The sequence below is a fragment of the Legionella sp. PC997 genome, from assembly GCF_014109825.1.
Lineage (GTDB): Bacteria > Pseudomonadota > Gammaproteobacteria > Legionellales > Legionellaceae > Legionella.
The window spans coordinates 2,543,429-2,601,099 of sequence record NZ_CP059576.1; the positions used below are offsets into that span (position 1 = coordinate 2,543,429).

Consider the following 57,671-nt stretch of genomic DNA (forward strand, 5'->3'; position numbering starts at 1 on the left):
TTTAGTTAAAATGAGTAACTGCTCTAAACAATCCAAACTAAGTGATTCAAAAGGTAAGCGAAAAATATGAATAAACGCCTGTGGGGGAATTTCAAACAAATACATGGAAATGGTATTAAGTAATTTAAGTTGCTCTTCTGTGGTAAATAAATCAAATTTTTTGTCTTTAAACTGTTGATGAATAAAGAAATTAACATAGGGAGTATTAGCATGTAAAACCGATTTAAGTTCGTTAGAAACCGCCTGCAAGTGCTGCAAATCCCGATTATCCGCTCGTCCCAGGAAAAAGCTTTTAACGACGGCCTTTTCGTCTGGCGTACCATTTATAGCGATATTGGCAAATTCAGAAAGCAAAAATTGAACGGCCAGGTTGTCAATATTACGGTTTTCATATTCGGAGGGTTTGATTAACACAGGCCAATTCAAATCATAATACTGCTTAAATTTATTTTCAAAAGAGTCCTCAATAAAAAACATATCGAAGTTGATATTAAACTTTTGAATCATATTTTCAGATAGAAATCTTAATATGGCTTCATAATAATCACTACTACCATAGGCGGAAAATTGATGAGGCAATTTAGTGATTGGGTGGTATTCGCGATGATTTAGGATGAAAGACAATAGTTTTTTTTCAGGAAATAAAAGCCATAAGTTTTGATCGGTAGTCACCCCCAAACGCCACAATGTCTCAGCAATGGTAAAACTTTCATCTTTTTGTGCCCATTCAAGATGACTCGACCAAGGCACCTCCGTACTATTATCCTGCGGTTTGAAGGTGTTCCAATTGATGTGCTCGCCGATAATTGAACCGAAAAATCTTTCGTTTCCTGCAGGCATACGCCCATGCAATGTCTCAAATTGATAGGTATGAGCTCTTGCTCGACCATGCGAGAGATTAAAATGACCGATGTATTTATCTTGTAACTGTTTTAATGTCTGTGCCGTCTCTTTCGCTTCCTCAAAACTCTTTGCTTTCACAAACACGTCAATTAGATTATTTATGATCTTAAAAAGTCCCAGTGGAGGTACCCTAACTTTATCATCTAAATAATTTTGACTCGTGAAATGTTGATGAACAAGAGCTAAATAAATACGCTCAAAGGCTGGAACTCGCAACTCAAAAGCTCGCGCAATCAAATCTTCCGTTGCTTTTTCCACTTCCGGATCCTGCAAATTAATATCCATTGCATACAATAATTGACAGAAATCCCTAACCTTAATTCCCATACTAAAGGTTACTTCATACGGGAGTAATTCAATTGCAAGTTCTGGTAGTTTGGATTCTAAAAATTTGAGTTTTGCTACAGTATTGTCACATGCATCACATTCTTTTTTAAAAAAAATTTCCCGGTTAATCGGAGCAACCTCTTCTAAAATGGGAATTGGTAAAAACGTATTTTGTTTCTCATCACGTTCATTTTCTTTAATAGCTAACCAGGTTAACAAATTTTTTATTCGTTGATGATAATCCGCCAATGCACCATTTAGATAATTACGAATCAAATAAGGTTGATTCACATGGCTCACGTCCCATTGATGTTGCTCTTGAAAGATGATGCTTTTTCTTAAGTAACGAATACCTGCGGCTGTATTGTGGCACTGTTCAATGGTCAATTTATCAAGTTTAAATTGCTCATTGGCTGAAATTTCATGATAAATTCCAACACCCTCATGTTTCATGTAAAGTAACTCATTAGCTAAAGCGAATTCTAATTCTTCAACCGTATAAACACCCTCTTGCATTTGCTTAAGAAAATCGCTGTGAATGGTAATTGCGGGTTTAGAGAACCCTGCCAGGGAATTGACCAATTTATTGCCTGTTGATGTTATAAAAATTTCAATGGGTTCCTTGAAGTTATCAGGCCGTACTTGATCAACAATTTTATATAGAAACGCCTTGGTTTTTTCCAGTCCTGCTTCATCTAACGAATGTAACTGATGTTCTTCCATCAGCAGCAGTCTACGTTTTTCTAAGTCCTCATTTCCTGTCATCCGATAGAATTTGTTCGCATCTCGAATCCCACTACGTAGATCATAATCAGCATCCGTAAAACAAAGGGATTCCCAGGTTGCCCCTTTTGGGTAAGAAATATAAAAATAGGGTAAGGAGTTGTAATCTTCAGTCAAACAAGCTATCCCATTCCATGGATCTAAAAGAATACCATCCCATTTGCTGATGTCATTGAGAGGACTATCAGGATTACGGTCAATGACCAAAAACGTGTGGCCATCTGCTGGATTACCCTCATTATCAAAATAACCAATATTAACTTTCTCTACGCGAGTATCACTATCAATTAGATATTCATCATATAGTCTTTTTAAAGCAATGGAGGTATGTTCATCACAGAAACCGGTATTGATTTCAGGCTTATCAAAATATTCAGCGGTTGCAAATACATTCGATTTCCGAATTGTTTCTGTAACTTTTCTATCCCCTCCCCATTGAAAAAGCAGAGCATTTTCTCGTCTAAACTCTTTTTGTAAAGCATCTCGATGCTCCACTAATTCAAGGCTTTTTTTAAAACGATAAGCTAATGCTTCATCAGCAATCGTTAATTCCTCTCCCTGCTCTAAAATGTGAATGAAATGATCGACATGTTCTTCAAGGTAGTCTTCCATTTCATTGACATTAATATCGCTACGTTCTTTTCCCAACAGTTTTTGTGATCTTGCTATTTTCTCGCACAAAATCGAAGATTGCTTAAGAATCATTTGCTTGAAGCATTGCTTTTGATTTTCGTTTAGATTGCTGGGCGATTGTACCTTCTCATCCAGACAAAATTCCTTGAAGCACTCATTGATGAAATCAAAAATATAGTATTCGGTTTGCTTTTGCTTTACGTAAATTTCAAACGCTTCATACTTCGCATCATGTTCTTCAAGATATTCCATTTCGTATATGCATGATTCCAATTGCTCGGCTTCTGGGGTATTTGTCCTTCGGGCCTGCTCATAGGCTTGTAGTTTGGTGCGTTCAATCTGTTCAAACTCTGCATATCGATTCGCTGCCAAAGGAATTTGTTGATTAATTGAATCTTTAATCTCAATACATTTCTTTAATAATTTATTTCTCTGTTCTTTATCTTTCATATGAATCCCGCTAATAGTCAGTTTAATTTGTTAAAAGTTTGGTTAATTTGTAACAAACAAGAACTATTAATCAAATATTAAAAAGATATTAAGACCCATATAGAGGTATCGTTCGCCTTTTACACTACGTTGCATTTTCATTTTATCAACCTAACTTACTGTATGTTTGAATCTTATTGCTACGATTTGGATACAGTGGTTATTTTTATCTTCCACATGAGAGAGAACGTACACGCTATATGAAAATTTGACTTTGCAGATACAGAGACCCCTTTAAAGCTCATTAGCTATGCGGTCTTAGGTATGTACGTGACTCCCAACAGATTCCAGTTGAGACTGAGCTAATCTCAGACTAGAGAAAAGACTTGAACGTTTGGGGATCGGGAGGAGTGGTAGCAATTCTAACGATGTCAATAACATCAGAAGGTGGAAATTGAAATAAGTATCTTCCGAGAGAAGAAAGAGTAATGCTGTAATCAATGTTCAGCTCATACATTTTCCTATTTTGAGCTTCACCTTGTAGCTTCTTACTAATAACTAGCTCAGGAACGATACTTATTCCTAAGTTGTTAGAAGCTGTATTTAAAGCTTGGGAGGGTAAAATAGTCATGTAAAAAACATTATTTGCGAACATATTGGTGAATTATTACACAGAGAGAATAATTTAACAATATGAAAAAGAGTTTTTTTAAATTTTTAAAACCAGGCGGGAGGCTTTAGGCTCGTTTGATAAAGTTTTATTGAACTCTAGCCAAACTGTTTACCACCAGTTAATTCAGAAGTTATTCCTCACTTATATCACCTTAACAAACAATTGTCCTTTTGCAGGTGCAATATTTGCTCCGTTTCAACAATTTTGTGTCTATAATGACTTTGATAGCTGTGGAATTCGTATTCGGAAGATGCATTTAATTTCTTATACTTGTATTAGAAAAAAACCATTGCCGAGAGGTAAATATCGTGATGCCTTTTAAACGAATTAACTTAAATTTAATATTGCATTTAGATGCATTATTAAGTGAAAAAAGCGTGAGCGCGGCTGCTTCTAAAGTGTGCATAAGTCAACCTGCAATGAGCTCTTCTTTAAAGCAACTCAGAGAATTCTTTAAAGATCCACTATTAATTCCTGGTAAAGGTGAATACTTTCTTTCCCCCAAAGCGAAAGAATTACAACACCAATTAGAACAGGTAATGTCTGGTTTAAAAAATATCTTATTACCTAGTGAAAAATTTGACCCTCTTCAATCCAAGAGATCATTTAAAATTGCTTTACCTGATTATGTTGAATTAATTTTGTTACCTTCTTTGATTTCAGCGCTAGAAAATCTGCCTCACATCGTCATTGAAACCACGATCGAGTCCATGGCAGATGATCCTCTTCTATTCATCGATGAAGGGGTGGATATAGCTATTGGTGCGATCGATCAAAATGCTCTATCATCGCAACTTACGATTGAAAAATTATATGAAGAAGAAATTATTTGTTTTGCGAGTACAAATAATCCACTTATTAATAAGCCCTTATCTTTAAAAAGTTATCTGACCAGTAAACATATTGCATTTAGTTTTAATCAGGAAAGATACAGCCATTCAGCGGAATATTTACTCAAAAGAAAATTGAGCCGCAATGATAAACTCTTTGTAAAAAACATTTTGCCTGCTATTTTTGCCGTTGCAAATTCGGATACCGTTATATCCACAGCGCCAAGTTTTTTAATTAATATTTTTTCAAAGCAATTCGGTTTGAGTATACAACCTTTGCCGTTCAACCTTGAACCCACCCCAATTTACCTTGTGATCCATAGTAAGAGTCAATATGATGAGGGAGTGCATTGGTTATCCCGATTAATAAGTTCGAGCATTAATGATCTGAAAACATGGTGAAGTTTAATCGCATCCCCATCACTGCGATCTAATAGAGGTTTGAATAGTCCTGTTCTCTCCCCCAGCTCCCATGGAAAAGTAGTAATCTGGTTTATTGGTCAAAAAAATGTTATTATTGATTGGTATTATGTTGATCATATCTTCTATTATCTTCTTATTGCCTATCTAGGGAAATTTCTTTTTTATTCGTAATTTCTTTACTTTTTCTCATAGTCATTAAGAGCTATTAGCTACTTATAAAGGAAATCTATGAGCTGCCAAACATGTCATTATTGTTTAGAAATTAAAAATAATTTTTCTTTAATGGGTAAATCTCGCGCTAAGAACGGGAGGTTACTTTGTTATCATCTATGCCCTTCATGCACGCAAAAATTAATTGGAATTAATAGCTTCTCTGATAGAGAGGGTCGGCAATTTTTTATAAATACAGTAAAAGAAAACGCTCAAAAAAATCCCATATATGTTGATGAATAATTTCTTTATCTACTTTTCATGGGATTGATGTTTTTCTTTATCTACCTATCTTTATATGGAAGTGCAGAGACGTCCAAAATTAGAGAAAAACAAGAAGATAAATGTTCAAAATTTTTTATATTAAAGCATTAAAAAGGGTTTTCGAGGGGATTTGAACAACGCATGTATAATAAGATTTGACTTTTGATATTAAAGAGTAGTAACCTAGTCTCAGCTAGAAAATGTCTATTTTATATTCTCCAAATCGTCGTTTTATTCATTTAATCCCTCGTTCGGTAGTTTTTTAATTCTTGACCGGTTTCCGGCTAATTCGCCTATACAGGCATTATCATAAACACTTAAGGATACTTATGTCTAAAACAGTAAACGGAGTCGTTAAATGGTTTAACGAATCTAAAGGATTTGGTTTTATCGAGCAAGAATCTGGCCCGGATGTATTTGCGCACTTTAAAGAAATTTTAAGTTCTGGATTTAAAACGCTTACAGAAGGTCAACGAGTACAATTCATTGTGACTCAAGGAACCAAAGGTCTTCAAGCACAAAATATAGTAGCTCTTTAATTTAAGCAGTTAATATTATTAACCGCTATCTCACTGTGGTTTAAGTGGTTACTTTGAGGAGACGACAGTGAGACAAAATAAAATTTATGTAGGCAACTTACCCTTTGGAATTACTGAAGAGTCATTACAAGCAGCGTTTTCTAAATATGGTAAGGTAAATGAGCTTCTTTTAATCAAAGATCGCTTTACAGGTCACATCAAAGGATTTGGTTTTATAACCTTTAGCTCGCAGCAAGAAGCTCAATCCTCTTTAGATATGAATGGTAAAATACTTGACGGCCGCCCCTTAAAAGTCACTATGGCTCAGGAGAAGCATCCCCCTGGAAGGCGTCATCGATAATTTATACAATTTAAAATAAAGGCTTTGGCATCACACAGTTTATCCTATGTATTATTACCTAAATATACCAAACCATTCTGAACCATTTATCCAATTGGAACAATTACCGTAACAAATAACAATACATATAGCAATTAAGTAAAAGAGAGAACAGCTTCATGATTCAAATAGAACACACCGACCAAAACCCATCATTCGCTCAACTCCCTCTTCGAGAAGAATTAATACAAAGCCTTGCTTCTTCAAATTATGAATATATGACCGCAATTCAAATGCAAAGTCTGCCCATAATTCTTAGAAATGAAGATATTATTGCTCAAGCAAAAACAGGGAGCGGCAAGACCGCGGCCTTTGCTTTGTCTTTATTAAATAATTTAAAAATTTCTTTTTTTGCAATACAAGGCTTAGTTCTGTGCCCTACCCGTGAACTAGCCGAACAAGTAAGCCAAGCTATTCGACGTTTAGCCTGTCTGATGCCTAATGTCAAAATTATCAATTTATCTGGTGGTATACCCATGAAGCCTCAGCTGGATTCTTTACGACATGGAGCTCATATCATTGTAGGAACTCCTGGGAGAGTCCTTAAGCATTTAAGAATGGGTTCTTTAGACTTATCTAAGGTGCAAACTTTAGTTTTAGATGAGGCAGACCGAATGCTGGATATGGGCTTTTTTGATGACATTAAAAACATCATTTCGGTGTGTCCCGAACAACGACAAACTCTACTTTTTTCTGCGACTTATCCTGAAGAAATCAAACAACTTTCAAAACAATTTATGAAGGACCCGCAAGAGGTTCATGTAGTAACTCCTCCTGAAGAAATGGATATCGAACAATATTTTTATGAAGTCCCAAAACAGGCTCAGAAGTATCCCTTATTAAAATCATTGTTGTTGCATTATCGCCCCCAATCCTCTTTAATCTTCTGTAATACCAAGCAACAAACAATGGAAGTAACAGACCAGCTTATCCACGAAGGCTTTAGTGCTATTGCATTAAATGGAGACCTGGAGCAAGTTGATCGGGATCTCGCTGTCTTGCGTTTTGCAAACCAAAGTTGCTCTATCCTTGTCGCCACTGATGTTGCAGCACGTGGACTTGATATCAAAGAACTTGCTGCAGTAATAAATTTTGATCTTGCTTTTGATCACGATGTCCATATCCATCGCATTGGTCGAACCGGACGAGCCGGAAGTAAAGGTATTGCCTTAAATATTACAACACCCGCAGATGCCCAACGAATTTGCACCATTGAAAACAACTACCCACACCCAATTCATTGGGGAAACATTAATGAATTAGAAAATCATCCTCCTACTCACTTAGCGCCAGAAATGGTTACACTCTGTCTTGCTTCCGGTAAAAAAGATAAAATTCGCCCCGGTGACATATTGGGGGCTTTAACCAAAGATGCAGGATTACCAGGCAACACTATTGGCAAAATTAATATCACCGCCATGTACTCCTATGTTGCAATCCACCACAGCCAAGCAGATCAAGCGTACCAATATTTACAAAGTGGAAAATTAAAAGGACGCAAAGTGAATGTGCGTAAAATAAGCTGATTTTTCTTAACCCTGCGACGTTTTGACTGCAGCAATTGGGAAAGAATCAGCTACTAGGAAACAATCCACTCACATCAGCCTATGGATTTATTAGTAGCTTGAAGCAATAATATACAGTAAATAAAGCAATTATTAATATCAGGATATCACTCAAATGAAAAAGCAAGAGGGACTTCATGAACGAAGAGCTCTTAAAATTTCAATAGCTGCTACCTTTCTCTTATCCGTGGCAGGAATTCTATTTGGGCTATTGTCGGGCTCATTAGCCATCGTTTTTGATGGTATGTTCAATATGGTGGATACCGTTATATCAACCCTCGCCTTTTTTGTAGCTCGTCTTTTAACAAGTAAGGGGAATCGGCGGTTCCAATATGGATACTGGCATATTGAACCGATGGTTCTTGTTTTGAATGGTAGTATTCTTATACTTCTTTGTGCTTATGCGATGATAAATGCGATTGGCAGTTTAATGTCGGGTGGGCATGAGCTGGATTTTGATTGTGCATTTTTATTTGCTCTTTTGGTATTTTTTTTATCAACCGGCATGTATTTTTATTTGATTAAAAAAAACCGCAAAATTAAATCGGAATTCTTGCGATTAGACATTCAAAGTTGGTTAATGTCTGCATTGATTTCCTCCTCACTCCTATTGGCATTTGGCCTGGCAACTTTGTTGCAGGGTGGTGACTACCGACATTTCACCCCCTATATTGACCCCCTTATTTTAGCGATTCTTACGGCGTGTTTGATTTTTGTGCCTATGGCTACAGTCCGTGATGCCACACGGGACATCTTTCGGATGGCACCTTTGGATCTTGACGAAAAAATAAGAGAATTTTTAGACGAACTTATCAAACAACGTAATTTCAAAACTTATACCAGCTATGTTGCGAAAATAGGAAGGGCACAATTTATTGAGATACATATAATAGTACCCAAAGATTATCCAATTTCTAATATTGAAACCTTGGATGAAATTCGAAATGAAATCGCCTTGGCAATAGGGGAAGACACGCCACAACGTTGGCTAACCATCGCCTTTACCGCAAATGAAAACTGGGCTTAGCAATCGTTTTATTCAGTTTTTTCTCAATATCCAAAACAAAAGATATAACTTAAATACTTGAAATTCTATCGCCTAGTGTGTTGGGTTAAATATTTATGGTCCAAATATTCTTATAGCACTGGGTTTAGACAATATGTCGTAGTATCCATAGGGGTTACTTCGTTTTCTAAGTTAAAAAGAGCTGGCATTTTTTCATGAATTTGTTCCATAAAAAAGTCTTCTGTTTGTAGATTATTTTCAAATCGTATGATGTCATGGGAAGGAGTCTCAAAAAACTTATCCATTTCTTTTGCATACCTCGGGCTTACTTTACTTTCTTTATTTTGAAATCGTTGGGTGATGAAATGTTCACGAACCTTTGGTTCGACATCAATCATTACAAATTTAAGCTCAGGTATAGCATGTAATAATTTAAGTCGGTATTTGTCGAGGTACATTGCTTGGGAGATAACAAAACTCCGTGCCGGATCTTTTTCTTTTTGGGTCTTGATGACCTCAATTAAAACAGAGACGTATTCATCAATCATCTCAGGAGTCATTTGTTCATCTTCAATGAGACAGTCCAGCATCCTGGGAGTAATGTGTTTATCGCCATCGATATGAATGATGTCGAGCTTTTCGAGCATTTTTCCTATATAACTTTTTCCAGAGCCAGTTTTACCAAACAAAAAATAGACAGTCATCGATGGGTACCGAGTGATAAATATTTTATTATAAATGATTCAACAAGCGTAGCAAACATGATTAATGGTGCTAAAATCATAGTACTCGCCACCTAATGTTAACCCCAAAAGTAAAATTCTTTTAACATGGTCGGATTGTTTTAAGTTAACATAATTAAGGGTTTTACAAAGCGAGGTGTCCACTTTTTAATAAATGTTTTCCCTATTCCTAGTAGGTAGCTTTTAGGTGCTAAAATTTTATATAAATTTATTGGTTTATTACTATAGGCTTAAGTATGACCTCACCATCAACGGATATGAGCTTAGAGGAGCAACATAAAATTTTAAAAGAATGGAATCAAACTCGCTCTAAATATACTTATGACAAAATCATACCCGCATTGTTCGAGACACAAATCGAGCAGGTAGTAAAGCAAGTGGCGTTAATCTATAAATCAAATACCCTTAATTATGAAGATCTCAACAATCAAGCCAATCAATTGGCTCATTATTTAAGAGACATTGGAGTTAAACAAAATACTTTAGTCGCCCTCTGCATGGATCCGGGTTTTGAATTATTAATCTGCATCCTGGGAATTTTGAAATCGGGGGGAGCATATATTCCATTGGATCCTAATAACCCTGTTCTTCGCCAAAAAACTATATTATCTGATTCAAATACAAAAATTCTAATTACTCATTCAAAACTAGCGGATCAATTTGATGATATGGCCAGATCTCAAGTAATTTGTTGGGAAGCAATCCAATCAAAGAGAGCCATGTACCCTACCAACAATCCAACCCACATAAATAAATCAACAGATTTAGCTTATGTAATCTACACTTCCGGATCAACTGGTACCCCAAAAGGCGTAATGATAACTCATCGTAATGTCCATCATTTTGTGCATTGGTTTGGTAAAGCTATTTCAGTTTCATCGGACGACATCATTGATTTTTCATCTTCTATCTCTTTCGATTTTGCAGTGGCATGTACGTTATTCCCCTTGTTAAAAGGTCTTAAAATTGCCATTTGTCCTGAAACAGATAAAAGAGATCCCTATTTATATTTAAAGCATTTGCAAGATGCACATGTTTCTATCATCAAAATCACACCAAGTCATTTCAGACAAATCAACAGCATTGTATTGAACGAGGAAAAAAGGCTGGATTTAAAATACATTGTCTTTGGTGGAGAGACTTTGTTAGCAAAAGATATCCATGACTGGTTAAAAAAATTTCCAACCCATAAACTATTTTGTGAATATGGTCCCACTGAAGCCACTGTTGCCTCATCATGGATTCTCATTGATGAACATAATATAGATCAGTATAAGCATCGAATTCCAATTGGAAAACCCGCTTTAAATACCAAGTTGTATATATTAGATAAAAATATGCAACCAGTATCCGTTGGGGCGTTGGGAGAGCTCTATATCGGGGGGGATGGTATTGCTAAAGGTTACTTGAATAAAAAACAATTAACTGAGAAAAAATTTGTTAAAAATCCTTTTGGCACGGGTAGGTTGTACAAGACCGGAGATTTATGTTGTTATTTACACGACGGTAATATTGAATTTGTCGAAAGGATAGATGATCAAATTAAAATTAGAGGATTTCGAGTTGAAATTGGTGAAATTGAGAAGTGTTTGGCATCTTATCCTGGCATTCAAAATGTTGTTATTTTAGCAAGAGCCGAGCACGGGGAACTAGAAGAAAAACAATTAGTTGCCTATTGTATTCCCAAAGACCCTAGAAAATTAGACACGTATGATTTGCGTGATTATCTTAAAAACCTATTACCTAATTATATGGTTCCAACACATTTTGTGGTTATGGAAGAGCTCCCCTTATCTGCGAGTGGAAAATTAGATAAAAGTAAATTACCTAAACCAGAAGCTAAGGAGCCTCAGCAAGTTATACCCCCACGAAACGAAACTGAAACCATCCTTAAAAAAATCTGGTTAGAATCTTTAAACCTAAAGGATATTAGCATCCACGATAATTTTTTTGATTTAGGAGGCAATTCATTATCAGCGGCTAGGCTCATTACAAAGATTAGGAAAATCGCCCATAAAAAAATTTACTTACAGGATTTATATCATTCCGAAACAATTGCTCGTCTTGCTGGTGTAATTGATGCAGCAGACGATATTTTGGAAGATGAAAATGGAAAGGATCGCCTCCCATTTTTAAAGCAAATGCCCTTAAATGAATTGCAATTTTTATTCTGGTTGATGAAACTGTTTTACCCTAGATCGAATCTAGCCAATATCGTAATTAGAAAACGAATCTCGGGTAATTTGGATAAAAAGAAATTAGATATTATTTTTGAATTACTGTGTAAAAATCATCCAGTTCTATGCTCTACAATCCCAAGATATTCGCCATTACAACGTCCACAAAAGAATATTCTTCAATTTGAAGTAATTGAACAGGATATTAGAGATCTAAAATTGGAAGAACAAGAACACGAACTACATGAATCACTAGATGAATTAGAACATCGAAAATGGAATAGAAAATTACCTATGATTCTCTTTAAATTATTTCGATTAGGAACTAATTCTTGTGAAATTCAAATAGCTATATCTCATTTTATCTCAGATGAAATATCCGCAGAAATCCTATTGAATGAGCTTTCTAATGCATATGTTGACTATAAAAACGAATCAGAGTTTGTCGAGAAAAAAACTGAATTAGTTTTTTACGATTACATTCAACAAGAACAAAGAGAGCTTAGTAAAAACTTACTTAAATATATGGATTTCTGGGATCATTATTTAGCCGATATTCCCTCACTGGCTTTTCCACAGAATGAAATTTTAAACAGCATAACTTCATCGTGTACTACCTATTTTGAAATACCCCATAATATCTTGCAGGGGCTACAGAGCTTTTGCAAAAAAAACCGAATTGGTATTGGAGATACTTTAATCGCAGCCACGGGTTATGTTTTGGCACCCTATCTCGATGAGAAAAACAAAATAGCGATTATTAATTTTGTAAAATCGATTCGTGATCATGAGGCTTATGATCATGCGATAGGACTTTTTGTCCGAAATGATGTTATTAAAATCGACTTAAATCACTCAGTCACTCTACTCGAATTAGCAAAGCAAGTCCAAAATTCACGAATAGAAAATTATTATTACCAATCATGTCCCACTATAATAAAAATTGCCTTTCTGATGCAAAAAAACTGGAAAAATAAAAAAATTGGCAATTTTTTTATAAAACTTTTTGCAAAAATATATACAGGCATTTTTCATAAATATAAGTTAAATTATGAAATTTTAGTAATGTTTGGGCGAGTGTTTTTGGCACGGAAAAATAATAGTTTTTTTGTTAATGTGAACATCCTGAATCATTTCCTTAATAATAACTCTGAAACAAAGCTGTTTGGGTTTAGTCAAATGCCAATTAAAGCGTATCATGATGATAAGATAGTTGAAAAAAACGTATTAAATATTTGGTTTGATCGAGATGAACAGGGTAAATCCTATCTCATCATATCGGGTAATTTAAGACCAGAATTTCGCAGAGTTATTGGTTCCAATTTATTAGAAATAATGGGCTCATCATTATTATGAGCTTTTAAAGAGTACTCCTTTCCGATAAAGTGATCAGCCATTGTTCAGTTGTAATTTTGCTGTGCATAGTTTGAAATAATTTATATACCTGAATAAGGTACTCCAACATTCGAGACGGATGGTTGGATCATTCGCATTCACGGTGCACACTGTATCTAAATCAGTAACCTGTTGATCAGTCACATAGTAGCATTTATTCTCTTTCAATGAGGAAATAACACCTACTAAATTAAAATTTTCGAAATGGAGCATGCAATTATCTGGCACAGCAAAGCCGGATGGTAATAATCCTTGTCTTACTGCGATTATGTACGCATCCATGCGCTCTAAATATTGATTATTGCTATACGCACAAAGCGATTTTCTTTTCGAATTAGCATGAGGACAGAAACTTTCTTTAAACCAACCTAAGCAAGACATTGCTGTATAATGTCCTGGTGTAGAATCAGTCAATCCCGAATGAAAAGGATACATTCCACCCGCACTTACACCGGCTAAAAGGGGCAATCGATTTTCAGATTTCAATTTATCTAAGATAAAGCTAAATCCCGATTTGTTCCATATCTCCAACATTTTTTCGGTATCACCACCGCCAATAAAAAGTATATCTTGTTGAGTAATGTAGTCTTCCAGTTGTTTTTCTGTGCGCCGTGATTTTGTCAAGGATAATTCAGAAGTGGTGATATTTTTTCCAAATTTTGCACGAACAAATCGAGTAAAAAAAACTCGTTCGATCCATCTATCGTTACCGGCGGTGCCAATGTAACAAAAATGGATATTAGTCTTATTAATTAAACCGAACGCATACTCCAAAAATCGATTAAGGGTACAATTTAGATTCAAAAAATTACTATCATCAAAACTCATTAACAACATATGAGTCATGGAGGCTCACTATTAAAAAAAGGAATCGGTAAGAATATATTGTGCGTATATGTCTCTCATATTAAGTATAGCAGGTATTTCTAATATACTGCTCAGAGGCCATGACACATTTTATGAATTTTCATTCCTACTGTCTTAGAAAAATTCCAAGACAGTTCATGCACTGGCGCTTCGTCAAAAATGTGAGGGACTTTCAGCACGAACTATTTCTTGCAAGGTAAGTTCAGACTTAAGCTCAGAAATCATGAACTCAGTTAGTGCTTCAGCATTGCCGATTGCAATTTCCCGTGGAACCTCTCTAAATACAAGCGTTCTATCCGCAGTGTAACCTCGTGAAAATTCTTCCAGTATACCGGCTCTCATAACCCCCTTTACATCATCAATAGTGATCAGTCTTCTATCAGAAGAAGTTATCAAACCTAATTCATCGGCTCGTCTATTCATGCGCTCATAAGCGGGTTTAAACTCAGGAAGATCTGAACTCCTGGTGGTTGCAATCTCTAGAGCCCATGGGCGTTTTACAAATTCCTCATTATCGATGGTTCGACTGTGAACTTTTTTAGCAGCCATAAACTTTCCTAGAAACTTACCAGGAGCGGTAATTTCAACAATTTTAATGATATCGGTACCAATTATTGGCCTCCAATTATCTTGTTTATCAGTTCCTAAAACGATAGTAACTTCATTGTTCCTCTGTGCTGTACTCACAATTGAATTATACATATGACGGATTCCCGGTTCCTCCTTTTCATTTTTGAACCTTGCATATTCCTCATACAGCTCCCTATCGAGATGAAGTACTAGCTGAGGGCGAATAGAGACTTTAGGCAAGCCCATCACAATAATATACCCTTTGGTAGGTAGTACCGATAAGCCTTCAGCATAGTCCTGTACTGTGTGAGGACAAGGAGATGCAGAGACAAGATAACAACTATTATTCTCCTCAATAAACTCAGGTATTTCTAAGCTTGGTTCTCTTCTGGAATATTTTCCTGTTCCCATTTCACCTGAGTGCATAATCTCATTTATTTCCTCTGTGCCTGGTGTGCCCCGAAAATAAATATCTTCGGCTATCGGTAAACTGTTCAATAATTCGGAATGTCCTATATTCTGTTGTTCAGTGGACTTATAAGGATAATCTGTGGATGAAAACAAAGTACCCGATCGCGTAGCATGACTTATAACTGCTCGGCGAAAAGCAATGCCTACACCCGTTAATTTATCCACCTCTAAGAAACGCCTTCTCATAGTGGTCTCCTTACAAAAAGATTTGGATAGTTGTTGTCTGTAACAAGATCGCCAAACAAGGGAAATACACGTAAAGATTTCAATCTTTCGCTGTAAGAACGAGGACTCAATCGAAGATGATAACTTGCTACAAGTGATAAAGAAGCACGGTTGCATGCCCCAACAAAGAACATTGCTCTTTTCATGACCGCCACAATGACACCATAAAATACACTCAGCTTATTTAATAATCATAGCACAGGCAACTTAACTGAACAAAAAATAATCAATGAAAATATCCTCCGATGTAGTGTGCATGGAATTCAATTTTCCTGAAACGTGTAAACGCGGTTGATTCGAATGAACGAGCTTAGGTAGCAAAAAGATTAATAATTGGAATTATATTTAAATAAGGTTTCTCATAAGATGATGCCCAACGATTTAAGCCATCAACCACTATGAAAAAAACCCATAATATGGGATAATAATTGGCCAGTTTAAATAATATTAGTCTTCTTATATGAAAATAAAAGCAGTATTTCTAATGGTTTCCATTTTTTTTCCTATGGCTGTGTGGTCGAGTTCTGCACCCTGTCCTTTAGCAAACGGAATCAATGTACATACTAAAAAAAGAATTTTAAACATATGTAAACAAGGCACTGTAATTAAGACATTTAAAATTGCCATCGGAAATAAAGGTGTGGGCAAAAAACGCGCGGGCGATAATAAAACTCCGATAGGTTTATATGGGTTAGCTCATCCAAGAAAATCAAATCAATTTAAAGTATTTATTCCAATTCTCTATCCAACTTCAAAGCAATTAGCTGCAGGATATTCAGGAAGGGATGTTGGTATCCATGGACCTACCCAGTCCTCCAGTCGTATTAGTTGGTTAAGTAACTTACCTTGGTCCACGCGTGGATGCATTGCAGTTGGCAAAAATAACCATATCGAGTATGTCGCTCATTGGGTAAAAGCTAATCCAGGAACTAAAGTTTTAATTATATAGAGAATTAGGCAGCTATCTCCCAAAAAACCTCAAAGATGAAGTAATGCATAACATCCGTTTTGGTGGAATGATTTATCTACGACATGAGTTTTTGCGTTAATTAAACCTTTTAATATTTATAACGTATGAATGTTTAGGAGATGTAATAGATCGAACAGTTAAAGAAAGGCGATTAAATTCTTTTAAATCAACAGCTTTTTTCAGGATTATGAGGCATATTTAATAGGGCTGTAACTTTCGCACTTTCAAAGAAAAAAACACAAATTCCATCAATATCCATACGTTGCTCCTCATCTTGAACACTATGTTTCATATAAAAGCTAGTGCGTACTATATATTCACCACGAGAAGCTAGATAGCTTAAATTAGGAGCTTCATTATTAGTACTGACCCTAAGTGTCATTTTTTTATGCAAAATATTATCAAGAACTGATATATAACCTAATGCATTTAAAAAACAGCTGACAATTATATTTCCCGACTCCAGCAATGCAGACTCTTCAATACTTCCGAGTTGAGTTGTTGATCCAAGCTTTCTATGTAAAAGAACATCACATAATCTAAAAGCGGATGTAACGGGTAAGATAAATGAAGCAATCCCCTCTAAAGTGCCGATTAAGGGGGTCGTCATAATTATCGCGCCCCCGGTGTTAGGGTTAATTTGAGCTAACTCTTCTTTTATATTATCTTTTATACTATTTTGTACCTCACTTACTTTAACGGTCACATCGACATGCGCTAGTTTTATCTGCTGGTCTAACAATCCTGAAAGTGCAAAGGTTGCTTCTGATGCTGCAAAGCTCATTAATTCGTTAAATCGTTTCCCTATCTTCATAATAGTTCATCCCGCCTGTTTAGATTTTAAGCATAGAAAAAGCTCATCGACATCGATAATTAAAATGGTTTCCCCCGATCCCAATAATGCTGTGCCAGAAAATAATTTACTACCTCGAATAGTTGGATTTATGGGCTGGGTAATAATTTCTTCTGTTGTCAGCAAGCTATCTACAATTACACCTACTAATTCTTCTTCTTTTCTTAAGACGACTATAAATTGCCGGCTCTCTTCTAATGTTACTTTTTCTTTAAAAATAACGGACAAGCGTAAGAGAGGGACATTCATTTCATCATATACAAAAGACTCTTGGTGCAAGAGAGATGCTATGTCCTGATATGGTATCGTTATTAAGCGTTCTATACTATTTAAGGGTAATGCATAAATCTGATTACCTTGACGTATTAATAAAACAAGAATAACGGTTAAGGTTAAAGGGATTTTTATTATAAATTGAGTCCCCTTTCCCTTTTCGGTCTCGACTTCAATCGATCCATTAATGGATTCGATTGTTTGTTTAACAATAGATAAGCCTAACCCTCTTCCTGAAATATCTGTAACTTTTTCTGCAGTAGAAATCCCAGAAAAGATGGCCTTGGTTACTTCTGCTTTTGCTGCGTTTGTGGATAATAAATTGTGACGTACAGCAATAGTTTTAATCGCTTCGAGATCGAGTCCAGCACCATCATCACTTACTTCAATAACTACTGATTCTTTCTGGCGTTTAGCTCTTAATTTGATGCTTCCTTCTACAGATTTTCTTCGGGTCTTCCTGATTTCGCTGGTTTCCAAGCCATGATCAATCGCATTTTTGATTAAGTGGGCAAGTGACTCGCTTATTGCGTCGATTAAGGAACGATCAACCTCAATTTCTCTGCCTTCAGTGTAAAATTCTACTTGCTTTTTTTGTTGTTCGGCGAGATCTCTGACCATACGGGAAAAACGATCGAAAACAAATCCTATAGGGACTAGACGTATTTGCATTACATAATACTGTAACTCATTTAGTGTTTGATTTAGACTACCAAGGGTTGCAGTTAATTCAGAGGATTGAAGGGTTTCGCTTAAACTTTCCAACCTCATTTTGTTAATAAGTAATTCTTTAGTTAGATTGAGCAATTTATCGAGACGGTCCACATTCACTTCGACGCTTGTGATTGATTCCATGCCGCTAAATAATTCAAGCGATGAGAGATCCGCTCCTTGTTTCTCATTATTCGTTAATATCAAATTTATTTTTTCAATCAGTGAGGCTGTATCAAATTCGGGCTGCCCTTTAGCAATTTCTTTTATGTTTTCTTTTAGAAAATCAAAGCAATTAAATAAAAGATTTATACACTTTTTCAGTGTAATTTTTTTAGTGCGAATCGCATCTAATAAATCTTCAATTGCATGATTTAAATTTGCTATTTGTTGAAATCCCATAGTGGCAGAAATACTTTTGAATGTATGGGCATTGCGAAAAATATCTTGAAGATTTTTCTTGTTACCTGGATGTTTTTCCCAATTAATAAGAGCTAAGTTCATATTTTTAATATGATTATTTGCCTCACTAAGAAAAGCTTCCATATATTTATTTATGTCTTCATTCATTTACAACACCTATAACGAGTTATAAATAGCTCTTAAGTTCATTTTTGATTTGATCAATCTCAAACGGTTTTTGAATATATCCTTTAGCTCCTAAGGCTTTACACTGTTCTTTAATCGATGCGTGACCAATCGATGTAATCATTAATACATTGAGATGGGGATATTTATCATGAATGTTTTCTAAGAGTTTAATTCCTTCTATTTCACTTGCGTTCATGACTATGTCCAATAACACGAGGTCGGGTGATTTTTTTTTAAGATGAAGTAGAGCGGCTTTTTCTCCATCAGCCTCTATGATATCGAGATCTGCAAAATTACTCTTTAAAATATCTTTTAAAATTATCCGCATAAATTTGGAATCATCTACAATCATCACCATCTTCCCCATTATGTTCTCCTAAACTGAGATCTACCCTATCTTTCCTTAGTTTTCTCAGATTCCAGTTACCGATTAGTTGTTGCAAACTCTTAAATAGAAGACGCTCTTTGTGAGCGACTCGATGTTGCAACCACAACTGATGACCGGTGTTTCCGGAAATCATTCTTTAATTACGTTCTATGACTGATAATTTTATAAGTTCCTCTTGAGTTAGGATGCTTGATAAATCTAATAAAATGATTAAACGATTTTCATAGATAACAACTCCACCCACGTATTTTTCATGAATATTTACAATACTGGATGGATTTTGATTTATATCTGTTCCATTTACGCGCAAAACTTCTACTACTTCATCAACAATGAGACCAAAAATTCCACTTCTTTGCTTTGTGATAATAATATGCTTCGGATTATCGATATCGATACTGGGTAGAGAAAATAGTTTCTTAATATCAATAATTGCTACAATATCCCCACGTACATTGATCAACCCTCGCATAAAATAAGGAGAATCTGGAATAGGTGTGATCGGTACAACCTTGATAATTTCTTGTGCGTCATTGATTGGGATACAAAATTCTTCATTCCCAGTGCGAAATACAATAAGTTGCACCAATTGTTGTTCTTTTGATTTCAGGGTTAGGTGTGATTTATTCGGCATTATTCACTCCTAAGCACGTGTGTCTCAGAGGCCATATATGCCACTTTAAATCGCTTCAATGCTGTTCTTAACTCATCGGATAAAACCGATAGATTCGAAGCAGACACAGACATTTGTTGCATGCTGGCTGTTTGCTGTTGAATTGAAGAAGACATCTGCTCTGCACCAACTGCTGCTTGTTCTGAAGTGGCCGATATTTCTTCTGTGGTTTTGGCAACAGCTAAAGCTGCCTTCGCTTGCTCTGATGTAGCAGTAGAAATTTCTTGCGCTTTGACTGTGATCTCTTGAGTCCCTGAACTAATTTGACTAAGAATCCTTAATGCTTCATTGACGATATCGATTGATTCAGTAACTTTTTGTGTACCCGTGGTCATTCCTTCTACTACTTGTGTCGTTGATTCAAGAATGGTATTAACCATGCCTTCAATCTGGACCGCTGCTTTTTTAGTCCCTTCCGCAAGTTTCCTAATTTCATCGGCCACAACCGCAAACCCTCGACCAGCTTCCCCCGCACGTGCAGCTTCTATTGCCGCATTTAAAGCGAGAAGGTTCGTTTGATCGGCAATACCTTTTGTCGTGCCAACGATTACTCCAATTTCTTTAGCGCGTTTATCCAGATCTTTTACCGTATCGGTATTTGATTTCACAATATCATCAATAGACTTCAGCCTGGTAGCCGCCTGTTTTCCTGCATCGGTTCCTCTGCTTGCAAGTTTTGCAGCTTCTTGGGTCACTTCTGCTGCACTACGTGAATTGGTAGCCCCTTGTTGAATTGATTTAGACAGTTCCGTAACGATTCGCGTACTCGATTCTAGTTTTTTCGCCTGTTCTTTCGCACCAACAGCTATTTGCTGTGTGGTACTTGCAGCTTGCTGTAACGTCGTACTAACTTGCTTGGAAATATCCGCTAACTGTACTGACGCGCTGGAAACTTTGGTAGAACTATCCATAGCAAAACGAATTAACGCTCCTAAATCATCGAAAGATTTATTCAGTGCATCGGATAAAGTTCTGATATCGCCTTGGGTTTCGATACTGACTCGTTGCGATACATCTCCCATAGACAATGCGACCGCGAGGCGAATAACCTCTTGCACGGGAGTGGCAATTGAATTAAGAAGATTATTTAATTTGTCTACGATATCTTTCCAACTGCCCCCCACGCCCTCAACATTCGCACGCTCATTCAATCGGCCTTCTTTACCCGCGACTTGAGCCACACGAGATACCTCACTTGCTAAGCGATTGAGGTCATCCACCATTTTATTAATGGTTTCTTTTAGAAGTAATACTTCTCCTTTAGCTTCTACAGTAATTTTTTGCGTTAAATCACCTGCACTAATTGCAATAGCAACTTTTGAAATATTACGTACTTGATCGGTAAGGTTAGAGGCCATTGCATTAACGTTTGCGGTTAACTCTTTCCAAGTCCCACCTACTTCTGGGACTGATGCCTGGCCACCTAATTTTCCTTCGGTACCCACTTCTTTCGCAACTCGGGTTACTTCAGCGGCGAATAGATTTAAGTTATCTACCATCTTGTTCAGTGTTTCTTTAAGCTGGAGAATTTCTCCACTTACCTCCACCGTAATCTTTTGATTGAGATCACCATCCGCCACAGCAGTTGCAACTTGGGCAATATTACGAACTTGGCTGGTTAAATTTGCTGCCATTGCATTAACGTTATCGGTTAACTCCTTCCATGTTCCGGTAACTCCAGGAACTTGTGCTTGACCACCTAATTTACCTTCGGTACCGACCTCTTTCGCGACTCGGGTTACCTCGCCTGAAAAAGATCTTAAGTTATCCACCATGTCGTTAATGGTATTTTTTAATTCGGATACTTCACCTTTTACTTCAACAGTAATCTTCTGGTTAAGATTGCCGCTCGCTACAGCTGTCGTAACTTGGGCAATATTTCGGACTTGGCTCGTCAAATTTGCAGCCATTGCATTGACATTATCGGTTAATTCTTTCCATGTGCCTGTCACATTGGGGACTTGTGCCTGCCCACCTAATTTTCCTTCGGTACCTACTTCTTTTGCAACCCGGGTTACTTCTGAAGCAAAAATCGTCAAGCTATCTACCATCCTGTTAATTGTTTCTTTTAGTTGCAATACCTCACCTTGTACTTCTACGGTAATTTTCTGATTCAAATCCCCTTTTGCAACGGCGGTAGCAACTTGGGCAATATTACGTACTTGACTGGTTAAATTAGCTGCCATCGCATTCACGTTATCCGTTAATTCTTTCCATGTACCCGTAACACCTGGTACTTGTGCTTGACCGCCAAGTTTTCCTTCCGTACCAACTTCTTTAGCCACCCGGGTTACTTCTGAAGCAAAGATGGTCAAACTATCCACCATTTTATTAAGCGTTTCTTTGAGTTGCAGCATTTCACCTTGTACTTCAACCGTTATCTTTTGATTCAAATCACCTTTTGCGACTGCTGTCGCTACCTGGGCAATATTGCGTACTTGGTTCGTTAAATTGGCAGCCATCGCGTTGACGTTATCAGTCAATTCTTTCCAGGTGCCTGTAACACCGGGAACCTGTGCCTGACCTCCTAATTTCCCTTCAGTACCAACCTCTTTCGCAACCCGGGTTACTTCACCAGAAAATGATCTCAAATTATCAACCATTTTGTTGATGGTATTTTTTAATTCCAACACTTCGCCTTTAACTTCAACCGTGATCTTTTGATTAAGATCCCCACTCGCAACAGCTGTAGTTACCTGTGCAATATTGCGCACTTGGCTGGTTAAATTTGCAGCCATTGCATTGACATTATCAGTTAATTCTTTCCAGGTGCCGGTAACACCAGGAACCTGTGCTTGACCACCTAATTTCCCCTCGGTACCTACTTCGCGGGCAACACGGGTAACTTCTGAAGTAAAGCTGCTTAATCCTTCCATCATACTATTATAGGAATCAGCTATTTCGCCAAAAATATCATATTGATCTTTCTTTAATCGCTTAGACAAATCACCTCGTCTTACAGACTCAATTGCCTCGAGAATATCGCGCAATCTACTTTCCATAAAGGCATTACTTTTGTCGAATGGCTGTTCTTTTATCTCAACTTCCTGTCTTTCTTTTTGCCGAGACATTCTTAAATTCCCTTCAAGAGATAATATGATAAATATAGTAACAAAATGTTTTTTTTACAAAAATGGACTGGTCATTTAGGCGCTTAACAATACATTCCTAGGCTTATTAATGTGATAAGTTCTCAAGTCTAAGATATATGAATTCCAGTGGCTATACACAGACTTATCCACAGAAAATGGGGATAAGTTATTAAAGAAACAAACAGGATTTTTCAAGAAATACATCTATCATAGATAACTTATATCGAGCGGAGGGTTAAGATATCCACAAAGGAACAATTGAAGAATCTTTAGATTGTGGGTTGGCTATGATATCTAAAAAAATAAGTGAAAAACAGTCTTGACGAGATAATTTTTAATTTTTTTCATTAGAGGGCTTGTGAACCTTTCCTGTATACAGCACCAGATGGGTTTTGAACCTTATCTTATGATATATCGCGGATGATTCAAATACGTTTGAGGTCATATAAAAATACGAGGTAAATAGGTCTTTCTTACCAATTTAAAAATGAAATCCATGATTGAGATTGCTAACAATCAACAACTGGGGTAGCAAATATTTCTTTCCTTGTCTTGCTCATCTTGGACTTCTTTGATTCCAAACTCAATTTCTTTTTTTCGCATGATTTCTTTATTTAAGGTTTGTTCTATTCGTTCATAGGTTTGCTGAGTTCCTGTTTTAATTTTAAACCCAAACATTTCAACAATACTACTCAGCAAATTGTGCCCCCTTCGGGTCTCGAATAATACTCTATTATTTTCCCGATGCTCTATAATTTTGCGTAAAAGCTGGTTCAACGATAACTGAGGCTCAACCGCTACTTCCAGATATAGTTTTTTTAATTCATTAAATTTTCGGCGTGTTGCGTCGGATCCGGGTTCTTTTTTAGGTAGATCTTCAAGCTTTTTATATAGTTCATCCAGTATTTTCCTTTTCGAAGCAGGCACATGAAAACAATTTGGGGGCTTGGGCAGGATATAAAAGGTATTCGACTTTAACGTATTCTCATGCCATAGTCTTGTTTTATAATTGAAATCGATAGTAAATAAACTAGAAACATTGGCAGGATAATGTAAGGTATAATTAAGGAGAGAACGGGCTGTAGTACGACAAGTATTAGAGCTATGAATTTCCTTTGACTCATCAATTATATCTTGGCGAAGTTTAGCATCTTGAGCACTTTGTTGTTTAAAAGTCCCAATCTCTTTATATTTTAGGGTGATTTTTCCAAGAGTTTCTTCTTCCTCAGGAATATAACAATGAATGCCTTCTCTGAGTTTGTACACTCCTCGTTCTGGAAAGGTCATTTTTTTATATTCGCCAGTGGGATTGGGTCTATTTTTATAGAAATCCAATTGCTCCTGATGGATAGCTCTGGTGATCTCTAAAAATTCCAAATATTGATCAAAAGAGATAGCATAGGCTTGATAACTAATTTCGGGAAAATTGTTGGTACCACCAAGACCTTCATCCAATAATACAGCGTCTGAATGACTTCCAACCATTTTTCCAAACAAAGTGAATTGCTGAACACAGCTTGAGCCAAAGCTTTTATCAATAATATTTCCCTTACCAACCTTCGCTAACAACTTAGGTTCGCCGTCAACCATGACACCTAACATTATGAAACTATGAACACCTTTTTTAGCGATGGCGATAAAAAATTCGCTATTTTTATCAATAACGATTGATTGATCAATTTTCACATCAACAGTATTTTCAAGTGTCATAGGACATCTCATTGAGATTTGAATTTGACATTATAGCGTTTTTTTTGGACATTTGAAACATTGCAAATCTCATCTGAGCTGTAATGTTTTCCTCTCTTTAAATCGATTTTATCTGCTCAATTAAATTACGTAATGCTTAATTAATAATTGAAATGTATAATATCATTCTTTTAATATTTAAGTATTCCCATGACTAGACTATCTAACACAGACGAAAAAACAAACGATGTGCAGGAACCAATTATACTCATTAATCCAACTGCGTTAACTAAAGAACAGAGCATATTCCTAAAAGAATTTTTAGAGGGGGATGATCAACCAGAAGTATTTTTAGCGGACACTCTTTATATATATAAACAAATTCATTTTAAATTAACACATGAGCTGAATTGGCGTTCAGGGAAAGATGGCATCAGTGAGTGTTTTGAAGTGATGAAAAATAGTCGCGCAGGCAGCGGAAGATATGCTGCAGTGGACCACATTGAAGGAAAATTAATTTTTCTTAACGAGGAAGTGGAGTTTATGCCTGCTCATACAAAACCTCATAAGGAAAGAGTTAGAAAACTCATGTTCTTTAAACAAGATAAAGAGGAAGGACAATGGCGTGAGAGCATTAAACAAGAATATAAACGAACGAAGCAAGCAGGACATTTAAATGCCAGGGAGCCCGTTTTTTTTATAGACGGATCGGGCAAGCTTGGTGCTTACATGTTCATCAAAAAAGCATCAGGTACCACGTTACATGATATTTTATATGGTAGCCCTAAGATAGAACTTGATATCGCAACACGTAAAAAAATCTCTATCGCCATTCTTGATGCTTACATAGAGCAAGTAGAAAATAAGGGATTGGTGCATAATGATATTTCGCTTAAAAATATAATGCTTGATATTTCTGACCCCAAAAAACCAATCGTAACTTTTATTGATTTTGCATTTTCTAAGAAAATACATAAAAATGATGCAGGTCCCAACATAAGAGGTACTCCTTTGTATATGGCCCCTGAACGATTTGTAGGGGATGGCACCAGCACAGCCAGTGATGTATTTGCTTTAGGCCATATTCTTGGGGAACTTTTTGGAGGGCATCGAATCACACCTCGACGCAGCTGGGGGTTAAAAGAAATATGCCGTTTAAATATGAAAGGCCGCTTTGATAACGATCTAATCTTTCTTGATGAAGAAGAAAGAGACATCATCACTGATCATCTTTTACCCATGGTATCGTCACGTCCGGAGAATAGACCTACGCCCATGGAAATAAAAGAAACTCTTATGGCTGAATATGACTTTTCTCAAGAACCAATATGTTCCCCACAGCCTCCACTCTTCCACTGAGTTGCGAGTATTCGAAATTTAAAGCATAAGTCAAAAAAGGCGAAATTGATCCAATCTGGATCAATTTCGCCTTGTTTCTTAGGAGGGATAGCTTTGGTCTTCAAAGAATGACAGAGCTAGCTCTTTTTATTTTTAGGATTATTATATAATTATGTAGCTCTTGTTCATCCAACATAAAATGGATTAAAAATTAATAGAATATTACAGGGATAAAACATGGATCCAGTCACGCATGCGGTCTTGGGAGCCGCCTGTTCTCAGGCAATTTTATATAAGAAAGACAAACAGAATGCTTGGCTTGTTGGTGGATTAGCAGCAATGGCACCTGATTTAGACGTATTAATTCAGGAATCAGGCAACCCCCTGCTTTTTTTTCTCTATCACCGGCACTTCACCCACTCTTTGCTCTTTATTCCGATAGGCGCTTTGATTGTTACTTTAGGGCTATTAATTTTTAAGCGCTTCCGAACCAATTGGCAACTCACTTTTTTAGCAGCACTAATAGGTTATGCGACCCATGGGGTGCTCGACGCATGTACCAATTACGGGACCGTCTTATTTTGGCCATTTTCCGAAACCAGAGTAAGTTGGGATATAGTTTCTATTATGGATCCCTTCGTTACAATACCTTTATGTTTAGGAGTGATTTGCACTATTGTTTTTAAAAAAAGAATACCGGTGATTCTTGCTTTAATATTAGTTAGCCTATTTATGCTATTCAATGGGTTCCAACATTATCGAGCAATGGCAGCCATTCAGGAGGAACTTGTTAGGCTTCAGATAAATTCTCAGAAGGTACGTGTGTTCCCTCAATTTTTAAGTTCAACCTCATGGAGAGGAATTGCCCTAACTTCAAATCGCCTATTTATCATGAATGTCGAGACCCCAATTTTTAAAGAATCAAGGATCCCACTGATAAAAAATTATCCTTTTTCCTTATCGCTAAAATTGCCCGAATATGTCAAAGACTCCCCTTCTTTATTGAACGATTTTAGAATTTTTAAATGGTTTACTGATAATTTCCTCATTGTGGTCAATAATAAGCCACTCATACTCGCTGATGGGCGATTTTTAGATTATGATGGAACCATTGCATTGTGGAGTATCCAGTTTTTATCTACCCAACCTCATGTTGAGATGTTTTATTCCCTAGGTATAAATAATTACAAACTTAATTCCTTATAACCGGTATTCCGTAGAATTAATAATTTAATCTACTTAATAATACCTTAATTTGAGAATTATATAATTTACTAAATTTATTAGCTTCTGCCTCACTCATGTTAAAAAAAATTGACTCAAACCTGCCGAAACAAAAAATTGTGTTGTTTATTCCATTTACTGCCAGTGAAAATAATTTTTCTCTCTATATAAGAGCCCTAGACTGGAGATATAACTTAAGAACTTCAGAGGACAAAAGTGATAAAATTCCTAGTATCGTAATGTATCAAGATCCTGAGGAAAAAGAAGAAGATTACGAATATTATGATCAAGCACAGTTTCATTTTAATAAGGAAAATTTGGGAGGCAAAGCAAAAATTTATATTCTTGCTGATGGAACAGGGGATCCTGAGCATGTCATAAATATTAATCAAGCCTATTATCAATATCTTTCGCAAGAACCTTATCAGCTATCGATCCATTCAATGGCCTGGCGATTAAAACAAAGTGGTCTTACTTCGGAACTAGCTCAGAGTGTATCAGCAATTAATCTATATATTTGTGATCATCATAATACCAATAAACAATTAGCCGTTTATTTTGGTCAAGGTTTAGGTGAGCATTACAAAGACACCACTATTAACTATTACTCAGCAGAAGTGTATATACCGAGTTTAGTTTCATTAGATGGGTTTTACTATGAGACCAAAAAACTTGCGTACTTCTACCACAACACAATTCTTAAAGCGGGTTATGCCCATGAGCATAAGCATACCCTAAAGGTTAGCGATACCTTGATGCAGCCAAGCTCCCCAAATGCTACCGACTCGTTAAACTCGAAAGCGCGAGCGTTACCCACATTTAAAGAGACAGTCTCTGATGCAAGTTCTGTAAGTGTTGTAGAAATTTTAGATTCTGAGAGTACAGAGCATAGTTTGATGCAAGGAACTCCAACAATTACTTTTCCAGATGAAGAATTAGATATTACCTATGGAACTGAAGCAGAATCTCAAACTGAAGTTAGAACTTCAAGTACTGCACTCATCGTACGGCAAGATAGGAGTATGATTTCATTTTTTAAAGATGTTAAAAAAGTCGATTCACAAAATCATCCAAAATTGCAGGATGACTTTGCTTCCTTGACATTCTAAATAAGATAAAATACTAGATAACAATTTTATTTTAATTATTTGTATGAGCCATTCATACTGTTCATATTCTTAGTAGTGAAGATGAATTGTTCATACAACGGAATTATATAACCTTTTTTTATTATAAAATTTATGTTTCATATTGCTTTATATCAACCAGAAATTCCTCCAAACACAGGAAACATCATTCGACTATGCGCCAATACAGGAGCAAAATTACATTTAATACATCCTCTTGGTTTTTCATTACAAGAAAAAGCATTAAGGCGAGCGGGGCTCGACTATCACGAATGGACTTCCATCTCTCAATATGAGAATTGGGAAGCATTTATTCAACAACATCATCAAAAAACGATTTATGCTTTCAGTACTCGGGCACAGAACTGTTACTCAAAAGTTCAATATACTTCGGAAGACATGTTTTTATTCGGCCCCGAATCCAATGGCTTACCTAAAAAGATTTTACAAGCCTATACCTCTCTTTCTATTCCAATGCGTGAAAATAATCGCAGTTTAAATCTTTCAAATTCAGTTGCGGTCGTTTTATACGAAGCATGGAGGCAATTAGATTTTGCTCAATAGTTAAGTAAAGCTTCCTAAAAACACAGTTTGCATATTCATAGGCAGTCGAGCTTTGCACATTGAATACGCATTCTCCATATTGGAATTATATTCATTCTATATTGACATTAAAACAAATGATCTATATATTCATTAAATGGATAAATGTCGGATAAAAATTCACATGAGACAATTATTGAAGCTTACTTTACTGGCAACAACCCTTATCATATATGCATGCGATAAAAAAGAAAACCCAAACTCACTCCATTTTGCCACCGCAGCAGAGTATCCACCATTTGAATATAGCGATCATGGGGATATAAAAGGATTCGATATTGATTTAGCCAAACTAATCGCTAAGGAACTTGGCAAAAACGCTGTTTTTGACAATATGCAATTCAGCACAGTTCTTCCTGCTATAAGCTCGGGACAAGATGATATTGCCATAGCTACAATCTCAATTACTGAACCTAGAAAAATCAATTTTGATTTCTCTGACCCGTACTATTTTGAAGGTATGGCCGCTGTCTATCATTCCAATCAACCGGTTAGGCTCCCAAACCAACTCAAAGGAAAGAAAATTGCGGTGCAACTGGGGAGTATTATGGAGATCTGGGTGCGAGAAAATTTTCCTCAGGCCGAAATTACTGTTCTTGATAATAACAATCAAGCTATTGAAGCATTAAGTGCGGGGCTCGTTGATGTCGTTTTAATGGATGGTTCTCAGGGTAAGATCTACTGTAAAAAACATACGGATCTTTCTCATTCTGTAATTGCCAAAGCGGATCATGGATATGCATTGGTCGTCAAAAAAGGTTCTCCTTTAACCATAAAAATTAACCAAGCATTACAAAAGCTTAAAGAAAATGGAGAAATTCAAAAATTGGAAAATATGTGGTTAAAGGACTCATTATAAATGAATTGATGGAGGCTAATATGTCCCTTACTATCCCAGAAAATCACAATGCGATTGCAGAAAATCCTTCTCAATCTATCAGTGAAGTAACAACGAATACCTTTGTTATTAATTTACAACAAGCACGATTTGATCTGGAGTCAAATTGTCCTCCATCCCAATCAGAAGACTTAAACAATTCCTCTTTCTCAAAGAAACCAAAGCATCTACTGACAGGAACTGAATTAAGTACATCAGAATTGTTGCAGATTTTGGAGAACGCTAAAGCGCTTAAACACTCCCCTTCCTTATACCATCAGGCTTTAGCGAGTAAAAGTCTTGCAATGATTTTTGAAAAGCCTTCTTTTCGAACTCGCTTAAGTTTTGCAATGGCGATTCAAAGTATGGGGGGAATCGCCATTGAAAGCGTAGGTAATACCAGAAAACAAGAAACACCGGCCGATATGGCAAGAGTCCTAAACGGTTATGCCGATTTTATTATGGTAAGAACCCATGCTGACGAAGTATTACAGGAAATGGCTGCTTACGCCAAAGTACCGGTAATTAACGGTCTTTCGGCATTGCATCACCCCTGCCAGATTCTTGCAGACTTACTAAGCCTATGGGAGCAATTCGACTCTCTTGATGGACTAACAGTAACTTATATTGGTGATGGAAATAATATTCTCCATAGTTTGATGCTCCTTGCTCCTCAATTAGGAATAACCATTAATTACTGCTGTCCTCAAGAACACCAACCGAATGATTCAATTGTCAAACAAGCACAAAATAGTACGACAGGAATGATTCATGTTTTTTCTAAGCCGGAAGAAGCGGTTAAAAATGCCGATGCAGTTTATACGGATGTATGGACCAGTATGGGCTTTGAGGAGCAAGAAAATGCTCAAGCCTTTCAAGGATTTCAGGTAACGGAATCTTTAATGTCTTATGCCAAACCCGAAGCAGTGTTTATGCATTGTATGCCCATGGAGCGAGGAAAAGAAGTATCCGAGACTTTGCCAGACAGCCCTGCTTCAATAATTTTTAATCAAAGTGAAAATAGGATGCATGTACAAAAAGCCTTACTTCTATTTTTAAATTTATAAAAATACTTATGAGCCAAGTTATATACCTTGGCTCATAAGCTTATGTTTTCTGGAATTGTCTATGGGTGTTTTTTATTAGTCAAATTTTAACTGAGGGTATGCTTCTGTATAAGCCGGAATATTCTCTTTATCAATTGTTTTATCTTTAGAATAAATTGTTTTTAAATTTCTTCGATCTATTTTATCCCCTTCTAAATTCACTAAATAAGCTGGCATGTTGTAGATATGTAATGTCACACTAATCCCTTTCCCTAAACCTTTTCTTCGCTTGAGCTGATGTACATAAATCCCACTTAAATCATCACGATTGCAATGGAACCGAAAACGGTCAATGCGATTCTCTAAACACGCGGTAGATTCACTTGTGGGTCGATAGTATTTCTCAGATATTGGCCCTTCAAGAACGGTTACAGTACCCTTATATTTATGGTCATGAATTGTGGTTTGTTGTCGTTCCGCAAAGGCAAATGCCCAAATAGAAAAAGGATTTTTTTCATCGGGATGATCGTAAATAAGATACCGCCCTACACCATTCGCTTTCACTGTACTGCAATCAAGAGGCATATAAACACTATGATCTAATTTTAATGAGCCCTCTGCAAGCTTCGTAGGTAAAGACATTGAAACGGTCTCGTAAGTTATATCTTCGAGTTCAAATATTGCTTTTATCACTTTTTTCTTATTTTTCTCTCTTATCTGATCTATTTTTGAAAACATGTTGCTTCCTTTTAGTTCTGTATATTGTTCAAATAGAGTTATCCTTTGAGAACATCATAATGATGTATTAGTATAATGGCAAAAAATTACCACTATGATTAGTAATACATATTAAAAAAATTGGGGTATTCATGCCAACTACAAAGCGCAAATATAAAATTACTTAGCTTACACTGATCTACTTTTCAATATTTTGCTAATATGAAAGCAACCAAGAATGAATGCTACTTATTTATAATAAAAAACGATAAGATAGATAAAACAACGGCTACAGAGTTTTTCTAACCCGAAAAGGATAAATCACACATGGTAGTCATTTATTACCAAACTGAGTCTCGGATTCAGTCCAAGATTCTTAACGAGGAGAATGAAAATCTACTTCAAGAGGCACTCTGGATTGATTTAATTTGTCCGACCAAAGAAGAAGAACACATTGTAGAAGCACATTTAAAAATTGAAATACCAACTAAAGAAGAAGTTGAAGAAATCGAGCCATCCAGTAGATTGTATACGGAAAATAATGTCATATACATGACAGCTACAATGGTTGCTTTATCCGATTTACCTGAAGTTAAAACCGATGTCGTAACCTTTATACTTGCTGAAAAATGTTTAATCACCTTACGTTATGTCGAGCTTCACCCATTTAAACTATTTATTAAAAAATTAATCCGCTCTAAAACAAAAGAGTACGATACACATGCTCTATTAGTAGGATTGTTAGATGCAGCCGTAGATAGACTTGCTGATATTTTAGAGAAAATAAGCGATAAGTTTGATGAAATATCTAAAATTATTTTTCATCCAAAACCAAATAATCACACAGCACCTGAAACAAACTATAAACATATATTACAGTATATAGGGGCTAATGGTGACCTAGGTACTAAAGCCAGTGAAAGTTTAATATCATTCACTCGCTTAATTTCTTACTTAGAACAAGTAAGTGACTCAGATATTTCTAAAGAGATGCACATAATCCAAAAAGATATTAATGCGCTTCGAGAACATGCAAGTTTCCTCTCTACCAAATTTAGCTTCTTACTCGATGCGACTTTAGGCATGATCAATATCGAGCAAAATAGTATCATTAAAATTTTCTCAGTAGCCGCCGTTATTTTCCTGCCGCCAACTCTCATAGCAAGCATTTATGGAATGAACTTTAATGCCATGCCTGAGTTACGTTGGCATATAGGCTACCCGCTAGCGATACTGATGATGGTCATTTCAGCATGGTTGCCATTCAGGTATTTTAAAAAGAAAAAATGGTTATAAATTTTAAATTGGCTCCAAAGTAAAAAGTATTATCTATACTTTTGCAATGCTTCAATTCGTTTTTCAAGCGGAGGATGGCTTGAGAACAGAGCAAGCCAACTTCCGTGGCTCGATATTTTCATGGTATTAAACGCAGGTGCGCGATCGTCTGTTGGGGTTTTATCCATGAGTTGTTGCAAACGTTGTAACGCCTTAATCATCTTATCTTTACCAACATATTGCGCAGAACCTCTGTCTGCTCGAAATTCCCGATAGCGAGAAAACCACATAACGATCAGAGAGGCTAAAATTCCAAACAGCAATTCAAAGATAAGAGCCACCCCATAATAAACAAAACCACCTTGTATCTCTTCATCACTGTCTTTTCTAAAAAACTGCATTACAAAAAATGCAGCAATACGGGCAAAAAAGATTACAAATGTGTTGACTACCCCTTGAATCAAAGTAAGCGTTACCATATCGCCATTGGCAACATGTGACATTTCATGCCCTAAAACGGCTTGTACTTCATCTTCCTGCATCGAATTGAGTAATCCTGTTGAAACGGCAACAAGAGCATTATTTTTATTCCATCCAGTTGCAAACGCATTAGGTTCTGGGCTGTCGTAGATTCCGACATCAGGCATACCGATGTTTCTTTTTTTCGCCAAATCCCTTACTTGATTCATTAGCCAAGATTCTGCTTCAGTGGTGGGTCTATCAATTAATTGGACATTAAACGCATGAATCGCCATCCATTTTGAGATAAAAAGTGAAATCAAGGATCCTGTGAAACCAACAATCGCCGCATAAATTAATAGAACTTTATAATTCAAACCATATTGTGTCAGGTATGGGCTAATATTGAATAAACTTAGAATAAAAGAAATAACTATGAGTATGGCCAAGTTGGTAGCAAGAAATAAAATAATTCTTTTAAACATAATTTTGTCCCCTTGCTTAGCTAATCTGTTCTTCCTTATCTTAATTATAGAAGGTTGCCTAAGTTTAGGAGAGTTTTTTGGGTGCTTTTAAGTTAATTTAAAAAAAAGAAATCATTATGCGATATTTGGAATAAATGAATTAAATGTGCCATATTAATAAACTGGTTATTTTTCATAAATTAAAAGGAGGTTGTTTATGAATTATGTGGATGGATTTGTTGTTGCAGTGCCTAAAGCAAATAAAGCGCAATACATTGCACAAGCAACTAAAGCGGGCATGGTATTTAAAGAACATGGTGCGTTAAAACTAGTTGAATGTTGGGGGGATGAGGTGCCTGAAGGAAAAATTACCTCTTTTCCTATGGCGGTTAAATGTAAGGAGGATGAAATCGTTGTTTTTTCATGGATCCTTTGGCCATCTAAGCAAGTTCGTGATGAAGGAATGAAAAAAGCTATGGAAGATCCTCGGTTAAACCCCGATAACAACCCGATGCCTTTTGATGGCAAACGTTTGATTTATGGGGGATTCAATATGGTGGTTGATGTCTAATTTGAATTCAATAACATTTAAGTTATATAACTGTTTTTGAACATTTAAACCGAAACATTATCGTTCATTTTATTCATCTGGAGAATTTATGCCTGGCCCTTACAACACCAATGTCATAGTGAATGTATTTCGAAGCATTGTTCAATTAGTATCTCAAAATCCCGAATTATTAAAAATCTCTGGAGCTTTTCGAGTCGCTGGTTCTAAAGAGGAAACGGAGAAATTACTGGATCAACTTATCCATGAACAATTTGACGTAGATATTCTAAGTCACTATGTAATGGAAAAAAATAAAGTACATAGTGAGCATCTCCACAACATTTTAGGAATGATACCCACACTTTTTAAAAACACCCAATTATTAGATTCAGGAGACAAATTACTTGGAACCTTCGCTAAAAAATTAAAATCGCTGTTGGACTTACCCGATGAGAAAAACCTTAGTGCGGCAACTCAATTATTCGATGATTTTATTGGTGATCTCCTCCTTTCAAAGAGAATAGATCATCAACGCGCAGGAGAGATTCTTGATCATTACTGTTACTTAATGCACCAAGTGGGCAGATTTCAAGATATTAACCGAATGACATATGCCAATCTTGCGATTATTATGGCCCCGCGTTTGACTCAGGATTTAGATCTATTCCCGGCGACGGACTTTTTGGGTTTAAGTGGATTTATGAGTCAGTTAACACCTGTATTAGAAAATTATATAACCGACAAAAAATGGGATGAGGAGTTCAAAGAACGTCACGCAGATAAATTGGAACATTTAGCAAACACCAGACATTTAATACGAGACCAATTGGAACATATGAAAGTAGCCTCCAAAAAATCAGTAACCATTCCTATGGGTAGTTTGATGTTGCAAGCATCGATGCTGAAACACCAGATAGAAATTATAGAACAGCAGAAGCAGGATTCTTCAATGAAACGAAAAATGAAGAAAGAATTAAGTAAGCAGCAGAAGCAATTAAAAGATGAGCTAAATGCGCTTGAGCCCAAAATTGCTGAATTAAACTCTCAAATATCTCTTGTGAATCTTGGACATAAAAAAATACAGGAAGAAATCAATCTGATCTCTCTTTCGGAAAAAGGATTAACATTTGCAAAAAATACTTCTGGAACTAAATTTAGCAGTGCGAATCTTACTCAGTTTAGTATTTTTGAGGGTGATAATAACAAGATTGCCGCTCCTACTTTTTTATTCCCAAATTCAGAAAAACAGGAGATAGTGGATAATGACACCTTGCAATCCACCTCTCTTGATGGTCCGAAGTAACCCTTAGGTATTGCAGAAGTTTTAATAAAAATAACTGAGTGCATTTATCGCAGTGGAGCCCGAGTTTTAATCACGGTATCCACTGCAGGCTGTGGGTTCCCTTCGGTTAAGTCAACCCCGGAACAATAATACCAGAATTAGAATAAGGAGAATTAAACCTACTCCACCACTAGGATAATAACCCCAACCGCTACTATAAGGCCATGTCGGAAGTACGGCTAATAAAATAACAATTAAGACAATAAATAGAAGTAAGTTCATAGTAAAATTCCTTTTTTTAAAGATGATATTCGTGTTAATTATAGTTTAAACACTGAGGTATAGATATTTTTTAACCATACCGAAATTTATTTACTCAAGTTATATTAAAAAAGCATTGAACTACGAGAAATAATTTATTCCGTGATCAATTTGATTTACTATACCCCAACCTCTCGCGAGGTAAGAATACATTGAAATATTTATGTTTTTCTTTGTTCATGTTGGTATTTTCAAAATTATTTAATCAAAGGGGTCCATATATGCGTAAATCATTGGTGTCGTATTTGTTTTTCCTGATTACAATATCCTATGCAACTCTTGCTAATAGTTATGGTGTTCATGAAGACCACCCTTATGATTTTGTAGTTACAAAAGATGTGTATAAGTTTTCTGAAATTTATCAAATTAAATCACCTCAAAAAGAGACATATCCTGGCTCAGTAAAAAAAAGTGCATTTCGTATCCGTACTAACTATGATTTATCCAATAAAGATGGATGGCAAGCAACGGGAATTACACGAATCATTTCTTTAGGTTCTCTTTATGCATGGGCGAAGGAAATTGACATTTATGATACCCGTGGAGTACAAATTGGCTTTATTGATGGAAATTTAGCAACACTCGAGTCAGCAAAATTCACTATTTATGACTATGATGAGTCAGGAAAATCCACTGAAATTGGCTTTGCTTATGCGAATCCAAGCTTTGACCGATTTGTTATTTTATCATCAACCAACAATCCCCACCCTATCGCTGAATTAAATCGCAACTTTGGGGACAAAACCTGGGAAGTCTCTGTACACTATCCTGAAAAAATTGATGATCGCATCATTCGTATTTTTGCCGGTTTTGTGATTGATTATGAAGATAAGTTTTTAGCAAGCCCCGATGATTCTGATGATTCTGATGATGATTATATAGCAAATCAACCTACTCCTTAAAATTACTCGAAGGTTGGGGTAGTTACCCAACCTTTACAGCTCCTCAGCTATTTCCATTTTAAATCCATGTTTTTTTTATTTTCATATCGAGTATTCGATTTCACTCATGTTAGAGTGATGAAACTCTCTAACTGATGTTTCAAAGGTTAATATGTAATCACCATGATTAATAAAGAGAAATGGGATAAATTAAACGATTTAATGGTTCAACTTCATATCCAAGAAGCAGATCTGTTCGAAAAATTTATCGTAGGCAGTGGTAAAGGAGGCCAGAAGCTGCATAAAACAGCCTCCACGGTTTATTTAAAACATATACCTTCTGGTTTGGAAATAAAATGTCAAGAATCAAGAAGTCGAGAAGACAATCGGTATTTTGCTAGACTACGCCTTTGTAACAAATTACATTCGATAGTCAGTGATGAACAAACAAAAGAACAGCAAAAAATTGAACGATTGAAACGCCAAAAGAAAAGACGTTCGAGGCGAACGAAACAAAAGATTTTAGATGAAAAATCCAGACAAAGTGAGATTAAGGTCCTGAGAAAAAAACCTTCATCTTATGAATAACTTTTAATAGAATCTAAAGAGTTTAATTCATAAAAAATCAAAAGGCTGCATTTCTGGTCTAATCCAGATGCCTATAAATTATATTACATTCCATTCCTATAATTTAGGATGTTTTTTCTCCATACCTCATAAAATTAACTCTCTCCAAGCTGGTATAATTTTGCACGTAGTGTATAATTTTAGAACATCATTTTTGAAATGGAGTTCAAAATGGGGTACCGCGACGGATTAAAATTCCAATTTACTAAAATGGATGCTTTACACGCGTTGAGTCAACCCGTTTCTTCGTTGTTGGGAATCTCAAATCAAACCGAACAAACCTTAAATAAACTAGGGATTAAAACGGTATATGATTTAGCGACCTGTGCTTTATTCCAAGTTGCTCAGGATATTGCTGCTGCAGCTAATGGAGAAGGAAATTCTATTGTTGCACGATCCGGAAAGATTTCCTCCAGTTTTATTGATTCAGACGCTCCACAAACTCCAGACGCTTTAGTTGGAGCGGGAATCAATGCTTTTAGAGACATTAGCACTCCCCTTGCTACCGAGATAAAGAATAATCTGCAAGTTGAAACCATTGGTGATTTAGGTCGATGGCCTCCATTTTGTGCCGCCCAAGTTATATTGGATGTTGGAATTCCAGATTTGAATCAAGAGGAAGAAGAAAAAGGTAGTGAATTAGTCCCTAAGCTAGGTGAATATCCAACTGAACGCCATTATTACCGCTCGATTGTGATTGATCAGGTATCCCCACAGGAAACAAGTGATTTAAATAATGCAGGCCCCATTGATATTTCCCCTACTGTTTCATCTGATTTTGGCTTTAAAAAACCTGCGGTCGGGGCAATGCTAACCTTTGCTCAATCTTGGTTTGCTCAAGGCGTAACTTTAGGTAATTTACTCCATAGTGTCGCCCTTGCACCCGGTGAAAGTACACGTATTGCAGTCATGGACTGGTCACGTCAGGTCAAAGCATCAGGGCAAGAATCTATTTCTGAATCAGAAAATCTAACCAATACCTCCACTCATAATCGCGCGATAAGTGAAGTACAAGATGCGGTTGCTTCCGAAGTGCAAACTGGCTTTTCCAAAACAAGTGGCAGTTCCACCACCTCGGCAGGCGGCGGTGGTTTAGGATTGAGTTTAGGCCCATTAACATTGGGAGGAAGCGGATCCTCCGCGACATCAAGTTCCAATGCCGAGAGTTTTTCAACTTCTTCTGGAACTCGCAATCTTTCTGCAACGATGAATCAACGAGTTTCTGATGCGACACAACAAGCGGCATCTTCAGTGCGAAATCGTCGAGCCTCTATTGTTAAAGAGGTTTCTGAGGAAGAGCATCAATCAGTCTCTACACGGATTATCGCCAACTACAACCATATGCATGCCTTAACGATCCAATATTATGAAGTCATTGAAATTTATAGGGTCAATGTTCAATTACAACAAGTGGAGCGTTGTCTTTTTGTGCCGATGAAATTGATTCAATTTGATCATGCAACGATTAAACGCTATCAAGGAATACTCGCCAATGCAGCGATAAGTCAGCGGGCCAAGGAGTTGTTAAGCAGGGAATTTGGTTCGGTAATAATACAACCTACCCTACCACTTCGGCCTACACGTTCTGTGTTTGATCATGTTGCGGCAATTGATCGAATAGCCCTCAATGTTTCGATGCGAGCATCTACAAACATCACGAACGCTGTCGAAGATGGAGCAAATACCCCTCCGCCCGCAGCAGAACCTACAAATCCCCCACCCTCTCCAACTCCAAGCGGACCATATTGGCTCAATGATGAATTAATCAGAGCATCTCGTATCACTTTAGCGAGTATAACAAAACCGGGAACTACCAATGTCTCCTTGCCAGGTGAAACAGAATTTTACGGAATTTCACTGGATTTAACCGCGCAAAATCGTTCATCCTTCTCAATCACTGCAGTAAATGTTGATCTGCAATCCGGCACTATAATTAAATTGAATAGCATCAGTCCGATTACCTGGATTACTACTGAACCAATTCCAATTCAAGAGTTAGCAGCAATTAGGATTACTTCCGCGAATACAAGCTACTTAACAGGAAGATTAACTTTGCAGCTCAGTTACAACAGCGCAAAATTCCCTATTAGTTTACCTGTGGAAGTGAGTCCTAATGCAGTTGAATTACAGCTTTGCCGCTTTGCAGTGAACCAAAGCGATGAAGCTGAATTAAAAATGCACCTTGAACAAAACCGACTGTATTACAGTCAAGTGGTTTGGCGCGCCCTGGATCCGTCACAAATTGCGTTGCTCTTATCCGCATTTACCTTTGAAGATAAACCTATAGGTAATTTAATTGATCCAAATCCAGTGATGGTTGCAAGTAATTATTTAGTATTTCGCATGCCAAGTTTTATCAAAGCAGTAGGCATTGAAGATACTGAATCAGATACAGAAGATGAAGCTCATAAAAGCTGGCGGGGTTGGTTAAAGGATCGAGGATTAGTATTAGGTGCAAATGCAGCGATCGAACAACTTATTCCTATTCCAACTGGAGGAGTTTTTGCAGAAGCAGTGTTGGGTCGCTCCAATTGTGCAGAACGACTCGATGCCACACGCTTTTGGAATTGGCAAGACTCGCCAATACCTTTACAACCTCCTGAAATTGCTGCGATTCAAATGGAATCTCGAGCTCAGCCAATTGATGTTACCCCGGGACAATTGGGGGCTCCTGTTTTAAATATTATGAATCCTACAACACTTCCTGATCCAACTGGAGTGGGAGCAATATTAAATGCGGTGCAAAATGGTAGCATGTTCCGCGATATGGCGGGTCTTGCAAGCACTGCTGCATTAGCTCAAGCTTTAGGAAGTAATTCAACCAGCGCTGGTATTGAAGCGGGTAAACAAGCCGCAGCGAATTTAGCCGTCGCCGCCCAAAAAGACATTGAAGAAAAAAGAATTGCTGCACAACTTGCCATGGCTGCAATGGGGTTACCTTCCGCAAATGCAGGCGCCAGTAAAAATATTTCTGAGGGTGGTGCTTTATTGAATACTGCCACAGAAATGGATAAACGTTCACCCAGAACTGCCCCTTCTTCTACAGGTTCTGAAGGTGGCGGCTCAACTTCCGATGGTTCAAGTGGCAGTTCAGGAGGAACAAGTGAACCCACCATGCCTGGAGTACCAGACGAAGTTCGTAGCCTATTTGGCGGTACTAGTCGAGCAGATGAAGTACTTTCCAAAATGAACTGGGGAAGTTTAGGGCAATCAGGTGCTTCCATTATCCCCGCCAGTTATTCCGATAAAGGTGGCGGTGGGGGCGCCAGCACCACAAAACCCTCTGTAATTCAATTTGAGCTGGCTTTCTATGCAAGCTTTCCCAAACCCTGGGCTACTGAAGCAGACGAAGTCCAAGGTCTAGCGAATGGTAAATGGCTTCCCTCCGAGGAAGATTTTGACAGTATTAGTCCTGCTGCAACAGGCGCCAACAATCAAGGCACTAAACCTTTTGGTCAAGTGATCACCTCTGTAGAAGATTTAATTAATACAGTGCTCTACTTTGCACCCCAAGTGCCCGGTTTTGGAACAACTCATGCTTCCACAGTAGTACGACTTAATCTGTTCTTATATGCAGAAAGTGGAGATGTAGCATTTAAAGGCACCTTAACCACTACGGGAAAATGGGATGCCGTATTGGGCAATGATATTAAATCGGCAGGCTTGGATTCAGCGTTAATAACCGCCCTTAGTAAAAAATCAGCCACTAAAGCCTTGCAAGCTAAACTCAAGAAAGCCTGGGCTCCTAACGCTGAAATTTGGTTATATTCTTGTTCGGCTGTGGTCAGTAATGCCTTTGGTAAAAAATTGGCTAAACTACTTGGGGCAAAAATTCGGGCTTTTGATGACCCATTCTGGGTCTTACCTTCTTTTGATACCAGTCAACAAAAAATCCTATCCCGAGTCGAGTTTGGTATTGGTGCTGATTTTGCAGCGGCTGCCGCAACTAAAACAAAAGATCTCCACAGCTTGGATGTTTTATCAAAAAGAACCTTTAAACCTTAATCTTCAAATCAAGCTCCTCCCACCCGGGACGAGCTTGATGCATAAACCAATAATACTTCCTTTGATAACACTTAGTATTCTTTGAATCTTACCTTCAATCTATGGCAGATTATGCATCCTATTCCCCGACCTCCACTTCTCATCATGCAAGATAGGTAATATTGAATAAAACCCCATTTGTGTAGAAATGATTTAATTCCAAACCCTCACCTATGGTTTGGCCTGAGGCTCGGCCAAGTTGACTTTTACCCCAATCGGCAAATTCATAACCAACCCCAACTTGCCAATTTTGACTCAATACCTTTTGTATCCCTCCGCCCACTGTATAAGTAAAAGCAGTTTGAGTATGAGAGGCAAAATTAGGATTAGGTAAGGCTTCAAAAATCTTCGGAGTATTTATAAAAGAACTTGCTTCATTAAAGCCTACACCAATGCTACCACTCACCCAAGGTATCACTATAAACCCCATATCAGCCAATAATTTCCCTTTTGCTGCAACATGAGTATGTTTCATTTTGTAGCTGTAGGTAAAATTATCAAACTCAGGATCCGCATCATCCCAAATGTCTCCTGAAAGCCTCGCATTAGTCGTTGCAGCTGCTGCTATTCCTAACTGCCCCCAGAATGTAGTAGTTAATGCTTTTTGCAAGCCAAAAAACACTTCAAAATCTGCGAGTGCGTGTGTCGATTTATCTGCGGTATAAGTTTTTTCAATTTCAGGAGCCAAAAAAAAGGTTTGCGCAGCGCCCTCATTTTCCCATACAGGACCAATGCTCAATGCCGCAACATAATTCCAAGGCGAGACAGATTCACCCATGGCACCAGCCATTACGCTAGCGCTTAAAAGGTTCATCATTAATACTAAATAGCACTTTTTCCTCATCAAAACTCCTTACATGAGATAAGTTAATAAACAAACCATCCTAATTTATTCATAAAATGAACTCAAAATCTTTTGTGAAAGTGACATGAAGCCAGCTTCCATAACCCCATCCATAAAGTGAGTAAATCTGATCTAAATTAATCAAATTCATAAACCCAGATTAGAATCTAAGTCTTATCCGGGTTATAAAGTTTTATTTTTTTATAGGGAGAACACATGCATCAATGGTTACACCTCCAGGAATGTTTCCTGGATTATATAGCGCGATGTTATCACCTATATTCGCTTGGTTGCCGAAAAAAGTGTTTGAAGAGACACACGCATGAGCCAAATTCATAGCTAATGGGGTTCCTGCTGAGCCCCCTACTAATATCGCCCCCCCTCTAGTATCCTCTCCCAATGATTTCTTCAGTGCCGTATTTTTTTCAAAAATATTATTAACAATCTTAGCATTTCCAGAAAACTCAACCGCTATTGCGCCTCCTCCTGGTGCCATAGTACTTACTGAAGAAGTACCTCCACTAAAGAAATTGGCGATCCCATTAAAGAAAAGTAATGGTGAAATTGTACCAGGAGGTACTCCCTCAATTGTATTAAGTACAAATTTATTATTTGAGATTTGTGCCAGTGGTTTTAGAGGAGAGGCTAATAAAGCATTCCCAAAGTTAGAGGCAAAAATTCCTCCTCCTTCTAATTCTGCTTTATTCTTCGAGAAAATAGATTGGGTTACGGTGGTTGCTATCGAGTCAATGTAAATTGCCCCACCGACACCACCAAAGTTGTTAGTAAATTCAGAATTTAAGATCTGAGCTCGCGAATTGGGATGGGGAAGTATCCCGAACACATTAACACCACCCCCTCCAAATGCTGCAGCAGCATTATCTATAAATTTAGAATTTACAACAGTTAAAAAATAAGGAGTGCCATCATTAAAAGGAATGTGGAAAAAAACCGCTCCACCACCAAAACCGGTACTGGTGGTTTGATTTTGTGTAAACGTTGAATCGGATATAGATACATTAGTATTAATAACCCCCAAAGCGCCGCCACTTGCATCTGGGACTGGACCCTTTAAAGCATTGCCCTTGAAATTACTTGATGCAATGATGATATCACCACCATCTTTACCACGGATGGCTCCCCCATTACGAAAAGCAATATTTTGTTCAAATTGACTTGAAGTAACCGTATAGGCAGCATCAATCAAATTTTCTAAAGCGCCACCACTACCTCCTGGAAATACGGCTAGATTATTAATAAATTTGGACTCTTTTATCGTAATGGAGGTTTTGGTATCTATTGCTGCAACTGCCCCTCCCCCGGACGCTAATGCAAGGAACTCACCAGCGAGAATTTCAGTCACTGTTGCATTAGAACCATCACTTATATTTTGCTCAAAAAGCATATTACTAAGTTCAATCACTGAACCATATCGTGCCAAAAGCCCCCCGCCTGCTGCATGTTCATAATCAAGACTCTCAAGCATATTTAAAGGTCCTAAAACCCCTCTATCGGGACCAACTGCATATCCTCCCCTCACTATGAGACTATCAAGAGTAACGTTTTTCACCCCTTCTCCCGGAAGAACATCACTTCCAGCCATAAGCACATGCCATACCCTATCGTTGGTACTCTTAACTACATAAGGGGTAAGACAAGTTGAAGTCATGTCACCACATAAAATGGTGGGGAAACGTTGCCCATCTCTTTGTCGACGACTCGTTTCCTTTCCTGAAAATCCTCCGTATATTGCTGTATTACTTGGGAGATTAAATGTTCTTAGTTTCGGAGTGCTAATCCCATATGCTCCTCCAACCACTCCTTGAGGCGCATAGACGCGTGTGGGTTTATAAACTCCTTGAGCTACCCAGATTTCAACCGAGCCTGGATCAGCATCTGCAGCTTCTAGTGCAGACTCTAAATTATTAAAGGCATTGGCCCAACTACTTCCGTTACCGTTTGTAGGGTTACGCCCGTTGACATAGAATCTCGTTGCTTTACCTTGAGTAATATTTAAACTGTTCGTAGAGCTCGGTTGATAGCATTGCAAGCGATTACCTTGATTGCAAACCACAGGACCACCTGAAATATTTCCCACTAATTCAGAACCAATTACTTCTAAGGTTAGAGTACAGGATTGCTTAGATCCTAATGAAAAAGGATTGCTACAGTTCCCCGTCCCTGTAGTCACCTGCTTAATTCCATTTATAGGACTCATAATCAAAATCTTTGATTTTTTTGATTGGTTGGTTAAGGTATATTTTATGGTAGCCGTTCCTGTTGGGCTTACAGTTACCTTAGGAGGAAATTTTGCATTTGGGATAAATGTCCATAAAGGATTAGAAGCTTGAGTCGTAGTAACATGAGTCTCTGCGAAAACATTATGGTTTAGAAAAGTTGAGAATAAAATGAAAAATAGAGAATATCTTTTCAATTAATGCTCCTTGCAAAAAAGTTATCAAATATCAAAGTTAGGGAGTTAGAAATTAAGAATAATCGATGAGTTCTTGGATAGCGGCTCAATATTATCTTATCATTCGTTATTTTTCTTTAACCGCTCAGCTAACAAACATCTGTTTTCGGACTTCCCTGAGTTGCAGTGATTGTTGGAATGCATCTAAACATAAAATTTTATGAAGATCAATAAAGCACTCTTATCGTTCCAAAACTCACTGGATGCTAATTATCAATAGAAACCCCATATTCACCAAAGAGATATTTTCGATGGAAACTTTAATGATACATCTTGGGTGGAGTCTCTTGTTCCCTCTGAGTTCGCTACACACCCCTCAACTTATTTTAAAGTAAGATGAAAGTCTTCAACAATATCACTAGGGGAAAATCCATCTCTATATTTAAAATGTTCGCAAATATGAGTAACAATAATATAATTTGATTGTTTGGTTTGTTTTAAAATCCACGTATGACTTAAATCGGCAATTAATTGTTGACTGTAGGCCGCTGGAGATTGCCAAATTCGTGCATACCACGCTCCTTTGGTACTAAGCGTAATTTGCTCCTCCTGAGTTTCACTTTTAACAAGTTCACAATCAAATTTTTGATCAAAATATATTAATTTACCTATTTGATGATCAGCAAAACCTGCAATTCCCTTAAATACAATATCGCTACCACGTAATGTAATAATTAAATGTTCTGGATCAACGATGGGTAAAAAATCAGATATGGGTGCTCGTGAAGCATTTAAATGGTTAAATTGCTCCACGACTTGGTACGCAGTTTTTTCACAATGTGTTATTTTCTTCATAAATTAGTCTTTATAGTTTTATTAATGGCCTACTCTAAAAGGGCAAGGCCCTTATCTAGAGATCACATACTCCTGTTGCAGAACTATTGTATTTTCTACCTAAATTTTAATGATGTCTGAAAATAAAATTTCGTGCAAGAAACATTCTAAGGACAGAATAATCTGTCCTTAGCTTTATTTCTTAATTATAAGAACTTACATTTTACTGCCAATATCTAAAATCATATAAGCTCCTGCTGTAGACAATGATTTGTGCATTAATCGACAATTAAATCCTTTAAAAAACGCACTTACGCCATGATTTCTATAAATTTCTGTTGCAAGGTCTTTTATTGTTGGCTTGGATGAATCCAAACGAGCCTGTTGTTGACTCTTGATTACATCAAGTGGAGTTGTCGATAAAGCGATAGGGATTGAGGCTGTGGTTGCCCATAGAATCGTAGATAAGAAACTTTGCTTTTCCCGTTTTGTGTTAATTGCATGATACGTCGTATATAGATAAAGCCAACTAGGAAATGATTTTGCAAGAGTTGCATTACTACCTGAAAAGAAACCAGGCAATCCTTTTTGTTGGTAGATGGTTTGCATAGCCTGAATAGGTTTTATTGGCTTAGCCTGGCTTGCTATCGACCGCATTTGTACGGTTTTAATATTCTCAAGAGGACTGAGCACTAAAGTATCAAAAGTAGCGGAAATGGCTGCTTTGAATAGTCCCCCAACCATCGTAGGCCATTGTAATTTATCAACTTCTTTTGGCATGTGAGTAATCAATAAAGGTCTGTATATCACTTTTCCTTGTTGACGAAGGATGCAAGACAAAAATCCTGTCGAAAAATGGTTTAAATTAGCGCCTATAAATTGTTTAGTAACAGCATATGAACCTTGCCAAAGATTGGTTTGAATGGCAACCTTAAGTCGTTCTGCGGGATGTCCTACCAATGTTGTAATTCCGGTGTATGTCACACTAAAAGCATAAGCATCCCAAAGTGTCTTTTTCTCTTTCTTTTCTGAGCCCATAAATACATTACCTCTTAATAAAAATCGCAAATACTACATGGTGTCCTTTTTAAAATCACTAAGTTTTTTATGAGGCTTAACTTAATTAAGAACCCGTGAAATTTCATTTATTCTATTAAGGATTTAATAATTAGATGTAGCAAATTTGTATTGCATTATTTAGTATGATGTCCTGCTTCAAAATAAAATGGGTCAGGAACGTTTCATTTTATGAAAAGAAGGGACGCAGTGCCGGAATTGTCCTAGCAATTGAATAATTCATTCAATTTTCAGAGTGGCATTTCTTATGGTTAAGTTATTATTACGAAAAGGGAACATTAGAGTGAAAATGAATCAATTCCAATTAGCAACCACTTTGTTTTTGATGGTGAGTCCGGTTTTTGCAAGTAATCCTGTCCTTCATTCTTTAGATCAACCATTTCCTAAAAAAATTTCCACTTTAGGGGGAAGTGTTACTTCTACATATATTTTTACCAATAATCTTCCCTTTGCTTTTAAAAATCCATTCCGAGTCATACCCATACTGTGCCCTTCTCCTAATCAAGCGTGTACTGCTACAGGAGCTGAATTTAAATATAAAGATTTATGTAGTGGTAAAAAACTACAGCCCAAAGAAAAGTGTAGCTATAGCATCACCCTAACCCCTCAGAGCATAGGTCGAAAAACTATTTTAGTTGCTTACAATGGATATGATAATAATGTAGTTCAGGTTCAACCTGCCTTAACAACAACTGCGACCCAAGCTCCGGCAGGCCTTCTTGGTACCGTCGATTTTCCTTTAGCACAACCCTTACCCAGTCAAGTATTTAAAAACTCCAATTATGCGGTAACGTTTACATTCAAAAACCATGATCCTTCAGCAGTCAGTTTTACCCAAAATATACTTCAAAATAATAATCCGCTTCATCCCAATTTCTTAATCACCAGCAATAGCTGTGTTCCATCAGGAACAACAGGAACCTTAGCAAGCGGTGAACAATGCAGTATTACCGGTACATTCAATTCACCTACGAATGGGACGTTCACTCTGACAGCTGAATTAATTGGTTACCTAAGTTCTAATAAACTTAGCACCTCGACCACGGTACAATCCTTTTCATTCAATAAGCTTATTGGTGTTGATTATAATCCTAATCATTATACGAATAATTATCCCTTCAATTTTCATGATGTTTTTTATACAGGAACACCCAATAACGCAACAGCTACGAATGTCTATGCAGAACTCCAACAATTGCAAAATGCTGGATTTACAACGGTTCGTTCCTATCAAACTGAACCTTATAGTTGGATTGATATTATTAAACAAGCCAATCTCTTAGGAATGAAGGTTATTTATGAGGCAGATATTCCTCAGTTGCCAGTCGACACTATCTACCCTAAATGTCCATTTGGTTCTAAAGATTATATACCCTGCGCACAAGACACATTAAATTCTGTGATTAATGCAGTTACGCCTGCTGTGTTTAATAAAACCGTCATTCTTGTTTTTGCAGGACACGAAAATTATTGTAGTGCTGGTGATACCATTCCTCCGTGCAATGGAACCTCCAATATTAACTATTTAACCAGTGCAGTCTCTGCTTTGAAAGCAACATTAACGGCACATAATTTGACAACTCCAGTAGGTTCAGCGGTTGTCAGCGGAAATTTTGTCACACCCAGTGCTGCAATTTCTGCAGATATGAAAACATTAATTAACTCCTATTCTTCCACTGCCCCTTTAGCTTATGATCCATATCCTTTTCAATTTGGAGTAATACCAGCAACTACAGCAGTATGGATGCCTCCATTAAGCTCAACGGTTCAACATATTAATTCACTCGCATGGGATTACATTCAAGTTGTAGGTTCGACAACTCCTCCTGCTTTACCCAAGGCTAATCCAAAGCCATTTTATACACCTGGACGAGTCCTATTGGCAGCAGAAACAGGATGGGCAACAGCGGGAACAACTACAGGATACGCATGTAACTCTCCAGGACCATGTGAACCCTCAATAGCAAATGCAACTGAATACTTCAAAACCCTTTATCAATTGAATACGAGTAATTTTGTAAAAAATTCCGGGTATAACATAGGAGTTCTTGCATTCGAAGCCTATGATGAACCAGCAAAAGGAGGTCCTACTGCAGAACAAAACTACGGTCTTTTTAAGTCGAATTGTGTTCAAAAAGGGGCTGGGTTTGTTCCAAACAATGCTCTAGTATCCGCTAAAGGATGTCAAGGGTATACCAGTGGTACATTATTGACTATTTTTGGCACAACACCCCCAACTCAAAAATCATTTAAAGTCCAAATTACTTATCCTTCCGGACAACATCCAATGATAAACGTGACGATACCTGCAAACTCGGGTTTATCCCCTGAGATCAACGCAGTGACCCCATGGCCACAATTTTTAATTTATAAAGGAGCTCACATTACTGTTTCTGCGACAACGGGTACTCAATCCTGTACGACCACAGCTCTCGAAGTAACTGCTTCTCCAGCATCAATCACATTTGGATCAGTAAAGTGTAAAAATCCTCCTCCAAGTAGTATGGGATGTTTTGGTCTAGGTTGCCAATTATCTAACCCTTATTAAGACTACGTCCTGATAAGCACAAGAGACTCATACGAAATTTAATCTACCTACCAAGCATAAGACGCGGTAGGTAGAGATTAAAGTGATTTTAGGTTTTAGGTTCCATCATGTTGCGGACAAGCCGCAACAGATTAGAACTTTAGATTTACATATAGGAAAACTGAGGATCTTGATGATGATCAGCCAAAAATGACTTTTGTGCAATATTACCAATCTTTTCTATATCTTCCTTCATGATAGTGGGGGCACAAAAATTAATCGAATACTTGATTAATACTTTTGAGTCTTGTTCATCAAGTAATGTCGTGTTGTTTGTTGCAATTGAAGAGGCTAATATCGCAACGTCGTTGCTCTTTTGTTTAGTCGATCCCAGATAATTTGATACGATTCGCTGGCGCGCTTTCTGCTGATCTTGATAATATCCAAGTATTACCTGTAGGGATTCTTTTACTTTACAAACATCACCGAACAAAGATTTATAAGGTTTTTCATCGTTTACAGCGTCTTGTAATTTTTGCAAACGCGCTTCTAGGTCAGCAATGAATTCTTGATTATTAGTTATTCTTCCATCACGAAGAGCGTGAGACTTTAAAACGCTTTTTTCAACATCAACCAAGTTCTTGAAATGAAATACTATTTGTTCCATATCTGCAAGATCCGTAGAACAACTTAAAATGTCGAACGCTTCCTGACTGGTTTTAGGAATACTTTCCTTTTTAAAAAATGATGTTAACTTAGCTTGCATAATAAATTCTCCAAATATGTTCAATTCTTAAACAAAGTGGATACATTTTAATACAATTCGATCGTTTAGTCAACTTTATTTACATTTTGAACTAAATTAGAACAATTAAATTGGGAAAAGAGAATCATAAAAAATAATGAGCTGTTTTTTTTCCTTATGCTTTACTGTATTAGGATGCTGCTCATTTTAGTGAGAATCTCATTTAAGCAACTAAAAAGTTTTTCCTCCTAATCCATAATAAACATTAGGAGTTTGCAGCTCATTATTCTGTTTCAATAGAGTCATGTGTTGAATTGCCTGGATTTTTTGTGGACCATAATCCATTATCCTAAGAGATATTTGAGCTGCTGAACCAATTCGCATTAATTGTGCTTCACAAAAATTCAAATTTTTCATTATCGGTCCAATAGGGGTAATTTTTTTAGCTAACGACATTTTTAAATTTTGTGTATCGTTTTGCCTCACATCTTGGTCTGTTCTAATGCATTTAATTGCACAAATAATGGATCGAGGCAATACACGATATGCCAAGGCTTCATAAGCATAGAGAGGCCACCCTGCACTTAGCGACATTGAAGAATTAAAAAACTCATTAATATTTCTTGTCTGAACTATTTGTAATCCATTTAAATCAACCACAATTTCGGTATTGTGCGCTGGGGTATTTTTAGTTCTTGATAAACTGACTTGCCCTGTGGAGCCGATGTATTCAATTTGTGTAAGATCAGGAAGTGCGATGGCATAAATATAAGTATCTTCATTATTGAGGGGAAAAATCGCAGCACTCTCAAACTTGGTACTCATACAGACACAGACCGCGGGATCAGCATCCACCGCTCGATCGTCAATTCCTCGATTATTAACATATCCTCTATATTTAATTGCTTCTTTCCACCACTCTGCCTCAAACTCTGTAATTTTTGGAGAAAATCCTTCTTTAAAAATAACTTCTGGTGGTCGCTTATCAGAGCGGTAGTACACGCGTCCTTGTACATCTAAATCATTTTCTTTATTAAGTATCTTGGTAAAAAGCATCCCCATTTCCTTTCTATAAATTTAATGATTTTTATCCTTTTCCATCAGAATACGCTCAAATAATCCTAACTACTAGTCAAAACCGTTTCTGGGTTATTTATGAAAGTTTCCTTTCCAATTATGAACAATTGAAATTATATATTTCCTTGTTGATTAAAAAAATTACTAAGCTACAATATCAATTTTTTCTGGATCATCATTATGGGATTTTACTTCAATACGTACAGACAACAAGAAGGCGATAAGGCTTACAATGAGGGACGATATGAGGATGCACTTGTACATTATTCAGAGGCACTGAAAACATTGCAACTACATGCTGCTGCTCAAACAACGCGGCATGCTGATTTTTATGACGCTTTGGTTTATGTACTCTCCGAAATTCTAAGTACCAAACTGTTAATAATACAACGTGAAGCTCTAGCCTCGAATTTTGTTGCAGTTTCAAACTATTGGCAGGATCTCCCCGGTTTGTTACATGAGATGGAGCTGACCCACAATGAGCATCTTAAAAAAAACCGCAACGCTTTTAGCAACCAAGAGGACGTAGTTAAACGAGTCAACATATTAGCTGCAACAGTTTGTGAGAAGGTAAGTGACGAGTTAGCGGACCAATTAGAAGATGATGAAGAAGTCACTTTAGAGAGCATTTCCCCATCCATTGAATGGATGAAGCGAGCCATTCAATTCCAGATAAAAACAGAAAGCACTCCTAAGCTCTCAAGCAGTTTAGGATATCTAAATTTACTTGAGCGTCTCTATAAAAAAACACAAGATGGAAATTATCTCCAAGTAATATCTGAGTATATAAACCAACATAAGCTTTTAGAAAGGACTATCAGATCTCCCTTGCGCAAACTAGAACTCCTAAGCTATGTCGCAAGAGTGGCACTTTTCAATCGTCAAAATACGGATGGACTTATTAGTGAATGCAAGGCACTTTATGATTTGGTTCCTAAAGAGGAACGAGACAACCCTATCCTAGAAGATCTTCAAAATTTACTTGATATAGTACCTCAAGAGGAGGAACAAGAAGAAAATGAGTTAGAAGATGATGTGCCAGACGCTATGGAGACTAACACCTCGGACTTAGAAGATCTTGGCGAATATCCCCAATCCATTCAATTAGATAGGATCGATGTCAGTACCTGTCCTGTCGATATGCTGTTAGCCCTTGAAAACAGTTGTCCTGAACCCACTGGGATTCCTTCGTTACCCTCACCAGCAAATACCGTGACCTCAGATCAGGAAATGACACAAAGCCATTCAATCAGTCAGTCATTTAGCTCCCGTGTTTTTGACGGAATCCCAACACAAACTTTTTTTAGCCCCCCTCCACAAGTACAAGCAGAAGATGAACTTCCCCATAGCAGAGCGCTTCAACTCGGATTAGAGAAAATAACCGCTCACTCAAGGGACCCAAGATTTTTAGCCAATTTACTTTGTCTAATAGCCGATTTTTTCAATAAAAATAAAGCGCATTATATCCAAAAACAAAATGCAATTGTGTTAGCTCATGATCTTTATAAACAAGTATTTAAAATAGATCCTCACCACCACAGAGCCATTGAAAAATTGAGAAATATAGGCATCCAACATTCAAGATTGATTAATTCCTATAGACACTTTAGCAATGCACCACAAAGTCCTATTCCTAGTGCGGCTATTAATATTACAGAAGCAAAAAATTCTTTTAACCAGGCCCTCGAAGAATTAACAATTCAGCTTGAAAGCTTTTTATTGAATCAGCCAGCCAAAGTTCGGATCACTATTGATGAACTAGTCTGCTTTATTGGTGAGCAACTTACTAAAGGGGTCATAACCAGTAAGCCACGCCCTGAAATAGGACAAATGTTGACGAACACGTTCGAGGAAGAACTTAGAAATTCAGTACGCTCAGACCATTCGTTGGGAAATATTTAACTGGTTACCCTATTCATATTTTGAAGTGTTGCTTCAAAATATGAATTCGTTATGAATTATAGGCTCTTACTTTATCTTTACCAGACTGTTTCGCTGCGTAAAGCGCATGGTCAGCAGCCTTTATTATCTCGTCAATAGTAGCACCGTGTTTTGGTGCTTCTGCTACGCCAATTGAGATGGTAATTTTATTTAGAGGATGACCTTTAAAAAATATGGGTGCAGTTCTTATTCGTTCGCACAGTTCTTCCATTTTACTTACCGCATCATTCAATGTTGTATTTAACAATACAACAACAAATTCTTCGCCTCCAAAGCGGAAAGAAATATCACTTTCACGGAAGCTTTCCTTCAATATTTTTCCGAGCAATTTAAGAACTTCATCCCCAGCTAAGTGACTATATGTATCATTAAATTTCTTGAAGTTGTCGATATCGAGCATTGCCACACACAATGAAGTTTGTTCTCGAGCAATTCGAATTAATTCTCGGGATAAAATGTCATTTAAATACCGGCGATTATATAAATTAGTTAATGGATCATGTAATGAAAGTTCACTTAAAGATACGCGCAAATTAATATTAGCAATGGCAAGCTTGACAATATTACCAAATGAATTTGCCATGTCTTGCTGATGTTGTGTTAATTTTTTTCCTTTCGGGGCAAGTAGATGGATAACCCCTATTAATTCATTTTGCACCATGAGTGGTAATGCCATATTTCCTCCTTGAGGAGGGGTCTTATAATGGGAGCAAGGAACTGATTTTTTTGGATCATCAATCACGTTGGTAGTTGCTTCACGAATTGCAAAACAATCCATGGTATGAAAGGTCTTGGGGAGTAATTGTTCTGTTCCCCACTGTACAACTGTTTCCATTTGATTCATTCCCTTGTTGTAAATGGATAAGCCGCCGCTTAAATCAGGAAACAAGTCTTGGGCGATTAGATTAATTCGTGGATAAGCCTCTTCTGTTGTAATACAAATTTGCAAGGAACGATTTAATTTATTTAATAAACTTTCATCATGCTCCAATAACTTCAATTCATTTAAAGTTTCCATCGTTTTTTCATTCAGCTCCCGCATTTTTTCTTCATTTTGAATGCGATCACTGACGTCTTTCATTTGCATAATAAAATTATCGGGTTCTCCGTGCTCATTCCGAATTAACGTGGCACTAACCATCGCCCAGATAATACTGCCATCTTTTCGAATATAACGTTTTTCCATGTGTGAAATGCGTAACTCGCCTTTTAGAAGCTTATCCAAAGCATCTTGTGTCATAGCTATATCATCAGCATAAGTAATATCCAGTATGTTCTTACTATTTAATTCCTCACTGCTGTACCCTAAAATTTCTTGCAACGTCCGATTCGTATGGATGAATTTTCCCTCAGGTTTTACCAGAGCCATCCCAATAGGTGCATTCTCAATCGTATTGCGAAAACTCTCTTCGCTGCGTCTTAGATCGGATAAAAGATTCGAACTATATACCTCCAGATAAATTGACTTCATTAAAAATTGATTTACCATTGTGGTTCCATAAAGCACCACAACTGCGTAGAGCACCGTCGCCAGAAATAAGATTAAAGATAAGGAAGGCGTAATGGATACTGATAACAAAATCAGGAGCAACCATATTGGAACCAGGAACGCGACAAAAGCACTGTGGATGGTTAGCAATTTAGCTGCGGGGGCCCCAACCAATCCAATCAGATAGACAAAAATAGCCATCCGCGAAAGAGGATTCTCTATATAAAGAAACAGCAATCCACCCAAAGCCCATAAGATTCCAGACTGTAAGTTATTTATAATAAAATATTTCTTCCAAAAAGAAGGACTAAATAAACTCTCTTGTTTTTTTTGCTGATGATATCGAAATATGAATAGCCCTCTTAATAATTGATTGAAAACAAACATTAACAGTACCCAACCGGCTACTAAAAATTTGTTATTCACTTGGGGCCAAATAATTAAAGCAAAGATAAGAGTTGCAAAAAAATCCGCAATTACTAGAACATAAAATTTTTTATATGCCTCGGTTATAAGCTTATTTTCTATTTGAGCGCTTGTAACACCCGGAAAGTCCATCAAAAAATCCTTCTGAAGATTTATGGAACTATTAAAATAATAGTATTTATTTATGGAATATCCAGAATACCCTAAAGAGCACTTTACAGTTTTGTTATATAAATTGACGATTATGAAATAATACCTTAACTTAATAGGATAATTCTTATTTCGCATATAACAACCTGTTTTCTACTTAAAAAAGGAGCACCTATGTTAATTAAATTGATGCTGGGGGTCCGTCAGTTCCAAGATGGATCTTTTAAACAAATGGAAGGCATTTTCAAACAATTGAGCGTAGGTCAAAGCCCTGAGATTTTATTCATCACTTGTTCTGATTCACGTTTATTACCCAATCTTTTAACGCAAGCAAAACCCGGTGATTTATTTGTCATTCGTAATGTAGGCAATATTATTCCCCCTCCCCATGTTCCATCGAGTGAAGCTGCCGGCCTCATGTTTGCTTTAAGTGAGCTTCATAGTATAACGGATATTATTATTTGTGGTCATTCACACTGCGGGGCAATGAAGGGTTTATTAACCCCCGGTCTCAATGAGCGTTTACCGGAAGTCGCCTCCTGGCTTTCTCATTCACATTCTGTCTTAAAACAAATGAATGCTTCTAATGATTTTCATTCGGAAGATTTCAATTTAAAAGTACTCCAGGCTACTAAGCTAAACATTCTGACTCAGATGGAACATTTACAATCCTATCCATTAATTGCCGAAAAATTAAAAAATAAAGAACTCACTCTTCATGGTTGGTTCTATGAATTTGAAACAGGTGAGGTTCTTGTTTATGAATCGAGTCTTGATGACTTTGTTCCACTTGAAAAAGCATTAAGCTTTGCCATCTCTACACGGAGGGATAAAATTATTGAACATGTAGCAATGAACCATTTAGAGCCCTTAGCTAACCCCCAGACAGCACATGAATACAGGGAGCTAATGAAATTATTTTTACTCCTTGAAAACAATTTATTACCTATTTGGCAAACAATAAAAGAAGAAGTTACTAAAAAAGTCTGGGCAGAATTAGGGGGATTATATTCCAGCATGGATGATGTCCATTTTAGGAATATGGTGGAAGAGGGTTATCAATTAAAACTTAGGAATTTGAAAGATTTTCAAGAAAACATCTCCGAATCCATGGGTTATCAGAATTATATGCGTAAAACTATGTATCATTCATTTTTTGCACCAATTCCTAAATCAACTCCAGAGGCGCTCGGCAGTTTTTTAAATTTTAATCACTAAACAATCTTAAAGGCCAGAGCATTCTGGTCTTTACTGGAAGTGTTATTCCTTAAAAAACTTTTACTGAAACTTAGTTCTAACCAATATCTATTTAATTTACAAAATAAAATTTTTAGTCTACATACTATTAACAAAGGGATTTTTAATTTGGGTACTTATGAAAAAATGGCCTGTATTTATCCTATCTTTGGTGGTGCTTATCCTCATAGCTTACTATTTCATTGGTTTCGCAATCAAAAGCACTCTAAGTAAAAATATAAACTCAATGCCTAAAACCTCCGCATTTAGTGTCCACCTTAATAAATACCATCGTGGCTGGTTTTCTTCTCAAGCGGTATTAACACTTAAGATGTATATCCCAGCTCAAAGTACAACTGATAAAGATGGGGCTACTAAAACAGAGCCGCCGGTTGATTTAAATATGGATATACCTATCCTCATCAAACATGGACCTTTTTTAACAACACCTAATGGCATACGTTTTGGATTAGGTCTCATTACAACGCAACCTGAAACTCATTATGAAGCTTTTATAAATTACCTGAATAAAACAGTGTTCAGATATACGCTTCCTTCTTTTTCCCTACAAGGTAAGATTGGACAAAATGAGGGAGATTTTCAGTTCGACTGGCAAGGTTTAACCTCTTTGATGTGCGTTTCTTCTAATCTTGATCATATCGATGGAAACTTAAGACTATTAGGATTGAACGGGAAAGCCAGTAATCCTGCGAACAATCAAAGTAATGTTGTTTTTAAGATTAGCGAAATCACTTATGATTATAAATTTAAAAGACACCAAGAATGGTTATGGCTTGGCCAAACACGTTTTAACATTCCTGCTATTGCAGTGAATCTAGCTGGTGCAAAAAACTTTGAGCTTAATGGATTTGATTTCTCAGCAAGCTCTTACACAAGTAATGATGTACTGAACGTCGACCTTAGACTGTCGTTGCAAAAATTATTTACTAATAATCAGAATTATGGGCCAGGCATTTTACACTTGAATTTTAGGAATCTGGATCCAGACATTGTAGCGAAAATTAATCAACAAGAATTTAATATAATTCAGAAGAATAGCGACCCTAATCTGGTTTCACTAGCATTCGCAACGGAATTACCTAAACTCGTTGCCAAAGGGGCCGTATTAGAACTTTCTGAGATGTCCTTGAGTTTACCAGATGGGAAAATTATAGGTAATTTTAAATTATCCGTACCTAAAAGTGATGGTAATGACCTAGCTCAAGTAATGCAAAAGATGCAAGGTGAGGGTTATTTTAAGGCACCTAGAACTACAGTAAAAGCACTGATGACCGCATCAATTAAAAGTGATCTCACCAACAATTCCCAAGCCAATCCTGAGACCCAAGTAACGTCATCTGGCTCAACAAACCCAACACAAATCTTGTCTAATCCTGACAATGAAGCAGCAAATAAGGCAGAAAA

General features: G+C 36.9%; 44 protein-coding genes (2 of these 44 running past the window's edge). 23 read left to right on the plus strand and 21 right to left on the minus strand.

Features of this window, described 5'->3' with window-relative positions:
- A protein-coding gene (locus HBNCFIEN_RS10970; RefSeq protein WP_182391122.1) for an ABC transporter crosses the window boundary here: on the minus strand, positions 1 to 3,096 show its 5' portion. Its footprint begins 2,454 nt before the window's first position; only the first 3,096 of its 5,550 coding nucleotides appear in the window; it begins with the start codon at positions 3,094 to 3,096; the stop codon falls past the left edge of the window.
- Between the two features lie 352 nt (positions 3,097 to 3,448).
- Positions 3,449 to 3,706 carry a hypothetical protein gene (locus tag HBNCFIEN_RS10975; protein WP_182391123.1) on the minus strand — a complete coding sequence of 86 codons (258 nt, stop codon included), beginning with the start codon at positions 3,704 to 3,706 and terminating at the stop codon, positions 3,449 to 3,451.
- A 347-nt stretch (positions 3,707 to 4,053) separates the two neighbouring features.
- On the opposite strand from HBNCFIEN_RS10975, the gene lelA reads away from it, so the two are divergent.
- The 5 genes from lelA (at position 4,054) to HBNCFIEN_RS11000 (ending at position 8,985) form a co-directional block, all read left to right on the plus strand.
- Positions 4,054 to 4,980: a LysR family transcriptional regulator LelA gene (gene lelA, locus HBNCFIEN_RS10980; protein WP_182393685.1), complete on the plus strand. Its 927-nt coding sequence runs from the start codon at positions 4,054 to 4,056 to the stop codon at positions 4,978 to 4,980.
- 824 nt (positions 4,981 to 5,804) lie between these two features.
- The gene (locus HBNCFIEN_RS10985; RefSeq protein ID WP_182391124.1) at positions 5,805 to 6,014 is read left to right on the plus strand and encodes a cold-shock protein; all 210 of its coding nucleotides are present in this window, start codon (positions 5,805 to 5,807) and stop codon (positions 6,012 to 6,014) included.
- A gap of 67 nt (positions 6,015 to 6,081) precedes the next feature.
- Positions 6,082 to 6,354: an RNA-binding protein gene (locus HBNCFIEN_RS10990; protein WP_182391125.1), complete on the plus strand. Its 273-nt coding sequence runs from the start codon at positions 6,082 to 6,084 to the stop codon at positions 6,352 to 6,354.
- Between the two features lie 158 nt (positions 6,355 to 6,512).
- Complete coding sequence (gene dbpA / locus HBNCFIEN_RS10995) at positions 6,513 to 7,919, plus strand: ATP-dependent RNA helicase DbpA (RefSeq protein WP_182391126.1); 1,407 nt, start codon at positions 6,513 to 6,515, stop codon at positions 7,917 to 7,919.
- 154 nt (positions 7,920 to 8,073) lie between these two features.
- Entirely contained in the window at positions 8,074 to 8,985 is a 912-nt protein-coding gene (locus tag HBNCFIEN_RS11000; RefSeq protein ID WP_182391127.1) for a cation diffusion facilitator family transporter, read from the plus strand.
- A gap of 110 nt (positions 8,986 to 9,095) precedes the next feature.
- Here the strand turns inward: HBNCFIEN_RS11000 and HBNCFIEN_RS11005 are convergent, their stop codons facing one another.
- A complete protein-coding gene (locus HBNCFIEN_RS11005) occupies positions 9,096 to 9,668 on the minus strand; it encodes a zeta toxin family protein (protein ID WP_182391128.1) in 573 nt (190 codons plus the stop codon).
- 275 nt (positions 9,669 to 9,943) lie between these two features.
- On the opposite strand from HBNCFIEN_RS11005, the gene HBNCFIEN_RS11010 reads away from it, so the two are divergent.
- Complete coding sequence (locus HBNCFIEN_RS11010) at positions 9,944 to 13,240, plus strand: amino acid adenylation domain-containing protein (protein WP_182391129.1); 3,297 nt, start codon at positions 9,944 to 9,946, stop codon at positions 13,238 to 13,240.
- Between the two features lie 33 nt (positions 13,241 to 13,273).
- Here HBNCFIEN_RS11010 and HBNCFIEN_RS11015 read toward each other — a convergent pair whose 3' ends face one another.
- A complete protein-coding gene (locus HBNCFIEN_RS11015) occupies positions 13,274 to 14,125 on the minus strand; it encodes a Type 1 glutamine amidotransferase-like domain-containing protein (protein WP_182391130.1) in 852 nt (283 codons plus the stop codon).
- A gap of 174 nt (positions 14,126 to 14,299) precedes the next feature.
- Entirely contained in the window at positions 14,300 to 15,373 is a 1,074-nt protein-coding gene (locus HBNCFIEN_RS11020) for a hypothetical protein (RefSeq protein ID WP_182391131.1), read from the minus strand.
- A gap of 499 nt (positions 15,374 to 15,872) precedes the next feature.
- Here HBNCFIEN_RS11020 and HBNCFIEN_RS11025 point away from each other — a divergent pair, with 499 nt between their 5' ends.
- Positions 15,873 to 16,361: a L,D-transpeptidase family protein gene (locus HBNCFIEN_RS11025; protein ID WP_182391132.1), complete on the plus strand. Its 489-nt coding sequence runs from the start codon at positions 15,873 to 15,875 to the stop codon at positions 16,359 to 16,361.
- A 187-nt stretch (positions 16,362 to 16,548) separates the two neighbouring features.
- Here HBNCFIEN_RS11025 and HBNCFIEN_RS11030 read toward each other — a convergent pair whose 3' ends face one another.
- The 6 genes from HBNCFIEN_RS11030 to HBNCFIEN_RS11055 all read right to left on the minus strand — a co-directional run bounded on the left by HBNCFIEN_RS11030 (position 16,549) and on the right by HBNCFIEN_RS11055 (position 24,673).
- Positions 16,549 to 17,196 (minus strand): hypothetical protein, encoded by a 648-nt coding sequence (locus HBNCFIEN_RS11030; protein WP_182391133.1) that lies wholly within the window; start codon positions 17,194 to 17,196, stop codon positions 16,549 to 16,551.
- A 6-nt stretch (positions 17,197 to 17,202) separates the two neighbouring features.
- Positions 17,203 to 18,789: a chemotaxis protein CheA gene (locus HBNCFIEN_RS11035; RefSeq protein ID WP_182391134.1), complete on the minus strand. Its 1,587-nt coding sequence runs from the start codon at positions 18,787 to 18,789 to the stop codon at positions 17,203 to 17,205.
- A gap of 19 nt (positions 18,790 to 18,808) precedes the next feature.
- The gene (locus tag HBNCFIEN_RS11040) at positions 18,809 to 19,177 is read right to left on the minus strand and encodes a response regulator (RefSeq protein ID WP_182391135.1); all 369 of its coding nucleotides are present in this window, start codon (positions 19,175 to 19,177) and stop codon (positions 18,809 to 18,811) included.
- A 157-nt stretch (positions 19,178 to 19,334) separates the two neighbouring features.
- Positions 19,335 to 19,832 (minus strand): chemotaxis protein CheW, encoded by a 498-nt coding sequence (locus HBNCFIEN_RS11045; RefSeq protein WP_182391136.1) that lies wholly within the window; start codon positions 19,830 to 19,832, stop codon positions 19,335 to 19,337.
- Entirely contained in the window at positions 19,832 to 22,942 is a 3,111-nt protein-coding gene (locus tag HBNCFIEN_RS11050) for a HAMP domain-containing protein (protein WP_182391137.1), read from the minus strand. The genes HBNCFIEN_RS11045 and HBNCFIEN_RS11050 overlap by 1 nt, the downstream gene beginning before the upstream one ends.
- A 537-nt stretch (positions 22,943 to 23,479) precedes the next feature.
- Positions 23,480 to 24,673, minus strand: a complete 1,194-nt coding sequence (locus HBNCFIEN_RS11055; RefSeq protein WP_182391138.1) for a hypothetical protein — start codon at positions 24,671 to 24,673, stop codon at positions 23,480 to 23,482.
- Positions 24,674 to 24,862: 189 nt separating this feature from the next.
- On the opposite strand from HBNCFIEN_RS11055, the gene HBNCFIEN_RS11060 reads away from it, so the two are divergent.
- From HBNCFIEN_RS11060 to argF, 6 genes are all read left to right on the plus strand, one after another.
- On the plus strand, positions 24,863 to 26,011 hold the full coding sequence (locus HBNCFIEN_RS11060; RefSeq protein ID WP_182391139.1) for a protein kinase: 1,149 nt from the start codon (positions 24,863 to 24,865) through the stop codon (positions 26,009 to 26,011).
- A 216-nt stretch (positions 26,012 to 26,227) separates the two neighbouring features.
- A complete protein-coding gene (locus HBNCFIEN_RS11065) occupies positions 26,228 to 27,196 on the plus strand; it encodes a metal-dependent hydrolase (RefSeq protein ID WP_182391140.1) in 969 nt (322 codons plus the stop codon).
- Positions 27,197 to 27,291: 95 nt separating this feature from the next.
- Positions 27,292 to 28,323 (plus strand): hypothetical protein, encoded by a 1,032-nt coding sequence (locus HBNCFIEN_RS11070; protein ID WP_182391141.1) that lies wholly within the window; start codon positions 27,292 to 27,294, stop codon positions 28,321 to 28,323.
- Positions 28,324 to 28,455: 132 nt separating this feature from the next.
- A complete protein-coding gene (trmL, locus tag HBNCFIEN_RS11075) occupies positions 28,456 to 28,905 on the plus strand; it encodes a tRNA (uridine(34)/cytosine(34)/5-carboxymethylaminomethyluridine(34)-2'-O)-methyltransferase TrmL (protein WP_182391142.1) in 450 nt (149 codons plus the stop codon).
- Positions 28,906 to 29,068: 163 nt separating this feature from the next.
- Complete coding sequence (locus tag HBNCFIEN_RS11080) at positions 29,069 to 29,803, plus strand: ABC transporter substrate-binding protein (protein ID WP_182391143.1); 735 nt, start codon at positions 29,069 to 29,071, stop codon at positions 29,801 to 29,803.
- A 20-nt stretch (positions 29,804 to 29,823) separates the two neighbouring features.
- Positions 29,824 to 30,888: an ornithine carbamoyltransferase gene (argF, locus tag HBNCFIEN_RS11085; RefSeq protein WP_182391144.1), complete on the plus strand. Its 1,065-nt coding sequence runs from the start codon at positions 29,824 to 29,826 to the stop codon at positions 30,886 to 30,888.
- A 75-nt stretch (positions 30,889 to 30,963) separates the two neighbouring features.
- On the opposite strand, the gene HBNCFIEN_RS11090 is transcribed toward argF, so the two are convergent.
- Positions 30,964 to 31,605, minus strand: a complete 642-nt coding sequence (locus tag HBNCFIEN_RS11090; RefSeq protein WP_182391145.1) for a cysteine dioxygenase — start codon at positions 31,603 to 31,605, stop codon at positions 30,964 to 30,966.
- 306 nt (positions 31,606 to 31,911) lie between these two features.
- On the opposite strand from HBNCFIEN_RS11090, the gene HBNCFIEN_RS11095 reads away from it, so the two are divergent.
- Positions 31,912 to 32,880 carry a magnesium transporter CorA family protein gene (locus HBNCFIEN_RS11095; RefSeq protein WP_182391146.1) on the plus strand — a complete coding sequence of 323 codons (969 nt, stop codon included), beginning with the start codon at positions 31,912 to 31,914 and terminating at the stop codon, positions 32,878 to 32,880.
- Positions 32,881 to 32,909: 29 nt separating this feature from the next.
- On the opposite strand, the gene htpX is transcribed toward HBNCFIEN_RS11095, so the two are convergent.
- On the minus strand, positions 32,910 to 33,803 hold the full coding sequence (htpX, locus tag HBNCFIEN_RS11100) for a protease HtpX (protein ID WP_182391147.1): 894 nt from the start codon (positions 33,801 to 33,803) through the stop codon (positions 32,910 to 32,912).
- Between the two features lie 196 nt (positions 33,804 to 33,999).
- Here htpX and HBNCFIEN_RS11105 point away from each other — a divergent pair, with 196 nt between their 5' ends.
- Together HBNCFIEN_RS11105 and HBNCFIEN_RS11110 are read left to right on the plus strand one after the other, a co-directional pair.
- A complete protein-coding gene (locus HBNCFIEN_RS11105) occupies positions 34,000 to 34,353 on the plus strand; it encodes a DUF1428 domain-containing protein (protein ID WP_182391148.1) in 354 nt (117 codons plus the stop codon).
- A gap of 88 nt (positions 34,354 to 34,441) precedes the next feature.
- Positions 34,442 to 35,635, plus strand: coding sequence for a RhoGAP domain-containing protein (locus HBNCFIEN_RS11110; RefSeq protein ID WP_182391149.1), 1,194 nt, complete (start codon positions 34,442 to 34,444; stop codon positions 35,633 to 35,635).
- 111 nt (positions 35,636 to 35,746) lie between these two features.
- Here HBNCFIEN_RS11110 and HBNCFIEN_RS11115 read toward each other — a convergent pair whose 3' ends face one another.
- A complete protein-coding gene (locus HBNCFIEN_RS11115) occupies positions 35,747 to 35,896 on the minus strand; it encodes a DUF3309 family protein (RefSeq protein WP_182391150.1) in 150 nt (49 codons plus the stop codon).
- Positions 35,897 to 36,156: 260 nt separating this feature from the next.
- Here HBNCFIEN_RS11115 and HBNCFIEN_RS11120 point away from each other — a divergent pair, with 260 nt between their 5' ends.
- The 3 genes from HBNCFIEN_RS11120 to HBNCFIEN_RS11130 all read left to right on the plus strand — a co-directional run bounded on the left by HBNCFIEN_RS11120 (position 36,157) and on the right by HBNCFIEN_RS11130 (position 41,448).
- Positions 36,157 to 36,837 (plus strand): hypothetical protein, encoded by a 681-nt coding sequence (locus HBNCFIEN_RS11120; protein ID WP_182391151.1) that lies wholly within the window; start codon positions 36,157 to 36,159, stop codon positions 36,835 to 36,837.
- Between the two features lie 162 nt (positions 36,838 to 36,999).
- Entirely contained in the window at positions 37,000 to 37,404 is a 405-nt protein-coding gene (locus tag HBNCFIEN_RS11125; RefSeq protein WP_182391152.1) for a peptide chain release factor-like protein, read from the plus strand.
- A 210-nt stretch (positions 37,405 to 37,614) separates the two neighbouring features.
- Positions 37,615 to 41,448: a hypothetical protein gene (locus HBNCFIEN_RS11130; protein ID WP_182391153.1), complete on the plus strand. Its 3,834-nt coding sequence runs from the start codon at positions 37,615 to 37,617 to the stop codon at positions 41,446 to 41,448.
- Between the two features lie 142 nt (positions 41,449 to 41,590).
- Here HBNCFIEN_RS11130 and HBNCFIEN_RS11135 read toward each other — a convergent pair whose 3' ends face one another.
- The 4 genes from HBNCFIEN_RS11135 to HBNCFIEN_RS11150 form a co-directional block, all read right to left on the minus strand.
- The gene (locus HBNCFIEN_RS11135; RefSeq protein WP_182391154.1) at positions 41,591 to 42,331 is read right to left on the minus strand and encodes an outer membrane protein; all 741 of its coding nucleotides are present in this window, start codon (positions 42,329 to 42,331) and stop codon (positions 41,591 to 41,593) included.
- Between the two features lie 193 nt (positions 42,332 to 42,524).
- On the minus strand, positions 42,525 to 44,765 hold the full coding sequence (locus HBNCFIEN_RS11140; RefSeq protein ID WP_182391155.1) for a hypothetical protein: 2,241 nt from the start codon (positions 44,763 to 44,765) through the stop codon (positions 42,525 to 42,527).
- A 360-nt stretch (positions 44,766 to 45,125) separates the two neighbouring features.
- Positions 45,126 to 45,599 carry a hypothetical protein gene (locus tag HBNCFIEN_RS11145; RefSeq protein WP_182391156.1) on the minus strand — a complete coding sequence of 158 codons (474 nt, stop codon included), beginning with the start codon at positions 45,597 to 45,599 and terminating at the stop codon, positions 45,126 to 45,128.
- Positions 45,600 to 45,794: 195 nt separating this feature from the next.
- A complete protein-coding gene (locus HBNCFIEN_RS11150; protein ID WP_182391157.1) occupies positions 45,795 to 46,616 on the minus strand; it encodes an MC/SLC25 family protein in 822 nt (273 codons plus the stop codon).
- Between the two features lie 328 nt (positions 46,617 to 46,944).
- Between HBNCFIEN_RS11150 and HBNCFIEN_RS11155 the strand changes: the two genes are divergently transcribed.
- The gene (locus HBNCFIEN_RS11155) at positions 46,945 to 49,203 is read left to right on the plus strand and encodes a hypothetical protein (RefSeq protein WP_182391158.1); all 2,259 of its coding nucleotides are present in this window, start codon (positions 46,945 to 46,947) and stop codon (positions 49,201 to 49,203) included.
- A gap of 145 nt (positions 49,204 to 49,348) precedes the next feature.
- On the opposite strand, the gene HBNCFIEN_RS11160 is transcribed toward HBNCFIEN_RS11155, so the two are convergent.
- Together HBNCFIEN_RS11160 and HBNCFIEN_RS11165 are read right to left on the minus strand one after the other, a co-directional pair.
- Positions 49,349 to 49,948: a hypothetical protein gene (locus HBNCFIEN_RS11160; protein WP_182391159.1), complete on the minus strand. Its 600-nt coding sequence runs from the start codon at positions 49,946 to 49,948 to the stop codon at positions 49,349 to 49,351.
- A 210-nt stretch (positions 49,949 to 50,158) separates the two neighbouring features.
- Positions 50,159 to 50,983, minus strand: coding sequence for a hypothetical protein (locus tag HBNCFIEN_RS11165; RefSeq protein WP_182391160.1), 825 nt, complete (start codon positions 50,981 to 50,983; stop codon positions 50,159 to 50,161).
- Between the two features lie 201 nt (positions 50,984 to 51,184).
- Here HBNCFIEN_RS11165 and HBNCFIEN_RS11170 point away from each other — a divergent pair, with 201 nt between their 5' ends.
- Positions 51,185 to 52,906: a hypothetical protein gene (locus HBNCFIEN_RS11170; protein ID WP_182391161.1), complete on the plus strand. Its 1,722-nt coding sequence runs from the start codon at positions 51,185 to 51,187 to the stop codon at positions 52,904 to 52,906.
- A gap of 49 nt (positions 52,907 to 52,955) precedes the next feature.
- Here HBNCFIEN_RS11170 and HBNCFIEN_RS11175 read toward each other — a convergent pair whose 3' ends face one another.
- Positions 52,956 to 54,992 (minus strand): sensor domain-containing diguanylate cyclase, encoded by a 2,037-nt coding sequence (locus HBNCFIEN_RS11175; RefSeq protein WP_182391162.1) that lies wholly within the window; start codon positions 54,990 to 54,992, stop codon positions 52,956 to 52,958.
- A 192-nt stretch (positions 54,993 to 55,184) separates the two neighbouring features.
- Here HBNCFIEN_RS11175 and HBNCFIEN_RS11180 point away from each other — a divergent pair, with 192 nt between their 5' ends.
- Together HBNCFIEN_RS11180 and HBNCFIEN_RS11185 are read left to right on the plus strand one after the other, a co-directional pair.
- Positions 55,185 to 56,228: a carbonic anhydrase gene (locus tag HBNCFIEN_RS11180; protein WP_182391163.1), complete on the plus strand. Its 1,044-nt coding sequence runs from the start codon at positions 55,185 to 55,187 to the stop codon at positions 56,226 to 56,228.
- A gap of 157 nt (positions 56,229 to 56,385) precedes the next feature.
- On the plus strand, positions 56,386 to 57,671 hold the 5' portion of the coding sequence (locus HBNCFIEN_RS11185) for a YdgA family protein (RefSeq protein WP_182391164.1). It continues 130 nt past the right edge of the window; only the first 1,286 of its 1,416 coding nucleotides appear in the window; the start codon lies at positions 56,386 to 56,388; the stop codon falls past the right edge of the window.

Bases quoted from the DNA above. Each gene is read 5' to 3' on its own strand.
- HBNCFIEN_RS10975 (WP_182391123.1), bottom strand. From the start codon at position 3,706: ATGACTATTTTACCCTCCCAAGCTTTAAATACAGCTTCTAACAACTTA.
- HBNCFIEN_RS10985 (WP_182391124.1), top strand. From the start codon at position 5,805: ATGTCTAAAACAGTAAACGGAGTCGTTAAATGGTTTAACGAATCTAAA.
- dbpA (WP_182391126.1), top strand. From the start codon at position 6,513: ATGATTCAAATAGAACACACCGACCAAAACCCATCATTCGCTCAACTC.
- HBNCFIEN_RS11000 (WP_182391127.1), top strand. From the start codon at position 8,074: ATGAAAAAGCAAGAGGGACTTCATGAACGAAGAGCTCTTAAAATTTCA.
- HBNCFIEN_RS11005 (WP_182391128.1), bottom strand. From the start codon at position 9,668: ATGACTGTCTATTTTTTGTTTGGTAAAACTGGCTCTGGAAAAAGTTAT.
- HBNCFIEN_RS11010 (WP_182391129.1), top strand. From the start codon at position 9,944: ATGACCTCACCATCAACGGATATGAGCTTAGAGGAGCAACATAAAATT.
- HBNCFIEN_RS11015 (WP_182391130.1), bottom strand. From the start codon at position 14,125: ATGACTCATATGTTGTTAATGAGTTTTGATGATAGTAATTTTTTGAAT.
- HBNCFIEN_RS11020 (WP_182391131.1), bottom strand. From the start codon at position 15,373: ATGAGAAGGCGTTTCTTAGAGGTGGATAAATTAACGGGTGTAGGCATT.
- HBNCFIEN_RS11025 (WP_182391132.1), top strand. From the start codon at position 15,873: ATGAAAATAAAAGCAGTATTTCTAATGGTTTCCATTTTTTTTCCTATG.
- HBNCFIEN_RS11030 (WP_182391133.1), bottom strand. From the start codon at position 17,196: ATGAAGATAGGGAAACGATTTAACGAATTAATGAGCTTTGCAGCATCA.
- HBNCFIEN_RS11035 (WP_182391134.1), bottom strand. From the start codon at position 18,789: ATGAATGAAGACATAAATAAATATATGGAAGCTTTTCTTAGTGAGGCA.
- HBNCFIEN_RS11040 (WP_182391135.1), bottom strand. From the start codon at position 19,177: ATGGGGAAGATGGTGATGATTGTAGATGATTCCAAATTTATGCGGATA.
- HBNCFIEN_RS11045 (WP_182391136.1), bottom strand. From the start codon at position 19,832: ATGCCGAATAAATCACACCTAACCCTGAAATCAAAAGAACAACAATTG.
- HBNCFIEN_RS11050 (WP_182391137.1), bottom strand. From the start codon at position 22,942: ATGTCTCGGCAAAAAGAAAGACAGGAAGTTGAGATAAAAGAACAGCCA.
- HBNCFIEN_RS11055 (WP_182391138.1), bottom strand. From the start codon at position 24,673: ATGACACTTGAAAATACTGTTGATGTGAAAATTGATCAATCAATCGTT.
- HBNCFIEN_RS11060 (WP_182391139.1), top strand. From the start codon at position 24,863: ATGACTAGACTATCTAACACAGACGAAAAAACAAACGATGTGCAGGAA.
- HBNCFIEN_RS11065 (WP_182391140.1), top strand. From the start codon at position 26,228: ATGGATCCAGTCACGCATGCGGTCTTGGGAGCCGCCTGTTCTCAGGCA.
- HBNCFIEN_RS11070 (WP_182391141.1), top strand. From the start codon at position 27,292: ATGTTAAAAAAAATTGACTCAAACCTGCCGAAACAAAAAATTGTGTTG.
- trmL (WP_182391142.1), top strand. From the start codon at position 28,456: ATGTTTCATATTGCTTTATATCAACCAGAAATTCCTCCAAACACAGGA.
- HBNCFIEN_RS11080 (WP_182391143.1), top strand. From the start codon at position 29,069: ATGAGACAATTATTGAAGCTTACTTTACTGGCAACAACCCTTATCATA.
- argF (WP_182391144.1), top strand. From the start codon at position 29,824: ATGTCCCTTACTATCCCAGAAAATCACAATGCGATTGCAGAAAATCCT.
- HBNCFIEN_RS11090 (WP_182391145.1), bottom strand. From the start codon at position 31,605: ATGTTTTCAAAAATAGATCAGATAAGAGAGAAAAATAAGAAAAAAGTG.
- HBNCFIEN_RS11095 (WP_182391146.1), top strand. From the start codon at position 31,912: ATGGTAGTCATTTATTACCAAACTGAGTCTCGGATTCAGTCCAAGATT.
- htpX (WP_182391147.1), bottom strand. From the start codon at position 33,803: ATGTTTAAAAGAATTATTTTATTTCTTGCTACCAACTTGGCCATACTC.
- HBNCFIEN_RS11105 (WP_182391148.1), top strand. From the start codon at position 34,000: ATGAATTATGTGGATGGATTTGTTGTTGCAGTGCCTAAAGCAAATAAA.
- HBNCFIEN_RS11110 (WP_182391149.1), top strand. From the start codon at position 34,442: ATGCCTGGCCCTTACAACACCAATGTCATAGTGAATGTATTTCGAAGC.
- HBNCFIEN_RS11115 (WP_182391150.1), bottom strand. From the start codon at position 35,896: ATGAACTTACTTCTATTTATTGTCTTAATTGTTATTTTATTAGCCGTA.
- HBNCFIEN_RS11120 (WP_182391151.1), top strand. From the start codon at position 36,157: ATGCGTAAATCATTGGTGTCGTATTTGTTTTTCCTGATTACAATATCC.
- HBNCFIEN_RS11125 (WP_182391152.1), top strand. From the start codon at position 37,000: ATGATTAATAAAGAGAAATGGGATAAATTAAACGATTTAATGGTTCAA.
- HBNCFIEN_RS11130 (WP_182391153.1), top strand. From the start codon at position 37,615: ATGGGGTACCGCGACGGATTAAAATTCCAATTTACTAAAATGGATGCT.
- HBNCFIEN_RS11135 (WP_182391154.1), bottom strand. From the start codon at position 42,331: ATGAGGAAAAAGTGCTATTTAGTATTAATGATGAACCTTTTAAGCGCT.
- HBNCFIEN_RS11145 (WP_182391156.1), bottom strand. From the start codon at position 45,599: ATGAAGAAAATAACACATTGTGAAAAAACTGCGTACCAAGTCGTGGAG.
- HBNCFIEN_RS11150 (WP_182391157.1), bottom strand. From the start codon at position 46,616: ATGGGCTCAGAAAAGAAAGAGAAAAAGACACTTTGGGATGCTTATGCT.
- HBNCFIEN_RS11155 (WP_182391158.1), top strand. From the start codon at position 46,945: ATGAATCAATTCCAATTAGCAACCACTTTGTTTTTGATGGTGAGTCCG.
- HBNCFIEN_RS11160 (WP_182391159.1), bottom strand. From the start codon at position 49,948: ATGCAAGCTAAGTTAACATCATTTTTTAAAAAGGAAAGTATTCCTAAA.
- HBNCFIEN_RS11165 (WP_182391160.1), bottom strand. From the start codon at position 50,983: ATGCTTTTTACCAAGATACTTAATAAAGAAAATGATTTAGATGTACAA.
- HBNCFIEN_RS11170 (WP_182391161.1), top strand. From the start codon at position 51,185: ATGGGATTTTACTTCAATACGTACAGACAACAAGAAGGCGATAAGGCT.
- HBNCFIEN_RS11175 (WP_182391162.1), bottom strand. From the start codon at position 54,992: ATGGACTTTCCGGGTGTTACAAGCGCTCAAATAGAAAATAAGCTTATA.
- HBNCFIEN_RS11180 (WP_182391163.1), top strand. From the start codon at position 55,185: ATGTTAATTAAATTGATGCTGGGGGTCCGTCAGTTCCAAGATGGATCT.